Source organism: Aminobacter sp. Piv2-1 (assembly GCF_037625995.1).
Lineage (GTDB): Bacteria > Pseudomonadota > Alphaproteobacteria > Rhizobiales > Rhizobiaceae > Aminobacter.
The window spans coordinates 112070-166710 of record NZ_JARKMU010000005.1 but is presented as its reverse complement, the minus strand read 5'-3'; the positions used below and the strand labels follow the sequence as shown (position 1 = coordinate 166710).

Here is a 54641-nt window from a genome sequence, read left to right as displayed (position 1 = left end):
TTGGCGAAGGGAATCACCGAGTGGATGTCACTCCGGGGCAACGGCGGTAACGACTGCATGACAAGAACTGGGCGGGCTGCTTCGAACGTACGATCGACGGCGAAGGCCATGCTGGCGGCGGTTGCGCTGTGCGCCAGCCTCGGGCAGGCGATAGCCCAGGACAGCATCGAGAGGCTGCCGCTCGATCCGCAGGTCTTCCCGAGCGAGGAAGAGGTCCCGTTCGAGGGCGACGATCTGCCGGCGCTCGACGACACCCAGCCGGCACAGGGCGAGGCGCCGCAGCAGACCCCGTCGCAGGCCGAAGAAGTGCAGCAGGGCCAGCCGGCGCCCAAGCCGGCGCAGCCGCAGCGCATCAAGAACCCGGTCGCCGAATTCGCCGGCATCGACAAGATCACCGGCCGCATCATCACCTTCGACGTCTATGTCGACGAGACCGTTCAGTTCGGTGCGCTGCAGGTGACGCCGCGCGTCTGCTACTCGCGGCCCGAGAACGAGGAGCCCAAGACGGATTCCTTCGTCGAGGTCGACGAGATCACCCTCGACCGCAAGATCCGCCGCATCTTCACCGGCTGGATGTTCGCCGAAAGCCCCGGCCTCAATGCTGTCGAGCACGCCGTCTATGACGTGTGGCTCAAGGGCTGCAAGCAGAAGTCGGACATTCCTCCGCCGGAAGCCCCCAAGACCAACTGAGCCTCCTGCGGGAACGGCCATCGATGCTCTGCGTTGACCGCAAGGGACGACGCAGACGGAGGATCGAGCCGTGACCCTGGACCGAGATCAGTTGCTGGAGCTCGAACGCAAGTTCTGGACCGGCGATTCCAAATTCTTCGCCGAGCATGCCGACCGGGAGTGCCTTGTGGCCTTTCCGGACATGGCCGGCGTGATGAGCAATGCCGACCTTGCGGCGACGGCAAGCAAGCCGAACCGCTGGAAACACCTCGAGATGAAGCTCAAGGGCATCGTCGAGCCCGGCAGCGACATCGCCGTCCTGACCTATGAGGCCAGCGCCGAGCGCGACGATGGCGAGCCCTACCGGGCGCTGATCAGCACCGGCTATGTCAGGCGCCTGCAGGGTTGGAAGATGATGTTCCACGCCCAAGCCCCGCTCGGCACCGAACGCGGCAAGGCCAAGGGCTGAGAGCCTTCCTTACGGGGCGAAGGCGGCGTGGCCGGCGATCGCGCCGGCGAGCAGCTTCTCGTAGCGGGCCCGCGGCACGTCGACCGCGCCGAACCGCTTCAGGTGGTCGGTGGTGAACTGGGTGTCGAGCAGCGCGAAATCGCGCTCGCGCAGCCGCTCGACGAGATGCACGAGGCAGACCTTCGAGGCGTCCGTCTCGCGCGAGAACATGCTTTCGCCGAAGAAGGCGCGGCCGAGCGACACGCCGTAGAGCCCGCCGACGAGCCGGTCCTCATGCCACGCCTCCACCGAGTGGGCGTGGCCGATCTTGTGAAGGCGCGTATAGGCTTCGCGGATGGGGCCGTTGATCCAGGTGGACAGACGTCCGGTGCGCTTTTCGGCGCAGGCGTCGATCGTGGCCTCGAAGTCGCTGTTGACGCGTATCTCGAAACGGCCCTGGCGGATGGTCTTGGCGAGCCTGTGGGGCACGTGGAAGGCGTCGAGCGGAATGACGCCGCGCGTCTCGGGCCTGACCCAGAAGACTTCCGGGTCAGAGGCGCTCTCGGCCATGGGAAAGACGCCCGACGCATAGGCCTTCAACAGAAGGTCCGTGGGTATGCTGTAGCCGGGCGCATAGGGTCGGGTCATGAGACCCCCATTCTACTCGCTTTTGGCGAGGTATTTCTCCAGCCAGTGGATGTCGTAGTCGCCGTTGGCGATGTCGGGATTGCCGACGAGATCTCGGAACAGCGGCAACGTCGTGTTGATACCGTCTACCACGAATTCGTCGAGCGCGCGCCTCAGCCGCATCATGCACTCGACGCGGTTGCGGCCGTGCACGATCAGCTTGCCGATGAGGCTGTCGTAGTAGGGCGGGATCCTGTAGCCGGAATAGACGCCCGAATCGACGCGGATGCCGAGGCCGCCGGGCGTGTGGAAATGCGTGATCGTGCCGGGCGACGGCGCAAACGTGCGCGGATCCTCGGCATTGATGCGGCATTCGATGGCATGGCCCTGGAAGCGGATGTCGCTCTGCTTGATCGACAGGCCGCCGCCCGAGGCGACGCGGATCTGCTCGTGCACGAGGTCGATGCCGGTGATCGCTTCGGTGATCGTATGCTCCACCTGAAGGCGGGTGTTCATCTCGATGAAGTAGAATTCGCCGTTCTCGTAGAGGAACTCGATGGTGCCGGCGCCGGAATAGCCGAGATTGGCCACCGCATTGGCGCAGATGTCGCCGATGCGCGAGCGCTCCTCGCTGTTGAGGGCGGGCGAGTTGGCCTCTTCCCAGACCTTCTGGTGGCGGCGCTGCAGCGAGCAGTCGCGCTCGCCGAGGTGCACGCCCTTGCCGGCGCCGTCGCCGAAGATCTGGACTTCGATGTGGCGCGGCTTCTGCAGGTACTTCTCGATGTAGACGGCGTCGTCGCCGAAGGCCGCACCCGCTTCGGTGCGGGCGGTGGCGAGAGCGATCTCGAGGTCCGCCTCGGTCAGCGCAACCTTCATGCCGCGGCCACCGCCGCCGGCGGAGGCCTTGATGATGACCGGGTAGCCGATCTCGGCGGCGACGCGCTTGGCTTCCTTCTCGTCGCTGACGGCACCTTCCGAACCGGGAACGACCGGGATGCCGAGGCGCTTTGCGGTGCGCTTGGCCTCGATCTTGTCGCCCATGATGCGGATATGGTCGCCCGAGGGGCCGATGAAGGTGATGTTGTGGGCGGCCAGGATGTCGGCGAACTTGGCGTTCTCCGACAGGAAGCCGTAGCCCGGATGGACGGCGTCGGCTCCGGTGATCTCGCAGGCCGCGACGATCTGGTGGATGTTGAGATAGCTGTCGCGCGACGGCGGCGGGCCGATGCAGACGCTTTCGTCGGCAAGCCGCACATGCATGGCGTCGGCGTCGGCGGTGGAGTGCACGGCAACCGTCTGGATGCCGAGCTCCTTGGCCGCGCGCAGCACTCTGAGGGCGATTTCGCCGCGATTGGCGATAAGGATTTTCTGGAACATTGCGCGCAGCCTTCCGGCTTACTCGACGACGACGAGCGGCATGCCGTATTCGACAGGCTGCGCGTCTTCGATCAGGATCGCAGTGACGGTCCCGGCGCGCGGGGCGGGGATCTGGTTCATCGTCTTCATGGCTTCGATGATGAGCAGCGTCTGGCCTTCCTTGACCTTGGCGCCGATCTCGATGAACGGCTTGGCGTCGGGCGACGGCGCCAGATAGGCGGTGCCGACCATCGGCGAGGGCACTGCGTTCTTGGAGTTGTCGGCGGCCGGCGCTGCGATCGCCGCCACGGCGGTGGAGTTCACCGCGGCAGGCGCCGCCACGTGAACGGGCGCCGCGGCAGCGACGGCGTGGACGGCCTGGGTCTGGCGCGAGACGCGCACCTTGAGGTCGCCGAGTTCGACTTCGATCTCGGTCAGATTGGTGTCGTTCAGGATTCCTGCAAGGTCGCGGACGAGCTGCTGGTCAACACCACCGGTCTTCTTCGTCGACATGTTCAAGCCTTTTTCTCTTTCTGTTTCCGGTCAGAGCCGGGCGGCCAGCGCCTGAAGCGCCAGCGTGTATCCGAGCGGCCCGAAGCCGCAGATCATGCCCACGGCCACCGGTGCCACCATCGATTTGTGGCGGAACGGCTCGCGGGCGTGGATGTTGGAAAGGTGCACCTCGGCGACCGGCAGGGGGGCGACTGCCCGGAGGGCGTCCTGCAGCGCGATCGAGGTGTGGGTGTAGGCGCCTGCGTTGAGCACGATTCCGGCGGCTTTCTCGCCGGCCTCGTGGATCCAGTCGACCAGCACGCCCTCATGGTTGGACTGGCGGAAGTCGATCGCAAGACCAAGCGCCGTGCCTGCTGCCATGCAGTCGGCCTCGATGTCGGCCAGCGTCTTGCCGCCATAGATGCCGGGCTCGCGTTTGCCCAGCATGTTGAGGTTCGGACCGTTGAGGACGAAAACCGTTTTCAATTTATAGACCCTTCCGCCCACCAGATCCTCTCTGGCGCGGCGGACCCTCTATAATCGGCATAAGCCGCCGCGAAAAGAGCGCAAGCGACTTCTTGCGCTGTCCACAACGGCGGCTGTGGCGGGCGCTCAGCAGGTGGCGTCTTCCTTGCAGGCCCTGGCGGCCACGATCTTCTCGGTCAGAACGTCCTTGCCGAGGGCGCCGAAGACCACCTCGTTGCCAACGACGTAGGAAGGCGTGCCGCTGATCGACAGCTTGTTGGCGAGATCGTAGGTCTTGTTGAAGGTGTCGATGATGGCGGGGTCCTTCATGCCCTCGCGCAGCTTCGCCTCGTCGGCGCCGAGCTCGAGCGCGACCTTGATGGCGCGTTCCTCGCCGGCGCGGCCCTCGCCACCCAGGAGCTTGTCGTGATACTCCAGATACTTCTCCGGCATCAGCTTGAGGAAGGCCATCGACACGACATGGGCCTTCTGCGAATCCGGCCCGAGGATCGGGAATTCCTTGAGCACGAAGCGCAGGTCGGGGTTCTCCTGCATCAGCGCGTGCATGTCGGCGCGGGCGCGTTTGCAGTAGGCGCAGTTGTAGTCGTAGAACTCGACGATCGTGATCTTGCCGTTGGGATTGCCGACGACGCCGTCGGACGGCGAATTGAAGATCTCGTCCTTGTATTGCTTGATCGTTTCGATGGCGGCGGTGCGCTGCGCCTCCTTCTGCTTGGTCTCCAGCGCATTCTGCATGTCGAGCAGGATCTCGGGATTGTCGAGCAGATACTCGCGCACGATCTTCTCGACCTCCTTGCGGTCGAGCTGCTGCGCGTTCTGGGCATATGCCGCGTTCGGCTGGGCAAACGCCCCAATCGCCAGCATCGCGAATGCGACGGCGATGCCCGTCGTGCCTAGAAGGATTGCCTTTTTCATGATCTCAGTCTCCAGCCCTTTCGGCTTTGTCGCCGCCCCGTGCAAAAGGTTCACTTCTTCTTGCCCGGCTGTTTGTAGTTGATGATGTCCTGCGCCCGCACCCAGCCCGGTGAGCCGCGCTGCAGCTTCTGCTGCGCGCGCATGGCGAAGATCTTGGCGTCCTGATAGGCGCCGCTGTAGTAGTGGCCGTCGGCGGTCGCAAGATCGGCGTCCGCCACGTCGCCGAGCATGCCGTAGGCCTGGGCCAGGTAGCGGTAGCCCGAGGCGTTCTCGCGATCGCGGTCGAGGCCCTTGCGGATTTCGGAGACCGCCTTCTTGAGCGCGTCGGGCGTGCCGATCGCGAGATAGGCCTGGCCGAGCTGGATGGGCAGGATGCCCGATTTGGCCGGATCGAGCTGGGCCGCGGTCGCATATGCTTCCGCTGCCGCAGCGGGTTTGTTCGACTTCATCAGGACGTCGCCGCGGAGCTCGTGGAAATAGGCGTTCTTGGGCTGCGACTTGATCAGCGCATCGGCCTTGGTCAGTGCCGAGCGCAGGTCGCCGAAGAGATAGGTCGCCTGGGCGTCGCCATAGCTGACGGCGAGGCTGTCCGAGCTGCCGCGCAGCAGCCGCGAGGCGGCCGCCTGGCCCTGGGTGTAGACCGCGATCTTGACCCGCATCATGTCGTGGCGCTGCTGCAGCGCGGCGGGATCTGCCTTGTCGAAATAGGGGCTTTCGCGCGCCAGCGTTTCGAGATTGGCGATGCGCTCGCGCGGCATCGGGTGGCTGACCCGGTAGGGGTCGACCCGCGCGCCGGACAGCGACAGCGCGCTCTGGAAGCGCTGGAAGGTCTTCAGCATGCCCTGGGCGGACTGGCCGGTGGCGTTGAGATAGGTGAGGGCCGAGCGGTCGGCGGTCGCTTCCTCGGAACGCTGGTAGCCGAGCAGGCTGCGCCGTGCCATCTCCGATCCGCCGGAGACGATGCCGGCGCCCGCGGCACCCAGGCCGCTGGTGTCGGTGGCAGCGCCTGCCACCATCGCGCCGGCGCCGAGCAGGGCGGCAACGATCGCCATGGTCTGGGCGCGTTCCAGCTGGTCGCGCAGGCGCTCCTGGTGGCCGCCGGCGATGTGGCCGGCCTCATGGGCGAGCACGCCGATGATCTCGTTCGGCGTCTCGGCCGTCATCAGCGCGCCGGTATTGATGAAGATGCGCCGGCCAGCGACGAAGGCATTGAATGCCGGGTCGTTGACGAGCACGATGTTGATGCCGGAATTGCCGAGACCGGCGGCCTTGAGCACGGGCCGCGCGTATTCGCGCACGAGCGCCTCGATCTCGGCGTCGCGGACGATCGGCACGCGTTGCGCCAGCGCAGCGCCCGTCGAAGTCAGCGCGAGTCCCGCCGCCAGCGCAAGGCCGGTGAAGGCGCGCGCCGTTGTTGCGAGGAAACGCGAAAGACTACCGTGGCTGTGCATTGCGGGAAACACTCGTAGACGAGCCCTCGGGCGATGAAAAGGCGGGTTCGAAAATCTCATCAACTTGTGATCCCCATACCAATCGGGCAATTGTGCGGCGCGTTGCCAGCGTGACGGCAAAGGAAGCGAACGAAGAAGATGGTTGTTGCTATATCACGGCGCGGCGAAGTCGAGCCATTCCATGCGATGGACATACTTGCCGAAGCCAACAGGCTCAAGGCGCTCGGCACGCCGGTGGTGTCGATGGCGGTGGGCCAGCCCTCCGACCCGGCGCCGCAAAGGGTGCGCGATGCGGCTGCTGCGGCGCTCAAGCTGGGACGCATCGGCTACACGGACGCGCTCGGGCTCGCCGGGCTGCGCCGGGCGATCGCGGCCCACTATGCCGATCACTACGGCGTCGAGGTGCCTGATTCGCGCATCGCGGTAACCACCGGCTCCTCGGCCGCCTTCAACCTTGCCTTCCTCGCCATGTTCGACGCCGGCGACAGGGTGGCGATCGCCGCGCCAGGATATCCGGCCTATCGCAACATCATGGGCGCGCTCGGCCTCGACGTGGTCGAGATCGAGCTGGACGGCGAAGCCTATCTCCACGCCGGACATCTGAGGCAGGCGCACGCCGAAAAACCCCTGAAGGGCGTGCTCTTCGCGAGCCCTGCCAATCCGACCGGGGCGGTGGTGCCGCCGGCCGAACTCAAGGCGCTCGTCGACACGGCGCGCGAACTCGGCATCGCGGTGATCTCCGACGAGATCTACCATCGGCTCGCCTATGGCGCGCCGGACGTGACCGCGCTCGCCTATGACCAGGACGTCACCGTCATCAACTCGTTCTCCAAATATTACTGCATGACCGGCTGGCGCATCGGCTGGATGGTGCTGCCCGAGCGGCTGGTGCGACCGGTGGAGCGCATCGCCCAGTCGCTCTACATCTCCGCGCCGGAGCTTTCGCAGGTGGCGGCCGTCGAGGCGTTCAATGCCACCGACGAACTGGAGGCGGTCAAGGCGCGCTATGCCTGGAACCGCGAACTCCTGGAGGTGCGGCTGCCGGCGCTGGGCTTCAGCTTCGCCGCGCCGATGGACGGCGCCTTCTATGCGTTCTGCGATGTCTCGCGGCTTACCAACGACAGCATGGAATTTGCGCGCCGCATGCTTTCAGAGGCGCATGTGGCGGCAACACCAGGGCGCGACTTCGACACGCTCGCCGGCCATCGCACCATGCGCTTCTCCTATGCCGGCAGCCACGACGAGATGGTCGAGGCGATGGACCGGCTCGAACGCTGGCTGCGGTGACCTCGAACGCTGGCTGCGCCAGTGGCTAGTTCGTGCTTGAGATTACTGCTGTGGAGTTGGTTCCAAACAACGGAGCAAGCAACGCCACCGCCAGGACGGACAATGCGATCATACCGATGAGGCCCAGTGAGGGCGACGTGCCGAGAAGGCTGACGGTTGCTATCCCGCCTGCGCGGGCGGCGACGATGTCGATGCTCGAGGCCATTCCCTTTGACTGCGGCGGTGCCAGTCGCAGCATCAGCACAGTCGTCGGCACATTGTTCAACGCCATCCCAGCGCCAAGGATAGTCGCCCCGGCAAACAGCGTGATGGTGGCAGGGTTCAGCAAAAACAAGGCGATCGCAATGAAGTCCAGCGCGACACCGAGTACAAGGTAGGCAAGCAGGTGCCGGTCGTCGTTCAGCTTGCGAACGACGCCGCTTCCGGCCGCAAAGGCGAGCCAGAGCGCGGAAAGCGCGGTACCCAGATCAAGATGAGAAATGCCGATGTCCACCGCCTGCAGCGGCACCACATACAGAAAATAGGTGGTGAGGCCATAAACGCAGAAGACATGGGCGGCCAGCATCCAGAAGGCGGTGCTTCGCGGCAGTTTCCTGGGCTCGTGTTCTCGCGTCGTTCGGGGCAGCCAACGTGTGCAAACCAGGGCGGAAAGGGCAATTCCGGGAATCGCCAAGGAGGCAGCACGCCAGCCGAATGAATCCGACAGCATGGTGAAGGTCAGGGGGGCTGCGGCGGCGACAAGGCCGCTGATGATGGCCCAACTGGAAAGGATATTGCTGTCTGTGCTCTTGGAGCCCGCTATCAGCAGGACTGGTACCATCGGCGAGAAGAGTCCTCCGCCAGCCCCTTGCAGCAGGCGCGCGACGAGCAGCATGCCGAGCGTCGTCGCGAAGAAGAAGCCTACGCCCCCCAGTATGAAAAGGGTCATACCAAGCACAAAGACGAGCCGGGCGCTGAACCGGTCGCCGATCCATCCCCCGGCGAGGATAGCGATCGCAACGACGGCGCTATAGACGGAATAGATCCAGACGGCCCGGTCGGGATCGGTGCCGGACGAGGCGGCAAAACTTGCGAGAATGACCGAAAACCCCGATATCTCGACGATGTAAGCGGCGTTTCCAAGTATCGGGGATGCAAGCGCAAGTCGCGGGCGCAGTGCAGCCGGATGCGTCTGATGGGTTTCGCCAGATAGCGTCATTTTCGCTTGCGGGAGCGTTTTGCGTAATCGCCCGTGACGCGCTTTTCGCCGACCCGTTCGACGATGGTCTTGTGATAGTCGTCCCAATCGCTGTCGAGGAATTGCTCCAACCCGCCAACAACCTCAACGGCCGTCTTGCCGACCAGATCGGCGGTCGACCTGTGAACGGGTTGCACCATGAACAACGGGTAGTCGACCTTGAAGTCGACGGGCACGTCTGTCTTGGTAAGTCTGATGTTGGTGAAGAGGGGACCAAACCACCGGTCCGTTTCGATGATGCCTTCAAAACCCTGGAAATTCTGCGTTCTCGGTAGGTTCGCGGGAGGCCTCACCAAGAGGCTCCAGTCTTCAGAGGTTCTGGCTGCGAGCCCACTCCAAATCTGAACGACACCCGGATGGCTTACCGCGCCCAGAAACTGTGGAGAAAATCCCCGGACCCTCTCCGGACTGAGCTTGTCGAAAAGCATGCGGAAGTTCGGGAACTGGGCACCGTCGAGATTGTACCAGGCGTCGGCACCCTTGAACGTCCAGCGGGTGGTGGCGCCGTCCCACACAAGACTGAAATCGATGGGCGGGAAAATGTACCAGCCGACAGACGAAGCCAAACGCATCGGTTCGCAATAGCGAAAAGCCCGCATCGGCATGGTTCCGCCAGCGGAATGATCTCCGGCCACGGGCGTGGGGGCCGAGGGGACCATGCGGTAGAATTTGATCGAGAAGTTGCCCGGAACGCTATCGGCCATTGGCTGAACGGAGATTGCCAAGAAATGTCCAAGCGTGACGGGATATCCCATCACGCTTGTTGCTGACTATTGATGCTCAAGCAACCAGTACGCTGCGGCTGCTGGCGGCATCGGCATCGCTAGTTGGGCTGAAACAACGGGGATTTGTTGGCGATGATCACGCGGCCATCGTCGGCAATCGCATGGCAGCTTTCCAGCGCACTGCCGAACAGCGGACTCTTGTTGGCGATTTGAACGTCGCCGGTGTCCCTGATCGACGCCGGGACTTCATACGCTGTCGGGAAAAGGGGGCTCTTGTTGGCGATCTGTACTTTTGAACTGTCAGCTATGTCGAATGTCATTTTGGTCCCTCCCAAGAAAAGAAGAAAAAAATGCAACTCGCATGTTTCCTTCATTGTAATGGAAAGTCAATTGTTGCGAGGTCATTGGGATCGGATAGATGATGCATTCATATATGCATAATAGACTATGGTTCTTGGCTCGGCGGAGAGGCAACAGTCGTCTCGGCGGTTGTGTTTAGCGGGTTGTCTGCAGCATGGGCGGGCCGCAGAACTTCTGGCCCATCCTGATGGAAGCCGGCCAGGTGCATCTTCGGACGGCAATCTCGTAATGTCGAAGCAGGCGATCGCCTGTTCCTCGCAAGTGACAACCAGCAGCCGGCCGCTGGCGTCGATGTCCAGTCCCTTCGGACCTCCCTCCTGCGGGTTGTTGCGCCCCTTCAGAAAGGTCTCCTGGCTCATCGCGACGAGCGAAAGGCTGCTGTTTCGCTCGCCGCTCCAATTGCCGTCCTTGGCATGATAGACAAGGACGTGCGGGCTGCCGGCATCGGCAACGAACAGGCGCCTGCCGTCGGGCGAAAAGCGCAGGCCGTGCGGATAGCTGACGCCGTGGAGGGTGCCGACGGCGGTCGCGTACCGGCCGAGCGCGCTGCGATTGTCGAAAATGAGGACGGTGTGGGTGTTGTGATTGCTGACGGCGGTCCACGCCTTGTCCGGGCTGAGGGCGATGCCGTCGGGTATGTCGAGCCCGCGGTCGAGCAGGATCTTGTTGCGAACCGAGGTGCGGGCGAGCCCGACGACATGTCGGGTGATGCGATGCCTGTAGTTGTTGCAGACAAGGATATTGCATGTCTCCGCGTCGGCCCGGGTCACGCAGACCGAACCGGGAGAATGGATGCGTCGCCACGGATTTGCGCGGTCATTCGGAATGGCGAAAGCTCGATCGTTCGCTCCACTCCGGTTCGCTCGGGAAGCCGAAATAGGCTCACGAAGCCGCGCCGGTTGGCAACGACCAGCGTCTGCTCGTCGATGAAGTCGAAGCCATGCGGCTCGCTCAATGCCGCCGATTCGAACTGCAGGTAGTCATTGATCCGAAGGGTCGCGGTTGCGGCCGTGCGAATTATTTCGACGTCCAGGAGCAGGCACGTGCTCTTGCCGAAGCCGGCGATGGCCAGGCGCCGGTTGCTCGGCGAAAAACGAATGTCCTCGGTTCGTCCGAGCCTGGCGAGCACCGATTCCGCGGGGCCCTCGATGACGAGCGGAACTCAAACAGTGAATCTGTCGATCATTGACCCCCCAATGCTTGCCTGCTCTCGACCCGCGATTCCGGCAGGCGCCAAGCCGCGCAACAGCTCTCACGTTGCGGCACAAGTCGCGAAAGCGCGGAGGTGGGGTTGGGAATGCTCCACTGAGCAGATGGCTCCCCGGGCCGGATTCGAACCAGCGACCAACCGGTTAACAGCCGGTTGCTCTACCACTGAGCTACCGGGGAAGAGCGCTCTCGTGTGAACGAGGCGGCGTATAGCAAACGGTTTTGCGATTTGCAAAGCGGTAATCTGGTTTTTTTGGAAGTTTTTCACTGCCGCCTTTCTGGTATTTGCCGACAGGCGCTCTCATATGACGCGTTCCGGCGGCTGGAGCGGCCGAGCGCGGCCTTCGGGCGCAGCACGTTTGCCGGCAACGAGGTGCGATGAAGCAGGATCAACATCCGAAACGGAAGATCTCGGTCATGGGGCGCGAATTCGCCATGCCGCAGTCGCGCGGCGTGCGCATCGCGCTCGGCGTGGCGTTGTGCATCTTCGGCCTGCTTGGCTTCCTGCCGGTGCTCGGCTTCTGGATGATTCCGCTCGGGCTGCTCATCCTGTCGCACGAATTCCACGTCGTGCGCCGCGTGCGCCGTCGCCTAATCATATGGTGGGAGCGCCGCCGGCGCTCGGGCAACTGAGCGAAGACCATGTTGCCGCCCGGGGGGCGTCGTGGAGGCGGACGACTGCAAAAGGCTTGAGAAAGAGTCTTCCCCCGCTTGACGCAAGAATCCTGGCAACCTATTGGAGCCGTGTAGACGCCCGAAGCGGCGAGGCCTCGTGGCGGAGTGGTTACGCAGAGGACTGCAAATCCTTGCACCCCGGTTCGATTCCGGGCGAGGCCTCCAGCTTCCTCGGCACCGCCGCCGGGGTTCCCATTTCGGGCGCATTGGCATTGCGCATCTCGCGCCGAAGGCGGGCCGGTTAAGACATGAACGCTGATTTTTCCGAACTTCGCGTGAAGATGGTGGACGGCCAGGTGCGCACCACTGACGTCACCGATGCCCGCATCCTGTCGGCCATGCTGGCGGTGCCGCGCGAGGCGTTCGTCGACAACGGCCTGCGCCAGTTCGCCTATATCGACGAGGACCTGCGCTACGCCTCGACCGGCGACGGCGGCGAACCGCGCTACCTGATGGAGCCGTCTCCCTTCGCCAAGCTCGCCCAGCTCGCCGAGGTGCAGGCGGGCGACTTCGTGCTCGATGTCGGCTGCGCTACCGGCTACTCGTCGGCGGTGCTGTCGCGTCTGGCCAGCTCGGTCGTGGCGCTCGAGGTCGATCCGGCGCTTGCCGCCAAGGCTACTTCGACGCTTGCCTCGCTCGGCTACGACAATGTCGTCGTCGTGTCCGGCCCGCTCCAGGACGGCTATCCGTCGGAGGCTCCCTACGACGTCATCTTCGTCGGCGGCAGCGCCGAGCAGGTGCCCGATGCGCTGCTGTCCCAGCTCAAGGAGGGCGGCCGCCTGGTCGTGGTCGAGGGACATGGCAATGCCGGCGTGGCGCGTCTCTTCGTCAAGGCGGCCGGCACCGTGACGGCCCGCCGGGCCTTCAATGCGGCAGTTAAGCCACTGCCGGGCTTCAATCGTACACGCGAATTTGAGTTCTGACCGGCTTTTTCTTGCGGTGTACAGCGCGTCGTGATGATCTAAGAACCGGACGGGTGTGCCTGATTCTTGACTGCTTTTGTTGGGAATGGGCACGTTGAGCCGGTTTTCCGTGAGGGCTTCAGCCAGCCTTCCGGCAGATCGCCGCAGAATGAATGAGGGACGCGTAGTGTCGTTATTCCGCAAGAGCTTGTTGGCCATGGCCTTGGTTTCCGCCACGGCACTGTCGCCGTTGTCGGCTTCGGCCGAAACAATCCTCGGTGCCTTGTCCAAGGCCTATCAGAACAATTCGCAGCTCAATTCGGCGCGTGCCGGCGTGCGCGTCACCGACGAGAACGTCGCCATCGCCAAGTCGGGCTGGCGCCCGACGGTGAACGGCTCGGCCGGCATCGATTATTCGACCACCAGGCGCAACGCCACGACGAACCTGACGACGGGTTCGTTCGGCGTCGAGATCCGCCAGTCGCTGTTCGACGGTTTCCAGACCAAGAACAACGTCGCGGCGGCCGAGGCGCGCGTGCGCGCCTCGAACGAAAGCCTGCGCAACACCGAGCAGAACATCCTGTTCAACGCGGCGAGCGCCTACATGGACGTCATCCGCGACCGCCAGGTGGCCGCCCTGACCGAGCGCAACCTGCAGTTCCTGACCGAGCAGGCGCGCGCCGCGCGTTCGCGCTTCGACGTGGGCGAGGGCACCCGCACCGACGTGGCCCAGGCCGACGCTTCGCGTTCGGCCGCGCTGGCGCAACTGAGCGCGGCGCGGGCGCAGGCGCTGTCGAGCGCCGCCATCTACCGCCAGATCGTCGGCGACGAGCCGAAGAACCTGAAGGCGACCTCTCCGCTCGGCAAGCTCCTGCCCAAGAGCCTCGAATCCGCAGGTGCGCTGGCGGCCGAAGCGCACCCGGCGATCCTCGCCACCGAATACCTGGTCGACGCGGCGGGCTTCTCCGTGAAGTCGGCCGAGGGCGCGCTGCTGCCGCAGGTGTCGGCTTCGGCGGGCGTGTCGCAGATCTATCGTGACAGCGCCCCGAACAGCGCATCGTCTCCGGACGGCTGGTCGACGTCGGCCAGCATCGGCGCGACGCTGACGGTGCCGATCTACCAGGGCGGCCGCGCTTCGGCGCAGGTGCGCCAGTCCAAGGAATCGCTCGGCCAGGCCCGCATCGAGGTCGATGTCAGCCGCGACCAGGTGCGTGCGGCCGTCACCTCGGCCTGGACGCAGTACACTGCGGCGCGCGAGAGCGTGTCGGCAAACCGCGAGCTGGTGTCGGCGGCGCAGCTGGCGCTCAACGGCGTCATCGAGGAGCGCAATGTCGGCCAGCGCACGACGCTTGACGTGCTCAACGCCCAGGCCGACGTCATCAGCGCGCAGATCAACCTGGCGACGTCGGAGCGCGACGTGGTGGTGGCGAGCTACGCCATCCTTTCGGCCACGGGGCGCCTGTCGGTCGAAAGGCTCGGCCTGCAGGTGACCAAGTACGATCCGAAGGAGCACTACAACGCCGTCAAGGACAAGTGGATCGGCCTGCGGACGCCCGACGGCCGCTGATACGGCCGCACAGGCAAGAAATTCTCGAACGGGCGCGCGCTCTGCCAGAGCGGGCGCCCGTCGTCGTTTCCGGCCAGCGGCAACGGATCGTTAATCTGTTGAAATCGCCGCGGCCGGCCGAAAGGGGATTCTCGAAGGGGAATCGGTGGGTTACGCTGAAAGCCTGATTCGAAGCCCGTTTCGGCGGGCGGGAATGTAACCGGTCACAAAGGCGGCGGATGTGACGATGGCCCAGCCCAGCACTGTTCAACGCGAGCCCTCGATGGAGGAGATTCTCGCCTCCATCCGCAGGATCATCGAAGACAACGACACCGGAAAGCGCCCGACGATCGACTTCGAGCAGGCGAAGCCGGAGCCGGAGGATGTGCGTGGCGAGCGCAACGTCATCGAGGTCGAGGCCTTCAGGGCCGAACTCCAGGCTGCCAGGCCGACGCCCGAGGTGAAGGCGGAGGTTGCTCCGCCCGCCAAGCCCGCGGTGCAGGACGCTCGCGTTGGTTGGCCGTCCGCCGAGCCGGTGAAGCCGGCCGCGACCGACACCAGCGTCCCCAGGATCGAGGCGGCCGCGCCGGCGCGGCCGGTCGCGGCGAGCTGGTCGCCTACGCCGACCCGGGCCGTCGAGCAGATGGAGCAGCTGGCCGGCCCGCCGCCTGTCGCGCCGGCCTCGACCGGCAAGCTTGTCGAGCAGCCGGCCGCGCCGGAGCAGACGGCGGCGAAGCCGGCACTGATCTCGGATGTGGCGGGACGTCAGGTTTCGGCCGCCTTCGGCGAGCTCAACGGCGCCTACGCCGCACGCAGCCGCATGTCCTTCGACGAGATCGCGGCCGAGATGATGCGGCCGATGCTGCAGGACTGGCTCGACAACAACCTGCCCACGCTGGTGGAGAAGCTGGTGCGCGAGGAGATCGAGCGCATCGCGCGCGGCGCGCAGTGATTTTTTGGGACGCAGATCATGAAAGCGCCGCCTTCGGGCGGCGTTTTCGTTTCAGCACCATACCCGTGGCGCAGTTGACTTGACCGCACCCATCCGGTTTACACCGGACAGAAAATCCGGACCGAACGGAACCAATTCCGATGCTTGAGAAGACCTACGACGCCAAGACCGTCGAGCCCAAGATTGCCAAGACGTGGGAAGAGGCGGACGCCTTCCGGGCGGGCGCCGGCGCCGCCGAAGGCGCCGAGCCCTTCACCATCGTGATCCCCCCGCCGAACGTGACCGGTTCGCTGCACATGGGGCATGCGCTCAACAACACGTTGCAGGACATCCTCGTCCGCTTCGAGCGCATGCGCGGCAAGAACGTGCTCTGGCAGCCCGGCATGGACCATGCCGGCATCGCCACGCAGATGGTGGTCGAGCGCAAGCTGATGGAAAAGCAGATCCATCGCCGTGATCTGACGCGTGAGCAGTTCGTCGAGAAAGTCTGGGAGTGGAAGGACGAATCCGGCGGCATGATCTTCAACCAGCTCAAGCGGCTGGGCGCCTCCTGCGACTGGTCGCGCGAGCGCTTCACCATGGACGAGGGCCTGTCCAAGGCGGTCATCGAGGTCTTCGTCACGCTGCACAAGCAGGGCCTGATCTACAAGGACAAGCGCCTTGTGAACTGGGATCCCAAGCTTTTGACCGCGATCTCCGACCTCGAGGTCGAGCAGCACGAGGTCAACGGCAACCTCTGGCACTTCCGCTACCCGGTCGAGGGCAAAGTCTACGATCCCGAGGATGCGAGCACCTTCATCACGGTTGCGACCACGCGTCCCGAGACGATGCTAGGCGACAGCGGGGTTGCCGTGCATCCCGAGGACGAGCGCTACAAGGCGCTGGTCGGCAAGAACGTCATCCTACCGATCGTCGGCCGCAAGATCCCGGTCGTCGCCGACGAGTATTCCGATCCCGAGAAGGGCACGGGCGCGGTGAAGATCACCCCGGCGCACGACTTCAATGACTTCGAAGTCGGCAAGCGCCACGACCTGGCGCAGATCAACGTCCTGACGGTCGAGGCCAAGATCAACATCGTCGACAACGAGGATTTCCTCGCCGGCGCGGACCGCACCGAAATGCGCGAGGGCGTCTGGGCACAATTGCAGGGCCTGGACCGCTTCGAGGCGCGCAGGCTGATCGTCAGGATCATGGAGGAGGGCGGTTTCCTCGACAAGATCGAGCCGCACAAGCACATGGTGCCGCATGGCGACCGCGGCGGCGTGCCGATCGAGCCCTTCCTGACCGACCAATGGTACGTCAATGCTGCCGAGATGGCCAAGCCGGCGATCAAGAGCGTGCGCGAGGGCCGCACGAACTTCGTGCCCAAGAACTGGGAGAAGACCTATTTCGACTGGATGGAGAACATCCAGCCCTGGTGCGTGTCGCGCCAGCTGTGGTGGGGCCATCAGATTCCGGCCTGGTATGGTCCCGACGGTCAGGTCTTCGTCGAGCGCACCGAGGAAGAGGCGCTGGATGTCGCCGTCCAGCACTATCTCGCGCTCGAGGGCCCTTGGAAGGCCTGGGTCGAGGAGCAGCTCGAGAATTTCGAGCCGGGCAAGATCCTGACCCGCGACGAGGATGTGCTCGATACCTGGTTCTCGTCGGCACTGTGGCCGTTCTCGACGCTCGGCTGGCCCGACAAGACGCCAGAGCTCGACACCTATTACCAGACCGACGTGCTGGTGACCGGCTTCGACATCATCTTCTTCTGGGTCGCCCGCATGATGATGATGGGCCTGCACTTCATGGACGAGGAGCCGTTCCACACCGTCTACGTGCATGCGCTCGTTCGCGACAAGAACGGCCAGAAGATGTCGAAGTCGAAGGGCAACGTCATCGACCCGCTCGAACTGATCGACGAATACGGTGCCGACGCGCTGCGCTTCACGCTCGCCATCATGGCCGCGCAGGGCCGCGACGTGAAGCTCGACCCGGCGCGCATCGCCGGCTACCGCAACTTCGGCACCAAGCTGTGGAACGCGACACGCTTCGCCGAGATGAACGGGGTCAAGCGCAACGACGACTTCTGGCTCAACGATGCCAAGCTGACCGTCAACCGCTGGATCCTGACGGAGCTGACCCGCGCCACGCGCGAGATCGCCGCGGGCATCGGTTCCTACCGCTTCAACGAGGCGGCGGGCGCCGCCTACCGCTTCGTCTGGAACACCTTCTGCGACTGGTATCTCGAGCTGCTGAAGCCGATCTTCATGGGCGAGGACGAGGCCGCCAAGGCCGAGACCCAGGCGGTTGCGGCCTTCGTGCTCGACGAGATCTACAAGCTGCTGCATCCGATGATGCCGTTCATGACGGAAGAACTCTGGGCGCATACGGCGGGCGAGGGCAGGGAGCGGCCGTCGCTGCTGTGCCATGCCGCGTGGCCGTCGCCCGACTTCGAGGACGCCGAGGCCGCGGCCGAGATCAACTGGCTGGTCGACCTCGTTTCCGGCATCCGCTCGGTGCGCTCCGAGATGAACGTGCCGGTGGCGGCGATCGCCCCGCTGGTCTTCGTTGGTGCCAATGCCGAGACGCTGGAGCGCCTGAAGCGGCACCAGTCGGCGATCGCCCGGCTGGCGCGCGTCGGCGAGATCACCCAGGCGGATGCCGCACCCAAGGGGTCGGCCCAGATCGTCGCCGGCGAGGCGACTGCCTGCCTGCCGCTCGGCGCGCTCATCGACCTGACGGCCGAGGCGGCGCGTCTGCAGAAGGAACTCGCCAAGACGACCGAGGAGATTGCCCGGCTGCACAAGAAGCTGTCGAACGAAAAGTTCGTGGCCGGTGCTCCCGAGGAGATCGTCGCCGCCGAGCGCGAGAAGCTGGAGGACTACCGGCTGACCCAGCAGAAGCTCGACACGGCGCTTGCCCGGGTGCGCGAAGCCAGTTGACGATTCGACGTCACGGCCTGCTGCAGCCTCAGGCTGCGGCAGGCCCGCAGCTGCCAGTAAAAGCGGCATGCCGCGGCGGAATTGTGGTCGATGTAACCATTTTCCGCCCGATTGTTGCCATAATGTAACAATCAGCCGAAACACCCCAAAAATTGCAATTTCCGGAAGAACGCGGGCGGAAATTCCTGGAATTTCTTGCCCGACCAAATGCGGAATCGTCGAAATTGACGTTTCCGTAAGGGGAAGGCTTGGCGCGTCGGCCGGCACGCAAGGCCGACCCGTCGGCGTTGGTAAAAAATCAAGGTTGCCCGACGACAATGAAGCCGTTCAATTCGGCTCACGAGCTTTTCGGGAGAGGACAACCATGACCAACCTTCGTCTCAAGACGCTGCTGGGGGCAACGGCGCTGACGATGCTTGCCGCAGGCGCGGCGCAGGCCGGCGGCTTTTCGCGCGGCACGGCCGATACGGACATTCTCTTCGAGGAAGGGAACTTCAACCTGCGGACGGGGGCGACAATTGTCGTGCCGAGGCGTGGCTATGACACCATCACAAGTCCATTGCTCGGCGGAACGGTCAAGGGTACCGATGGCAAGTACTCCGAGACTTACGTCGTTCCCAGCGCGGCCGTAAAGTTCAACCTGACCGACGATCTGCGCTGCGCAGGCACCTATACCCAGAGCTTCGGGGGAGGTGCCACCTACGGCCCTCAGGCCATCACCGCCGGTCTGGCGGACGGCACGGGCACCATGTCGGAAGAGTTCGTGACGAACGAATTCGGAGCGACCTGCGGCTATAAGGTTGACCTTGGCAAGGGCAGGGCCTGGCTTCTGGGTGGCGCCTTCGTTCAAGACTTTTCATATGAGCAGGTCGTACGTTTCGCACCGGGAGTTCCAGGCTTCCCCGCGGGTGGAACCGGTACTCTGACTTTCGATGATAGCTACCGCCCAGGCTATCGCATCGGCGCCGCCTACGACATTCCCGAAATCGCATTGCGTGCCCAGGTCATGTATCGATCGCAAATCGAGCACACTCCGGGAGACGGCACGGGCAACAGCTTTGTGGTCCGAGACGCGGCGGGCAACACACTTGTGACCTTGCCAACCAACGGCGTTGGTACGCTCCCGCAGTCGGTGGAAATGAAGCTTCAGAGCGGCATCGCACCGGGCTGGCTGGCGTTTGGGTCCGTGAAGTGGACAGACTGGAGCGTGCTGGACAAACTCTCCTACAACATCGTTGGTCTGCCCGGTAATCCGCGCGTTCTGGAGTACTATTGGAAAGACGGCTGGACGATTTCCGCCGGCATCGGGCACGCATTTACCGAGAACATCTCGGGACTTGTCGGATTGATGTGGGACCAGGGCGTTTCGACTACGGAGGACGCCCACACAGACACCTATACGATGTTCACCGGCGTGTCCCTGAAGGACAAGGTGGGTGGCGAATTGCGCCTCGGAGGCGCGATTACATACATGACGTCCGGTTCGGTAGCCGCCGATCCTTCACCAACGACTCCGGGGCCGGGCAATACCTTCGCATATACGGTCGATGGCGACTTCACCTATGCCCTGTCCGCCTCCTACAAGGTCAAGTGGTAACCACCACCGCCTCCGCACAAAGCCGGGCCTCGCGCCCGGCTTTTTTGTTGACCGCCGGGCGTTTGCCCTTCGGAAACCATGTGTGGCTCACGGGCCACGGAATGTGACGATTCCGCAACACTTCTTCTCCATGCTTTCGGCTATGCGGATGGGGGAGGGCAATTGCCCATTTCCCGCCATAAACCCGGCGCACCCCGATGAGGTCTTCGGACCGCGGCGGACCGTGGCGGGGACGCTGAGCAGAGCCGCAATGGTGCGGCAGGGACGAAAATGGACGCCAGGGCGATCTTTACGGCCAAGCAGTCGGTCAGCCACCTCGCGGTGGTGCGGCTGCCGTTGCGCCGGCTTCCCTGCCGCCTGCCGTCGCCAATCCGGCGGGGTTCTGGAGCCACCGCATCCGGTCTGCTGCAACGGACGGGCGCCTGCTTGGGGCGCCGTCGCACGCGTGGCCCGGTCCGCGCCGTACATGGCCGTACTTTGGCCGAAAATTCAGGGCATCTTCGTTCGGGTGACGTCTCGGACCGCGCGCGCCTCGGTGCAGCAACGCGATCCGGGGCCGAGCTAGCGGAGAGGGCGAGTGACTGGAAGCCGTTTTCTGCCGGCCGCGGGCCGGAGGGAGCGACATGGAATTGTACCCAATCCGTCGCGGCGAACCGCAACGGTGCGGTGGCCCACCGCGGTGGGGTGAAAGAAATGCACGGCCATGCGGGTCTCTGAGTTGGTTAGGATATCTGCGTATTCTGCGCTCGTCGCCGCCGCCCTTCTCGGCGCGGCCGGCAATGCGCTGGCCTTCGACGACAAGGTCTTCGACGACAAGACCGGGGTGAAGCCGCAGTCCAACCCGTGGGCCGTCTTCCAGTTCGGTTACTCCGCCTACAAGAACGGCCACAAGGACCAGGCCGTCGAGGCCTATCGCTACGCGGCCGAAAACGGCCAGATCGGCGCCACCTGGAAGCTCGCGCGCATGTATGCCGAGGGCGACGGCGTCGCCCAGGACGACTACGAGGCCTTCAAGTTCTTCAGCGAGATCGCCGAGCAGGATGTCGAACCCGGCTCGCCCGAGGAGAGCTATGTCTCCGACGCGCTGGTGGCGCTGGGCGGCTACATGAAGGCAGGCATTCCCGGCAGCCCGGTGGCCGCCGACCCGGTCGCGGCGCAGGAGTATTACATGCGCGCCGCCGCCAACTACCGCAATCCGAACGCCCAGTTCGAGATGGGCAAGATGTTCCTGAACGGGGACGGCGGCGTCAAGGCGTCCGTCCGGCAGGCCGGGCGGTGGCTGCAGCTGGCCGCCGAAAAGGGCCATGCCGGCGCCCAGGCGACGCTCGGCAACCTGCTCTTCCAGAGTGGCAAGGTGGTGCGAGGCCTCGCCATGATGACGGCTGCGCTGGAGCGTGCGACCCCTGTCGACCAGCCCTGGATCAGGGGCATGCAGGAGGAGGCCTTCGCGCTCGCCGACGAGTCCGACCGCCGCACGGCGATTTCGCTCGCAGAGGACATCCTCAAGAAGGGCAACCAGTAGGCGCCTCGTCGAGGCCGGCTTGCGGCCGGCCCCCGGCCGGAGCACGAGGCCTGCGCGCCGGCGCTGACTTCCAGACGATCGGTTCGGTTCGAAATGGCTCGCCCGCAGGCGAGCCAAGTGGTCGTCTCAAGCCGCCGCCAGGTCGAGATGGATGGCCACGGGCACGTGGTCGGACGGCTTTTCCCACGCGCGCACGTGCTTTTCGACCGATGCCGAGCCGAACCGGTTCGCAGCCTCGGGCGACAGCAGCAGATGATCGATGCGGATACCGTTGTTCTTCTGCCAGGCGCCGGCCTGATAGTCCCAGAAGGTGTAGACGTCCGGCCTGTCGGTCACGGCACGGACGGCCTCGGTGAAGCCGAGGTTCTTCAGCCGGCGGAAGGCCTGGCGCGTTTCCGGCTGGAACAGGGCGTCGCCCAGCCATTGTTCCGGAAAACGGGCGTCGACAGCCTCCGGGATGACGTTGTAATCGCCGGCGAGCACGAGTGCTTCCTCCAGCGCCAGCCGCTCGGTCGCCCATTTCTCCAGACGTGCCATCCAAGACAACTTGTAGGGGAACTTCTCCGAGCCGACCGGATTGCCGTTGGGCAAGTACAGCGAGACGACGCGCAGCGCGCCCCTGTCGGTCGAGAAGACACCTTCGATAAAGCGCGACTGTTCGTCCGAATCATCTCCGGGCAGGCCGCGATTGACTTCGTCGAAGCGGAGCTTCGAAAGTATTGCGACGCCGTTGAAGCCCTTCTGGCCATGCGTTTCGACATTGTAGCCGAGCGCTTGAACTTCCAGTCGCGGGAACTGTTCATCCACCGACTTGATTTCTTGCAGGCAGACGATGTCCGGATCGCTCTCCTTGAGCCAATGCAGCAAGTTGTCGATACGGGCTCTGACACCGTTGATATTCCAGGTTACGATCTTCATGAAAATCACGCGATTATTTCAAATAATTCTTGATAGCCGTTGAGGCCGTTCCAGACGATCCTGCATCATCCTTCGGAGGAAGGGAACCGGTTTCCTTTGGCATATTGGGACCGGTTGGCAAAAGGGGAACAAATGCCATGTCAATCAGTCCACATCCTGTGGACGAGGTGCTGCCCGCGCCTCGTCTTGCTGCGCTCGGAATCCAGCATGTGCTGGTCATGTATGCCGGCGCAATCGCCGTGCCGCTCATCATCGGGCGCGCACTCAAGCTCGACCCTGAGCAGGTCGCCTTCCTGATCTCCGCCGATCTGTTCGTCTGCGGCATCGTCACGATCATCCAGTCGCTCGGCGCGACCCAGTGGTTCGGCATCAAGCTGCCGGTCATGATGGGCGTGACCTTCGCCGCCGTCGGCCCGATGGTGGCCATGGCCAACGCCAACCAGGGTCCCGACGGCGCCCGCATGATCTTCGGCGCCATCATCGGCGCAGGCATCGTCTCGCTGCTGATCGCGCCGCTGGTCAGCCGCATGCTGCGCTTCTTCCCGCCGGTGGTGACGGGAACGATCATCGTCGTGATCGGCGCGTCGCTGATGCGCATCGGCATCAACTGGATCTTCGGCACCCCCGTCGGTCCGACCGCGCCGCGTATCGTGGCGCCCGAGCATGCCGCATGGCTGAAGTCGGTGACCGAGATGGCCGCCGCCACCGGCTCGACGATACCGCCGATACCCGACAAGCTGGCGCTTGCGGCAACGGTGTCGAACGTCGCCTACGCTCCACCCACCAACATCCTGATCTCGGCCATCGTGCTGGTGTCGATCCTGGCCATCGCCAAGTTCGGCAAGGGCTTCTTGGCCAACATCGCGGTCCTGCTCGGCATCGTCATCGGCGGCGTCATCACCGCGGCGCTGGGCATGATGAGCTTCGACAAGGTGGCGTCCGCCGGCTGGTTCGAGATCGTCACGCCGCTGCGCTTCGGCATGCCGATCTTCGATCCGATCCTCATCGTCACCATGGTGCTGGTGATGATCGTCGTCATGATCGAATCCACCGGCATGTTCCTGGCGCTCGGCGACATGACCGGCAAGAAGGTGACGCAGCCGATGCTTTCGGCCGGCCTGCGCACCGACGGCCTCGGCACGCTCATCGGCGGCCTGTTCAACACCTTCCCGTACACGAGCTTCTCGCAGAATGTCGGCCTGGTGGGCGTCACCGGCGTGAAGAGCCGCTTCGTCTGCATCGCCGGCGGCGTGATCCTGATCTTCCTCGGCGTGGTGCCGAAGATGGGCGCGCTCGTCGAGGCCCTGCCGACCTTCGTTCTCGGCGGTGCGGGACTGGTGATGTTCGGCATGGTGGCCGCGACCGGCATCCGCATCCTGGCGAATGTCGACTTCAAGACCAACCGCAACAACCTGTTCGTCGTCGCGGTGTCGGTCGGCTTCGGCATGATCCCGCTCATCGCGCCCGACTTCAAGATGTGGCTGCCGCGTGGCATCTATCCGCTGATCGAGTCGGGCATTCTGCTGGCGTCGGTATCGGCAGTCCTGCTCAATGCCTTCTTCAACGGCACCAAGGTGAACGAGGAGGAGATTCGCGAGGCGGCGATGGCCTCGGAAGCGTGATCGAGCCCAAATCAAACTGGGAAAGGCCGCCGCAGGGCGGCCTTTTTCATTTGGCGCGGCGCGGGCGTCAGTCCGGCTTGCGCTCGACCAGGCCGATCGTGTTGCCGGCGGGATCCTTCAGGAAGGCCATCCACTCGCTTTCGCCGGCCGGGCCGAAGACGCCCTCTGTATCGCGGTGCATCAGTGCGGGTGCTGCGGTGAAGGCGATGCCATCGTCGGCTGCCTTCCGGTGGAAGGCAGCGAGATCTTCGATGTCGAGATAGACGGTGCCTTGCGGCACCCCGCCGGTGAAGAACAGGCGCGCGCCGCCGACGACGATGAAGGCGATGCCCGGCGGATCGTAGCGGGCGTGTACGGGCAGGCCAAGCACGTCGAGCCAGAAGCCGAGCGTGGCGTCGATGTCCCGGCCGGCCGAGAGCGCAACCTGGCGGAGCGCCCTGGGACGAGCCATCTCAGTCCCCCCTGTGTGAGAGAGGCTGACCGTATTCGGCGAGTATTCGTGCGACGGCTTCACCGACCTGTGGTGCTTGCTGGAGCGTAGACCGGTGATCGACCCAATCGCATGCGTTGTAGAGGTCACCCAACCAGACAGGGAAGTTGTACGCCTCCTCGATGGGCTGGACCATTTGGCAGACAGTGAACGGAGGCGTCAGGCTTACGCAGTATTCCTGAAGCCTGCGCAGGAACAGATTTCGTACGCTCTCTTCGGCTTCCGCAGAGTTCTTGTCGAAATCGGGAAAGTGTTGCTGCACTAAGGCGGCCAGGCGCGTGGCTGCCATCTCGACGTCTGTCGCGCGCCTTGGATTAGAGCGACGCAATTCGTCGAAGGCCATGTCTTCTGTGTAGGGCGCGACCGAACTGTGATTATTCGCCCATCCAATGATCTCGGCATTGGAAACGATTTCCATCTCGCGTGCCACGAGAACCGCTGTCGGAACCTCGTAGCCTTCGAGAATGGACATCAAACGGAGAAGCTGGTGCCGCAGCCGCAGCCGGCGACCGCGTTGGGGTTCTTGATCTGGAAAGACTGGCCCATCAGGTCGTCGACGAAGTCGACCACCGAGCCGCCCATGTAGACGAGCGACAGGTCGTCGATCAGCAGCGTCGCTCCATCCTTCTCGATGGCGATGTCGTCGGCGTTGGCGCTTTCGACGAGATCGAACTTGTAGGAGAAGCCCGAGCAGCCGCCGCCCTCGACCGAGATGCGCAGCGCCGTCTTGCCCGGCTCGCCGGCGACGATCTTGGCGATCCGCCTGGCTGCGGCGTCGGTCATCTCGACTTTCATTGCGGTCTTGGCATCTGCGCCCATTGGCGTCACCTTGCGTTCGGTTTCCCATGATAGGTATGAAGCGACCTGAGGCAAGTCAACTGGTGGGGAGCATGGACGGCGAGCGGCAACTTGGCGACATCGGCTTCGGCTATCGCCCGCGGGCAGCCTATGCCTGCGATCCGGCGCGCTCGCGCGGGCGCTTCGTCGACGAGGTCGAGAGCCCGACGCGGACGCCGTTTCAGCGCGACCGCGACCGCATCATCCATTCGACGGCCTTCCGCCGCCTCAAGCACAAGACCCAGGTGTTCGTCGCGCATGAGGGCGACCATTTCCGCACCCGGCTGACCCACACAATCGAGGTGGCGCAGATCGCGCGTGCGCTGGCCCGTGCGCTGCGCTGCGACGAGGACCTGGCCGAGGCGATCGCGCTGGTGCACGACTTCGGCCATACGCCCTTTGGCCACACCGGCGAGGACGCGCTGAACGCGAAAATGGCCGCCTGGGGCGGCTTCGACCACAACGCCCAGTCGCTGCGGGTGGTGACCAAGCTCGAGCGGCGCTATGCCGAGTTCGACGGCCTCAACCTGACCTGGGAGACGCTGGAAGGGCTGGTCAAGCACAACGGGCCGCTGACCGACGCCGCCGGCAAGGGGCTGAAGGGTCCGGTGCCGCAGGCGATCCTCGATTATTGCGAGCTTCACGACCTCGAGCTCGACCGCTTCGCCAGCCTCGAGGCCCAGTGCGCGGCGATCGCCGACGACATCGCCTACAACACCCATGACATCGACGACGGGCTGAGGGCCGGGCTGCTGACGCTGGACATGCTGGACGAGGTGGCGCTGCCGGCGAAGATCCTCGCCGGCGTGCGCGAACGCTATCCGGCGCTCGACGCGGTGCGCACCGGGCACGAATTGATGCGCCGGCAGATCACCATCTTCGTCGAGGACGTGATTTCGACGGCGGCAGCCAGGATCGAGCGCCTGAAGCCGGCAAGCGCCGACGAGGTGAGGGCGGCCGGCGAGGCGATGGTGACGTTCTCGGCCGAGATGACGGTGCTGGAGAAGGAGCTCAAGGCCTTCCTCTACCGCAACATGTACCGTCACCCCGAGGTGATGCGGGTACGGGCCAATGCCGACCGCATCGTGCGCGAGCTGTTCGACGCTTATTTCGCCGACCCACGCGCCATGCCCGAGGGCTGGCGCGAAGGGTTAGACCGCTGCGAGGAACGGGTCAAGGCGAGGGCGGTGGCCGACTTCCTGGCGGGCATGACCGACACCTATGCGGTCAAGGAGCACCGACGCTTGTTTGACCACACGCCCGATTTGGTTTAGGCCGGGCGCAATTTTCCGGCATTCTTGCCGGTCGACACGCAATGCCATTCAGAGCCGAGCAGATGAACATTTTCGCCGATTTCAACGAGCGGATCACCAAAGCCGTCGAAGCGCTTGAATTGACTCCGAAAGATGGCGGCGTGCTCGACCTGGCGCGCATTGCCGTGGAGCCGCCGCGAGACGCGACGCATGGCGATCTCGCGACCAATGCGGCCATGGTGCTGGCAAAGCCGACCGGGCAGAACCCGCGCGCGCTGGCCGATCGGCTGGTGGCGGAACTCGCCAAGGACGCCGACGTCGCCACGGCCGAGGTGGCAGGACCCGGCTTCGTTAACCTCAGGCTCAAGGACGGCTTCTGGCAGAAGCACCTTGCCGGCCTGCTCGAGAGCGGTGCCGATTACGGTCGCTCGGGCATCGGCAAGAAGAAGCGCGTCAACGTCGAATATGTCTCGGCCAACCCGACCGGCCCGATGCATGTCGGCCATTGCCGCGGCGCTGTTGTCGGCGATGCGCTGGCCAACATCCTCGACTTCGCCGGTTATGACGTCACCAAGGAATATTACATCAACGACGCCGGCGTGCAGATCGACGTGCTCGGCCGCTCGGTGATGCTGCGCTATCGCGAGGCGCTCGGCGAGGCGATCGGCGAGATCCCGGCCGGGCTCTATCCGGGCGACTATCTCGTGCCGGTCGGGCAGGCGCTGGCCAAGGAATTCGGTCCGAAGCTGCTGGAGATGCCCGAGGACGAGGCGCTGGCCATCGTCAAGGAGCGCACGATTGCGGCGATGATGGAGATGATCCGCGAGGATCTGGCTCTCCTCAACGTGCGCCACGAGGTGTTCTTCTCCGAGCGCACGCTGCATGCCGACAACGCCAAGGCGATCCGCGCGGCGATCAGCGACCTCACGCTCAAGGGCCACATCTACAAGGGCAAGCTGCCGCCTCCCAAGGGCGAGAAGCCGGACGATTGGGAAGACCGCGAGCAGACGCTGTTCCGCTCGACCGAGGTCGGCGACGACATGGACCGGCCGCTGGTCAAGTCGGACGGCTCGTTCACCTATTTCGCCGCCGACGTGGCCTACCTCAAGGACAAGGTCGACCGCGGCTTCGAGGAGCTGGTGTTCGTGCTCGGCGCCGACCATGGCGGCTACGTCAAGCGCATGGAGGCGCTGGCGCGCGCGGTGACCGGCGGCGCGGTGAAGCTCGACGTGCTTCTGTGCCAGCTGGTCAAGCTGTTCCGCGACGGCGAGCCGGTGCGCATGTCCAAACGGGCAGGGGAGTTCGTGACCCTGCGCGATGTGGTCGAGGAAGTCGGCCGCGATCCGATCCGCTTCATGATGCTCTACCGCAAGAACGACGCGCCGCTCGACTTCGACTTCGCCAAGGTGACCGAGCAGTCCAAGGACAATCCGGTCTTCTACGTGCAGTATGCCTCGGCGCGCACCCACTCTGTGTTCCGGCAGGCCAGGGAGCAGCTCGGCGAGGTCGATCTCGGCCGCGCCAATCTCATGGCCCATGTCGACCGGCTGACCGACGAAGGCGAGATCGCGCTGGTGAAGAAGCTGGCGGAGTATCCGCGGCTGATCGAGTCCGCGGCGCAGTCGATGGAGCCGCACAGGCTGGCATTCTACCTCTACGACCTGGCCAGCACGTTCCACGGACACTGGAACCGCGGAACGGACAACCCCGACTTACGCTTTGTTAAGGTTAACGATCCAGAATTGACCTATGCCAGACTCGGGCTGGTGCAGGCTGTTTCGGACGTCTTGACGTCGGGCCTGGCGTTGATCGGAGCGGAAGCCCCCACCGAAATGCGCTAGGTTTCCTGGGATTTCCTGTCACCTTTTGCCCACATTGCGCTGGTAAGGGCCAACCTTACGCGATGTCTTCGGATGTCCGAAAAGTGCGAGTTCGGGAAAACTAATGGCAGACAGAACCCAGCTGAAGATCGCCGACAACAAGAATGATCTTGCCGACGAGGATCCCTTCGCTGAACTGACGCGGATCATGGGCTTCGACCCACGCCAGCCGGTGGTGCGCCAGGATTCCGGCGCGCCCGCGGGACGCGCGGAGCCGGCGATGGACGACGATTTCGGCATCGACCTGGAAAAGGAACTGCTCGGCAAATTGGCCGGCGAGGACCTGGCGGCTGCGCCCGAACGCGAGGCGGCCGCGGGCTACGAAACGCATGTGGCCTACGAGGCGCCTGCCGCCTATGAGGCTGCCGACGTGCACTCGCCCTACGAGGAGCCGGCGGCGCCGCAGTTTGCCTCAGAGTCCGAATACGAGCCCTATTCCGCCCAGGCCTATTCTGCCCAGGAGCCAGCCTACGGGCGAGCCCCGGAGCCTGAATTCGAGGCCGATGGTGCGTTCGACGACGCGGTGGCCGCCTCGTTCGACGAGGGCTTTGCGCTCGAGGACGAGTTGGTCGAGGCGCCCAGATATCAGGCTGCGCCGCAGGTCGACCGTGAACAGCATGTCGCGTCGACAGCGGAAGCCGGTCAGGCGTTCGACGACGCACTGGATGAATCCTTCGAACAGCATTTCACGATCGAGGACGAGTTGCTGCCGGCCGAGGAGGCTGCTGCCCCCGTGTACGAGGCCCCGGCCGAGCCCGATCTCGACGTTGCTTTCGATGCCGCCCTGGCCGATGTCGACATGGATTTTGCGGTCCACGGCGACGCGGCCCATGCATCCGCCGACAAGGACGAGGCCGGCTATGCGCCCGCGGATGAAACGGAGATGACTCTCGGCGGCTACGAGCCGGTCGAGACGGTTGCTTATTCGGACGAGGACATGGTCGTGGAAACGCCTGCGGCGGCTCCCGTCGCGCAGGCGCAGGACTATGACGAGTTCGAGCGTCGGCTGCAGGATGCCCTGACCGACGAGCCTGCCTACGAGGCGCCGGTTGTCGCCGCTTCGGCCTACGAACCGGTCGCTGTGCAGCAGGTCGAGCCGGTGTCGCCGCCGGCGCGCACGGAAGACAGCCTCGAGGACGAACTCAACGCATTGCTCGGCACCATGAGCAGCCAGGCCAAGGCTCTGTCCAATCCCGTCGTCGTGCCGCTTCGCCCGGCGGCCGAGCCGGTGATGCCGGCGGACGCGCCTGCCCATTCCAAGTCGCTGTGGGCACCGGCACAGCCGGCCGAAATCGAGTCGCAGCCGGTCGAGGCCGATTATGCCGTGGCTTCGGCGGCAGACGAGCCCGTCTATGCCGAGTCGACCTATGCGGAACCGGCCTATGCCGAGCCGACCTACGACAGGCAGGCCGATGATGAAGTGAGCTTCGACGACGAGGCCTTCGATCTGGCGTTCGAACGCAGCAGCGAGGCCGAGGCGGCCGCACCGGTCGAGCCGGCAGCAGCGCCGGTCCAGCCCGCGCCGGACCGTCCCCTTGCGGCGTCGCGCTACGAGCATGCCCGCAGTTGGGGTCTTGGCACGCCGGTCGCGCCGCGTTCGTCGCCGATGCCGGACTACTCTGGCTACCGGCCCCAGCTAGCAGTTCCGCAGCCCGTCGCCGCGGCGGTCGCCGCTCCTGTTGTGGCCAGCTACCAGGCGCCGCGCGCCGAGGTTCCGGCCTACGAGCCGGAGGTCGAGGCGACCGACGACATGCAGGACGACCTCGAGGCGGAACTGTTCGCTGCCGTTTCGGCGGTGGACGACGCGCCCGACATCGAGACTGTCGACGTTCCCGAGAAGGCGATCGCGCTCGCCGACGACCTGGACATTCCCGAACTGACGTTCGAGGACGAGACGCCGCCGGCTTCCGCCTACGACGATCTGGAGGGCGAGTTCTCCAGCCTGATGAACGAGATGCAGGCAGCCGAGCCGGCGCCGGTCCCGGCGTCGTCCAACTATGCGTCGAACCCTTACGCAGCCGGCTTCGACCGCCAGGCGCTGCGCGAGGCGACACCTGCGCGGCCGGCCGAATTTCCTGCCGCGGCAGCGGCCGGCGCCATTGCCTCGGCCGCCGCAGCCTATGCCGGCAGCGACCGGTCCTTCGCAAGGGGCGGCGACCACTTCGCCGGCCACGACGCGCGCACCGCACCGCAGGCGCAGTCCGGGGCATCGCATGACGAGTTCGCCTTCGATCCGGATTTCGACGAGGCCATGGCAGCCTCCGACCTGCCCGGTTCGCCGGCTCCGGCCCGTCCCGCCCGTCGCGGCCTGATGATCGCAGCCATTGTTGGCGCGGTCGCCGTCGTCGGCGGAATCGGCGCGCTCGCCCTGTCGTTCGGCGGCAGCGACGGTGCCGACACCCCGGTCGTGCTCAAGGCCGATGACGGCCCGATGAAGGTCAGGCCCGAAAACCCGGGCGGCGCGATTGTCCCCAACCAGGACAACAAGGTTTATGACCGCGTCGCGGGCGGAAGCGCGACCGCCACGCCGACGCAAGAGAAGCTCGTGGCCAACACGGAAGAGCCGATCGACGTCGTGGCGCAGGAAGCCGAGGCGCGTGCCAACGACAATGTCGCGGCAGGCGGAGAGCAGGCCGCCGCTCCGAAGTCCGAGGACCGCGTTCAGCAGGCGATCGAGGCCGATCAGCCGGTGTCGGACGACGAGACCGCCGCGGTTGCGCCGCGGAAGGTGCGCACCATGGTGGTGAGGCCTGATGGCTCGCTCGTCCCCCGCGAAGACCCGGCTCCGGCGCCGCAGGTGGCGGCCGCCGAACCGGCCGATCCGGCACCGCAGCGCGTTGCCGAGCCGGGCGCCGAGGCGACGGGTACCGTTCCGTCGGCCACCGCCAAGCCGGCACTCGCGCCGGTGGCCCCGGCAAAGCCGGCGCAGTCCGCCGAAACGCCTGCCAGCGCCCCGATCGCGCCGCAGCGCCCGTCCGAGCAGCCGGTCAATGTGGTCGGCGAAGTCAAGCCTGACCAGGTGGCGGCGCTCGCGCCTGCCGCGCCCGCCACTGCCGCGGCTGGCGCCTGGGCCATGCAGATCGCCTCGCAGCCGAGCGAAGAGGCGGCCAAGTCGACCTACCAGGACCTGCTGCGCCGCTACAACGGCGTGCTCAACGGCCGCGAGGTCAGCATCGTCAAGGCCGAGATCGCCGGCAAGGGCACCTTCTGGCGCGTCCGCGTGCCGGCCGGCACCCGCAACGACGCGGTGGCGCTGTGCGAAAGCTACAAGGCGGCCGGCGGCAACTGCTTCGTCTCGAAGTAAGGCCCGCGGGCATATCGACCAGGAACGGCGCGGCTCTGCTGCGCCGTTTTCATTTCCGGGCCACGATCCGGCGCGATTCTATCCCTGGGCAAAAGGCGCTAAGCTTCCCGACATGACCGAATCAAAATCGATGATCCTGGGCTGTGCAGGCCTTTCGCTTACTCCCGAAGAAGTCGCGCTCTACCGGCGCGAACGGCCCTGGGGGTTCATCCTGTTTGCCCGCAACGTCAAGGAGCCGGAGCAGATCCGGGACCTGGTGGCTGAGATGCGCGACAGCGTCGGGCGTCCGGATGCGCCGGTGTTCATCGACCAGGAGGGCGGCCGGGTACAGCGCCTGCGACCGCCGCTGGCGCCGAACTATCCGGCTGGCGGGGCGCTCGGCGCGCTCTACCGGAGCGACCGCGCGGCGGGCCTGAGGGCGACGTGGCTGCATGCCCGGCTGCATGCCTTCGATCTGAGCCGCTACGGCATCACCGCAGACTGCCTGCCGGTGCTCGACGTACCCGTGGAAGGGGCGAGCGACGTCATCGGCGCGCGCGCCTATGACCGCGATCCGGCAGTTGTCGCGGCCCTCGGCCTTGCCGCCGCCGAAGGCCTGCTGGCCGGCGGGGTGCTGCCGGTCATGAAGCATGTTCCGGGCCATGGCCGGGCGACCGCCGACACCCATTTCGAGCTGCCCACCGTTCATACGCCGCTCGACGAACTGCGCGCCCACGACTTCGCGCCGTTCAAGGCGCTCAGTCACCTGCCGATCGCCATGACCGCGCACGTCATCTATAGTGCCGTCGATCCCGACGCGCCGGCGACGACCTCGCGCAAGGTGGTCGAGGAGATCGTGCGCGGCGAGATCGGCTTCGACGGGCTTCTGGTCAGCGACGATACCTCGATGAAGGCACTTTCTGGGGATTTCCCGTCAAAGTCGGCGGCGATCCTTGCAGCAGGCGTCGATCTCGTCCTTCACTGCAACGGGGTGATAGAGGAGATGGAGGGGATCGCCTCGCGGGCCCTTCCGCTGGTCGGCAAGTCGCTGGAACGCGCCGAAGCGGCGCTGAAGGCGATCACGGCTGGCGACGGCCACGACGAAGCATCGATCAGGGCAGAATTCGGTCACTATTTCGAGGCAGTTGCATAGCCTCTCAAGCAGAAGGCGCGGATCTTGGCGGAAGCATTGGAAAGCAAGGCTGCAAAGCCAGCACCGATGGACCGCCTGTGGGCGGAAAACGCCGACGAGGACCGGACGACGGACGACCCTTCGCTGGTCGTCGACGTCGCCGGCTTCGAAGGGCCGCTCGACCTGCTCCTGCATCTCGCCCGCAGCCAGAGGGTCGACCTCTCGCGCATCTCGATCCTCGCGCTGGTGGAGCAGTACCTCGACTTCGTCTCCCAGGCGCGGGCGCTGCGGCTCGAACTCGCCGCCGACTACCTGGTCATGGCCGCCTGGCTCGCCTTTCTCAAGTCGAAGCTCCTGATCCCCAAGCAGCCGGGCGAAGAGGGCGAAAGCGGCGAGGAACTCGCGGCGGTGCTGCAGTTCCGGCTGAAGCGCCTCGAGGCGATGCGCGATGCGGCTGCCCGGCTCGTCAACCGCAATCGGCTCGGCCGCGACGTCTTCGCGCGCGGCGCGCCCGAGATGGTCATCATCGACAAGCGCAACGAATACTCGGCCTCGCTCTATGACCTCTTGAGCGCCTACGCCGGACAGCGGCAGCGCCAGGCGATCACCAACGTGCAGATCGCCAAGCGCGGGGTGTGGTCGCTCAAGCAGGCGCGCGAGATACTGACCCGGCTGATCGGTCAGTTCAGCGACTGGACTTCGCTCGATCATTTCCTGATCCGCTACACGACCAACCCCGAGCAGCGGCCAACGGCGATCGCGAGTTCCTTTGCCGCGAGCCTCGAGATGGTGCGCGAGGGACATATCGAGATCCGGCAGCACGAACCTTTCGCGCCGATCTACCTGCGTGACCGCCAGAACGCCCGCAAGACCGAAGGTGCGTCATGACCGAAGGATCGAACGTCGTTCCGTTCTCCGTCGAGGATGAGGACGGCAAGGCCATCGAGATCAACCCAGCGGCCCGGCTGCATCTGGCCGAAGCCGTCCGTATGGCCGAAGCCATCGTCTTTGCCAGCGCCGAGCCGGTGAGCGAACGCCAGCTCGTGCAGCGCCTGCCCGAAGGTGTGGACGTGCCCGCCGCCATGGCGGAACTGCAGCGCATCTACGAGCGGCGCGGCGTCAACCTTATCCGCGTCGCCGACGCCTGGGCGTTCCGCACCGCCGGCGATCTCGCCTTCCTGATGAGCCGCGACACCGTGCAGCAGAAGAAGCTGTCGCGTGCGGCGCTCGAGGTGCTTTCGGTGATCGCCTACCACCAGCCGGTGACGCGCGCCGAGATCGAGGACATCCGTGGCGTCGAGACCTCCAAGGGCACGCTCGACACGCTGATGGAGACGGAATGGGTACGTATGCGCGGCCGTCGCAAGACGCCGGGCCGGCCCGTGACCTACGGCACGACGGAAAAGTTCCTCGACCATTTCGGCCTCGAGGAGATACGCGACCTGCCGGGCATCGAGGAGCTGAAGGGGGCGGGGCTGCTGTCGACGCGCATGCCGCCCGGCTTCTCCGTGCCGCTGCCGCCGGCCGACCCGGACCAGCTTGCCGAGGACGAGGATCCGCTGACGGACATCGATCTCGAGGAGCTTGGCCTGTTGACACCTCGGGCCACAGATGATTGACCGGCGCCGGTGAGGAACCGGCCCCGGAGGTTCATCCTGTGACGAGCAACAAAGCCCAGACGACGGCGGCCCGCGTGACGGCGGGCGTGACCTTTGCCGCGCGTCTGGCGTTCGAGAACATCCGCCATTCCTTCGCCAACGGGGCCGAGACGCTGCGCGACGTGAGCCTTGCCGCCGAACCGGGCGAGGTGCTTTGCCTGCTCGGCCCCTCCGGCTCGGGCAAGACGACGCTGCTCAGGATCGCAGCCGGCATAGAGGCGCAGAGCTCGGGCAGGGTGCTGCTCAATGGCAAGGAGATCGCCGGTCCGTCCGTGTTCCTGCCGCCGGAACAACGTTCGATCGGCCTGGTGTTCCAGGATTTCGCGCTGTTCCCGCATCTGACCATCGTCGACAATGTCCGCTTCGGGCTGACGGCGCTGTCGCGCGAGGAAGGCAGGCGCGAGGCGTTGATCGCACTGTCGCGCGTCGGGCTGGAGCACTATGCCGACAATTATCCGCATGCGCTGTCGGGCGGCGAGCAGCAGCGCGTGGCACTTGCACGGGCGCTGGCCCCGAGACCGGCTGTCCTGCTCATGGATGAGCCGTTCTCCGGCCTCGATTCGCGTCTCAAGGATTCGGTGCGGGCCGAAACGCTCGCCATCCTGCGCGAAAGCCGCGCCACGGCCATCGTCGTCACCCACGATGCCGAAGAGGCGATGCGTATGGGCGACCGCATCGCGCTGCTCAAGGATGGCCGCCTGGTGCAGACGGGCAGGGCGGAAGACCTCTATCTTCGCCCGGAGAACCTGTTCGTCGCCGGCTTCTTCTCGGAACTCAACGTATTTCCGGCGCGCGTAGTCGATGGCTATGCGGATACGCCTATCGGTGAGGTCGAGACCAGCATCGCCGACGGCACCGACGTACAGGTTGCGGTGCGGCTCAACGGCATCGATGTCAGTGAAACGACCGGCGAAACCCAGGCCCGGATCATCACCCGGCGCTATCTCGGCGTGGTGGAATTGCTGGAACTGGCGGTGTCTGGGGCCGAGACTCCGGTGCGGGCCCGCATCCGCTGCGGCGCTTTGTCCGCCAAGGCGCGAGATATTTGGCTTTCGTTGCGGAAAGCCGACGTTCTAGTGTTTGAAACCGGCGGCGAAAAAGCCTAGATCAATCCCAGGAAACAGTTCGAGAGAGAGTTCAATGGGTTCCTTTTCAATCTGGCACTGGCTGATCGTGCTGGTCGTCGTGCTGCTGCTGTTCGGCCGCGGCAAGATTCCCGAGCTGATGGGCGACATGGCAAAGGGCATCAAGAGCTTCAAGAAGGGCATGTCGGAAGACGATTCCGACGACACCAAGACGGTCGAACACCGCGCCGACGAGACCGTGAACCCGGGCAAGGAAAAGGCCAGCAAGAGCTGAGCCCATTCCGCCGTTAGCCGGACCGCATCGCCATGTTTGAAATCGGCTGGACCGAAATGCTGGTGATCGCGATCGTCATGATCGTGGTCGTCGGGCCGAAGGATTTGCCGCGCATGCTCCGAACCGTCGGGCGCATGACGGCCAAGGCGCGCTCCATGGCGGGCGACTTCCAGCGGCAGTTCAATGAGGCCCTGAAAGAGGCGGAACTCGACGACCTCAAGAAGTCGGTCGACGAGATCAGGGGCCTCAACCCTGCGAGTGAAATCCGCAAGCAGCTCAATCCGTTCGAAAAGGCCGCGGCCGACATCCGCAGCGGCTTCGATTCGGCGATGAAGCCGACACCGGCGGAGATCGCTGAAGCTGCGGCGGCGGATGCGGCTGCCCAGCCGGCCGAGCCGCTCAAGGCAGGTGCTACCGCGATGCCGGGCGTCGCCGGTCCGGAGGCGATGCCGACGTCGCCGCCGGTGTTCCCGGCAGCGGAGACCCGGTCGACCCCGGCGCCAGCAATTGCTACGCCGGCTGCAGCCGAAACGGCCAAGCCGAAGGCGGCAGCCAAGCCAAGGGCTGAGGCAAAGCCCGCTTCCACGGCCAAGACCGGCACCGCCGCCGCCAAGACGGTCGCGCCGAAAACCAGTGCGGCAAAGGCCACTGGCGAGCCGAAGACCGAGCCGGCCAAGGCCGCGCCCAAAAAGACGACCAAGGCAGGAAAATCCACGTGAGCGCCGAAGACGACGAGATCGACAAGTCATCGGCTCCGCTGATCGAGCACCTGATAGAACTCAGGACTCGGCTGATGTGGTCGATCGGCAGCTTCTTCGTGGCCTTCCTGGTCTGCTTCTTCTTCGCCAAGCAGCTGTTCAACCTGCTGGTCATCCCGTTCAAGTGGGCGACGCAGTGGGCCGGGCTCGATCCGCAGAAGGTCGAGCTGATCTACACTGCGCCGCAGGAATTCTTCTTCACCCAGATCAAGCTCGCCATGTTCGGCGGCCTGGTGATCGCTTTCCCGCTGATCGCCTCGCAGATCTACAAGTTCGTGGCGCCGGGCCTGTACAAGACCGAGCGCTCCGCCTTCCTGCCGTTCCTCATCGCATCGCCGATCCTGTTCCTGATGGGCGGGGCGCTGGTCTATTTCTTCTTCACGCCCATGGTGATGTGGTTCTTCCTCGCCATGCAGCAGGCGGGAGGAGACGGCGAGGTCCAGATCTCGCTCCTGCCCAAGGTGTCGGAATATCTCAGCCTCATCATGACGCTGATCTTCTCCTTCGGCCTGGTGTTCCAGCTGCCGGTGGTGACCACGCTGATGGCGCGTGTCGGTCTGGTGAGCTCGCGGGGCCTGGCAGAGAAGCGCAAATGGGCGATCGTGATCGCCTTCGTGGTGGCGGCAGTGCTCACGCCGCCCGATCCCGTCAGCCAGATCGGCCTTGCCCTTCCCACGATCCTTCTTTACGAGATTTCCATCTGGACCGCCCGGATGATCGAAAGGAAGCGCGAGCAGGAGCGCCTGGCAGGCGAAACGCAGAGCGAGGACGACACCCCCGCCGAGCAGACGCATGCAGCATCGACTTCCCTCGAAGGCACAGGCAGCGGCACCAAAGCCAGCTGACAGCCTGATCCGCCGTCGCGGTCGTTTCGATAACCACCGCGACCGGAACCTTTTTAAATGCTTGATATCAAATGGATTCGCGAGAACCCTGAAGCTCTTGTCGAGGCGCTGGCCAAGCGCGGACAATCGGCGGAGGCGGCACGGTCGACGGTCGACGACCTGATCGCGAAGGACGAGGCGCGCCGCGCGCACGTGTCCAGCCTGCAGGAGGCCCAGGAGCGCCGCAACGCCGCGTCGAAGGAAATCGGCAATGCGATGCGCAATGGTGATTCCGCCCTGGCCGAGACGCTCAAGGCCGAAGTGGCCGAGATCAAGGGCTTCATCCAGGATGGCGAAGGCCGCGAGCGCGAGCTCGACAAGGCGCTCGACGATGCGCTGGCGGTCATTCCCAACATGCCGCTCGCTGAGGTTCCCGTCGGCAGGGACGAGAACGACAATGTCGAGCTGCGCAAGGTCGGCAAGGTTCTGCCGCGCCCGAACTGGGTGAAGGAGCACTTCGAGATCGGCGAGGCGCTCGGCCTGATGGATTTCGAGCGCGCCGCAAAGCTCTCCGGCTCGCGCTTCACCGTGCTGAAGGGCCAACTCGCGCGCCTCGAACGCGCACTTGGCCAATTCATGCTCGACCTGCACACCACCGAACACGGCTACACCGAGGTGCAGCCGCCGCTCCTGGTGCGCGACGAGGTGCTATTCGGCACCAACCAGCTGCCGAAGTTCGAGGAGGACCTGTTCTTCACCCCGCACGGCGACGCCCGCCTGGGACTGATCCCCACCGCGGAGGTGCCGCTGACCAACCTGGTGCGCGAGGAGATCCTCGACAACGACAGGCTGCCGCTGCGGCTGACCGCGCTGACGCCCTGCTTCCGCTCGGAGGCGGGATCTGCCGGCCGCGACACGCGCGGCATGCTGCGCCAGCACCAGTTCTACAAGGTCGAGCTGGTTTCCATCACCGACGCGGAAAGCTCGCTGGCCGAGCATGAACGCATGACGGCCTGCGCCGAAGAGGTGCTGAAGCGTCTCGGCTTGCCGTTCCGCACCGTGGTGCTGTGCACCGGCGACATGGGCTTCGGCGCGCGCAAGACGCACGACATCGAGGTCTGGTTGCCCGGGCAGAACACCTATCGCGAGATTTCGTCCTGCTCGGTCTGCGGCGACTTCCAGGCCCGCCGCATGGATGCCCGCTACCGGCCCGCGGACCCTTCGACAGGCTCAGGGCAGGGGAAGGGCACGCGCTTCGTCCACACCCTCAACGGTTCGGGCGTGGCCGTCGGCCGTGCGCTGATCGCCGTGCTGGAGAACTACCAGAACGAGGACGGCAGCGTAACGATTCCTGAAGTGCTGCGGCCCTACATGGGTGGCCTGGCCAAGATCGAAAAGAACTGACATGCGCATTCTGCTGACCAACGACGACGGCATCCACGCCGAGGGCCTTGCCGTCCTCGAGCGCATCGCCCGGCAATTGTCGGACGACGTGTGGGTGGTGGCGCCCGAGACCGACCAGTCCGGCTATGCGCATTCGCTGTCGATCTCGGAGCCGCTCAGGCTGCGCAAGATCAGCGACAAGCACTATGCGGTGAACGGCACGCCGACCGACTGCGTCATCATGGGCGCGCGCCGGATCCTTCCCGAGCCCCCGGACCTGATCCTGTCCGGGATCAATTCGGGCCTCAACGTCGCCGACGATGTCACCTATTCGGGCACCGTGGCGGGCGCCATGGAAGGCGCGCTGATCGGCATCCGTTCGATCGCGCTGAGCCAGGCTTATGTCTACGAGAACGAAGAGCGGATCGTGCCCTACGAGACCGCCGAGGCGCTTGCACCGGCGCTGCTCAGGAAGCTGATCGCCACCGAACTGCCGATCGGCGTGCTGCTCAACGTCAACTTCCCCAATTGCCCGCCTGAGGAGGTGACGGGTCCCGTCGTCGCCAGCCAGGGCAAGCTCTCCTACGGCATTTGGGTCGAGGAGCGCCGCGACGGCCGCAGCCTGCCCTATTACTGGCTGCGCTTCGGCCGCGACGAGCCGGAGGTGAAGCCGGGAACGGACCTGCACGCCGTGCGCAACAAGCAGATTTCGGTCACGCCGCTGAAGCTCGACATGACCGCCCACGAACTGCGCGACCAACTGGCCAAGGCAATCGCATGAACATCGTGTCGGACGACCGTGAAGGCTTTGCCGCCTTTCTCCTCCGCCTGCGCGGGCGCGGCGTCGTTCCGAAGAGCCTGATCGCCGCCTTCGAGGCGACGCCGCGGCGCGAATTCGTCGGCGGCCAGTTTCACCACCTCGCCTGGTCGGACCGCATGCTGCCGATCGAGTGCGGCGAGGCGATCGAAGGCGCCGACATCCAGGCGGCGATCATTTCGGCCCTGAACATCGAGGCCGGCGACCGGGTGCTGGAGGTGGGCACGGGCTCGGGCTACACCGCCGCGGTCATGGCGCGCCTGGCTGCCCGCGTCATCACCGTCGACCGCTTCAAGACCCTGGCCGAGCAGGCGCGCCAGCGATTCGAGGCGCTCGGCATCACCAATGCCATGGTGCGGCAGGCGGACGGATCCGCCGGCTTGCCGGGCGAGGGGCCGTTCGACCGCATCGTGGTGTGGGCCGCCTTCGACAGCTATCCGCGCATGTTCGTCGACCAGCTCTCCAGCGGCGGCATCATGATTGCGCCGATCGGTCCCGAGGAGGGCGAGCAGGTGGTCTGCAAGCTCACCAAGATCGGCAGCCGCTTCGAGCGCGAGGACCTTGGCGTCGTGCGCCTGCAGCCGCTGGCAAAGGGCGTGGCCGCCGTCATCTGACCTGCGCGCTGCGAGGTTTTTCGGCACCAGTTCCCAGTCGCTGTCGCCAGCCCTGCCGAAGCGTAAAATGCCGAGCGTTTATTTGTTTCGCTTAACCGACCGGTAACATTAACGCGCTTTAATCATGCCTAGTTGGTATCGGGTAAAGCGCGGGTCGTAGCGATGCGTTTCAAAATCTTGAAGGCGAATGGACGCTCTCTGGCGCGCAATGGCGCCGTTCTGCTCTTGGCTGGTGTCGCAGCCGGTTGCAGTTCCAGTGTTGCGCGATTTGGTGGCAGTGGCGTCGATGACTTGTTCACCGCCTCGACCTCGAACCAGCGTGAGATCATCAACCAGCAGCCGCAGCCCTATCCCGGCGACACCCAGGCGGCTCCGCTCGTGGCCAGCAACAGCGGTTCGGTCGGCCGCAGCAGCCTGCAGCCGGTTTCCTCGCAGCCGCTGCCGGCACCGGTAGCCGCGGCTCCGGCCCCGGCCCCGGCGCTCGCCCCCGCGACGAGAACGGCCCAGGCTCCCGCGCTCGCTCCCGCCATGGACCGCACCGCGACGGCCGCCGTCAGCCAGCCGGCGCAGCCAAAGCTCGCCCAGGCCGAACAGAACGTCCTCAAGGTCCCGGGGCAGGCGACCAAGAAGCCGCTGCCGAACAATCAGCAGCCGCTGTCGACCGACAAGGTGGCGGTACTGCCGCAGCAGCCGAAGACCAAGGAAGGCAATACGGTTGCCAAGCTCGACGCCTCGACCGGCAAGAGTTCCGGTTCGGCGGGTGCCGGCGGCTACACGGTGGCCGAAGGCGATTCGCTCAACCGGATTGCAATGAAGCTCGGCGTGACCACGGCAGCCCTCAAGGAGGCCAACGGCCTGACCGACGGGCGCATCCGCATCGGCCAGACGCTGAAGGTGCCCGCCGCGAATGCCACGACCCAGGTCGCCAAGGCTGCGCCTGCGGCGGTCGATCCGGTGGTGACCAGCACGCCGGCGCCGGCCAAGCCGGCTGTCGCCGCTGCCAAGCCCGCGGTCACCGAACAGCCGACGGTTGTGGCCTACACGCCGCCGAAGAGCGACAAGCTGGCCCAGCAGGCCGAGGAATCCACCGATGCGGCGCCCAGCGCCACCGGCATCTCGCGCATGCGCTGGCCGGTTCGTGGCCGTGTCGTGTCCAACTACGGCAAGGGCGGCGGCAAGGATGGCGACGGCATCGACATCTCCGTTCCGGAAGGCACGCCGGTCAAGGCGGCCGAGAACGGCGTCGTCATCTATGCCGGCGACGGCCTCAAGGAGTTCGGCAACACCGTCCTGGTGCGCCACGAGAACGGGCTGGTCACCGTCTACGGCAACGCCAGCGAGCTCAAGGTGCAGCGCGGGCAGAAGGTCAAGCGTGGCGACGAGATCGCGCTGTCGGGCATGACCGGCAACGCGAGCGCCCCCAAGCTGCATTTCGAGGTGCGCAAGAACTCCGCTCCGGTCGATCCGACGACCTATCTCGAATAAGCCGCCTCGACCGAGGCCGGGTATCGAAGCCCCGGCTCGAGCGGCTCCAGGAAATTCCGGCCATCGACGCCCGTCCCGCAAGGGGCGGGCGTTCGCATTCAGTCCTTCAGCGGCTTGCCCAGGCGGCCGGCCAGGTCCTGGATGAACTGCCAGGCGACGCGACCCGAACGGCTGCCGCGCGTCGTCGCCCATTCGAGTGCGTCGGCACGCAGGGCCTCGGCGTCGATGTCCAGGCCGTGATATTGCGCGTAGCCGCCGATCATTTCGAGATACTCGTCCTGCGAGCACTTGTGGAAGCCGAGCCACAGGCCGAAGCGGTCGGACAGCGACACCTTTTCCTCCACCGCCTCGGACGGATTGATGGCGGTCGATCGCTCGTTTTCGATCATGTCGCGGGGCAAGAGGTGGCGCCGGTTGGAGGTGGCATAGAAGATGACGTTGGCCGGCCGGCCCTCGACGCCGCCTTCGAGCGCCGCCTTGAGCGACTTGTAGGACGTGTCGTCGTGGTCGAACGAAAGGTCGTCGCAAAACAGGATGAAGCGATGTCGTGCCGCCTTGAGCAGGTTCATCAGCTTGGGAAGCGTGTCGATGTCCTCGCGATGAATCTCGACGAGCTTGAGCGGCGAGGCAGTTCGGCCTCCGGCGTTGATGGTGGCATGCGCCGCCTTGACCAGCGACGATTTGCCCATACCGCGCGCGCCCCACAACAGAACGTTGTTGGCCGGCAGGCCGGCGGCGAAGCGTTCGGTGTTGTCGACGAGGATGTCGCGGACGCGGTCGACGCCCCTGATCAGGCCGATGTCGACGCGGTTTACTCGGTGCACGGGCTCGAGATAGCCGGGATCGGCAGCCCAAACGAAGCAATCGGCAGAGTCCAGGTCCGTTTCGGGCGCTGCCGGCGGGGCAAGTCGCGCCACCGCGGCGACGAGACGGTCGAGTTTGTCGTTGAGCGCTTCGATCGTCTTGTCCATTGCACACTTCCCTTGCGGCATTCGATTGCGGTGCCGCTTTACCATGCTCGGATTGCAGGGAAAAGCGGCGCTCCCGGGACCATGTGCAGTTGCATTGGTGGCTTTAGCGACTATATTCCGCGCACATTTCCCGGGGCCGGATTTGCGGCTTCCCGTCACTTCTCAGGAGACATTCATGTTCGTCACGCCGGCATACGCACAGGCCACGGGGGTCACGCCCGACGTATTCGTCAGCATTCTGCCGTTTGTGCTGATCTTCGTGATCATGTATTTTCTCATCATCCGCCCGCAGCGTACCCAGCTGAAGAAGCGCGGCGAGATGCTCTCGGCCATCCGTCGCGGCGATACGGTCGTGACCGGCGGCGGCTTCGTCGGCAAGGTGACGAAGGTGATCGACGACAACGAACTCGAGGTCGATCTGGGCAACGGCGTCAAGGTGACCGCGCTGCGGGCCACCATTTCCGACGTTCGGGTCAAGGGCGAGCCGATCGCCAACCAGAACGCCAAGAAATAACCGTATTCAAGGCGGAACGCACCGCTTTCACGCCTTAACGGACGAGGCCAAATGCTCTATTTCTCGCGCTGGAAGACAATCGCGATCTGGGCCGTCGTGCTCCTCGGGGTGCTCTTCTCCATCCCGAACATGCTGACCCAGTCGCAGCTCGATTCACTTCCCGGCTGGCTTCCCAAGCGCCCCATGACGCTTGGCCTCGACCTCCAGGGCGGCTCCCATATCCTGCTCGCGATCGATCGGCAGGACCTGATCGACGAACGCCTGCAGGCGACGCGTGACGACATCCGCACGCTGCTGCGCGACGCCAAGATCGGCTATACCGGGCTCACGGGCACCGGCAAGACGGTCCAGGTTCGCATCAGTGACGCGAACGAACTCGAGGCTGCAAAGAAGGCGCTCGCGGCGCTGACGCAGCCCGTTTCGGCCGGAATCTTCGGCGGCGGCACGCTAGCCGAGCTGTCGCTCGAGGAGCCGGAGCCTGGCGTGATGCGCTTCACGCTCACCGAGGATGGCATTGACTATCGCGTCAGCAACGCCGTAACACAGTCGATCGAAGTCGTCGGCCGCCGCGTCAACGAGCTCGGCACGAACGAGCCGATCATCCAGCGCGCGGGCGCGGACCGCATCCTCGTCCAGGTCCCCGGCCTGCAGGATCCGCAGCGCCTCAAGGACATCCTCGGCAAGACCGCCAAGCTGACCTTCCAGATGGTCGACCAGACGATGTCGGTGGAGCAGGCCCTGCAGGGCCGCCCGCCGGCCGGTTCGACGGTCATGTACTCGCAGGACGATCCGCCCGTTCCCTATCTCATCGAGAACCGGGTGATCGTTTCGGGTGAGAACCTCGTCGATGCCCAGGCCACCTTCGACCAGCGCACGAGCGAGGCCGTCGTCTCCTTCCGCTTCGACGCCAAGGGCGCCGCGCGCTTCGGCCAGGCCACACAGCAGGGCGTCGGCCGCCTGTTTGCCATCATCCTCGACAACCAGGTGATTTCGGCACCGCAGATCCGCGAGCCCATCTTGGGCGGCACCGGCCAGATCTCGGGAAGCTTCACCGCCCAGAGCGCCAACGACCTTGCCGTGCTGCTGCGCGCCGGCGCGCTGCCGGCCGACCTGACAATCGTCGAGGAGCGCACCGTCGGCCCGAGCCTCGGCGCCGACTCGATCGCCGCCGGCAAGTTCGCCTCGATCATCGCCGGCATTCTGGTGGTGTCGTTCATGCTCGTCGCCTACGGCACGCTCGGCATCATCGCCAACATCGCGCTGGCCGCGAACGTGGCGCTGATCATCGCGACCCTGTCGATCCTCGGCGCGACGCTGACCATGCCAGGCATCGCCGGCATCGTGCTGACGGTCGGCATGGCGGTGGACTCCAACGTCATCATCTACGAGCGCGTGCGCGAAGAGCGACAATTGGGCCGATCGCTCGTGCAATCGCTGGATTCGGGCTTTGCCCGCGCGCTTGCGACGATCGTTGACGCCAACTTCACGACCTTCATCGCCGCCATCATCCTGTTCTATCTGGGTTCTGGTCCGGTGCGCGGCTTCGCCGTGACGCTGGCGATCGGTATCGTGACGACGGTCTTCACCGCCTTCACGCTCACCCGCTGGCTGGTTGCCATCTGGCTCCGCCGCATGAAGCCCAAGGAACTGCCGAAGGGCCTGGTGCGCCTGGTTCCAGACAACACCAGGTTCCCGTTCATGGCCTGGCGGCGCTATGCCTTCACGCTGTCGGCGCTGGCTTCGCTTGCCGCCATGACGCTGTTCTTCTCGGTCGAGATGAACTACGGCATCGACTTCCGCGGCGGCACCAGCATCGAGGTGCAGGCCAAGCAGGGGACCGCCGATTCAGGCGACGTTCGCTCACGGCTCAGCGAACTCAACCTTGGCGACGTGCAGGTGCAGCAGTTCGGTTCCGACCAGAATCTGCTGATCCGCGTCGAGGGCCAGAAGGCCGGCGACAACGCCGAGCAGAGCGTGGTCGAGAAGGTGCGTGGCGAGCTGGCCAACGACTACGACTTCCGCCGCGTCGAGTCGGTCGGGCCGACGGTTTCCAGCGAGCTCGCCTGGTACGGCACGCTCGGCGTGCTGACATCCATGCTCGCGATGCTGATCTACATCTGGTTCCGCTTCGAGTGGCAGTTCGGCCTCGGCGCGATCATCGCCACCGTGCACGACGTGACCATGATGGTTGGCCTCTATGTCATCACCGGCATCGAGTTCAACCTGACCAGTATCGCGGCGATCCTGACCATCGTCGGCTACTCGATCAACGACACGGTGGTGGTCTACGACCGCGTCCGCGAGAACCTTCGCAAGTACAAGAAGATGCCGATCGAGCAACTGCTCGACCTGTCGATGAACCAGACGCTGTCGCGTACGGTGCTGACCGGCGTGACGACACTGCTGGCGCTGATTTCGCTCTACCTGTTCGGTGGCGAAGTCATCCAGTCGTTCACGCTGTCGATGATCTTCGGCATCCTGGTCGGCACCTATTCGTCGATCTTCGTGGCCGGACCGCTGCTGATCCTGTTCAGGCTGCGGCCCGAGACCTTCGAGGCCGACGAGAAGGACAAGCCGGCCGTGCCGACCAACGTCCAGCCGACGAAGTCGTAAAAGGCAATGGCGGCAGGCCTGGTCATGCGAGAGGCGCACTTTCCCGGAAGGGCCCCCGTCGACGCCTATGGCGACGGCGGGTTCCGCTTCGCGGAGATGTCGCACCGCGGCTCGATCCTCTGCCTGCCGTCCGGCATCTATGGCTGGGAGCCGGCCGATCCGCTGGCGCTGACGCCGGCTGATTTCGCAAAGCTTCTCGCCGAAGCCGACAAGGTGGAAATCCTGCTCGTCGGAACCGGCAGGGAGCTGAGGCCGCTGCCGGCCGATCTGCGCGCCGCCCTCAAGGAGGCCAGGATCTCCGCCGATCCGATGTCGACCGGCGCAGCGGTACGTACCTACAACGTGCTGCTCGCCGAAGACCGCGCGGTCGCGGCGGCGTTCATCGCCGTCGACTGAAGTGGGCGCGAATGCCGCAGCGGTGATGGAGCTGGTCCGCGGTCAGGACCGCGACCGCTATCTGTCTGCCCTCTACGCTCCCGACGACAGGCGCGACGCGCTCTTCGCCCTCTATGCCTTCAATGCCGAAATCGCCGGCATACGCGACCGCGTCAGCGAGCCGATGCCGGGCGAGATACGCCTGCAATGGTGGCGCGACGTCATCGCCTCGGGTGACCCCCGGGCCGGCGCCGGACATCCGGTGGCCGAGGCGCTGCTGGCCGCGATCGCCGCGTACCGGCTGCCCACAGCCGCCTTCGACAACTACCTCGAAGCCCGCATCTTCGACCTCTACGACGACCCGATGCCGTCGCGGACCGATCTGGAAGGCTATTGCGGCGAGACGGCCTCGGCGCTCATCCAGCTTGCGGCGCTGGTTCTGGACGCGCCCGAGGCGGCCAGCCATGCCGAACTGGCCGGCCACGCCGGCTGCGCCCAGGCGATCACCGGCCTGCTGCGGCTGCTGCCCATGCATCGCGCGCGGGGTCAATGCTATGTGCCGCGGGACATCCTTGCAGCGGCGGGCATGACGGCGGAGGAGTTCGTGGCCGACGGCGAGAGCCAGCGGTCGGCCCTGGTTGTCCAGGCGATGATCGCCCTGGCGCGCGAGCATCTCGGCGCCTTCGCGCGGCAGGCCGGAGCAATGCCCGCTTCGCTTCGCCCGGCGTTCCTGCCGCTGGCGCTCACCGGCGCCTATCTCGACCGGCTGCAGCGCGGCAAGGACGGCATGTCCTCGCTGCGCAAGCACCTGCTGATGTTGCGGATAGCGTCGCGCGGCTGGCGCTGACCGGGTCGGCGACAGGGCATCGCGCCCGTGCAGGTTCAATCGGGTTGGTACTCTTCGCGCCTGGTGAAGAAGAAGTACCGACCAAGCCCGCGCGCGTTCACATAGGTGCGCACGTCCCGGTGCAGCCTTCGGGCCACGCTCGCAGAAGAAGTATTGTCGGGTGCCACGATCGACCCGATCTCAGCTTCGTCGGTGACGTAGAAGCCGAATGCCATGGCCGCTCGTGCGGCTTCCAGAGCAAGGCCGCGGCCGCGCCATGCCGGCGCGACATGATAGCCGATCTCGAGCGTCCGCGACCCGCCGACGTCCTGCCACGTCACGCCGCAATCTCCGATCAGCGTTCCGCTGGAACGGTCCAGCATGGCCCAGAGGCCGAAGCCGTCCCGCTGGTAGCGCGCGAGGTTCCGCTCGATCCACTCGGTTGCGCCCGCTTCGTCCGTCATTTCGGGATAGAAGCGCCGCGCATAGTCGTCGGCGAATATCGCAAGGATCGCCGCCTCGTCGCCGCGCTTCATCTCCCTCAGGATCAGCCGCGGCGTTGCCGGAGGGGGCGTCATCGCCCTTATTCCGCGGCCTGCGCCGCGGTCGCGAGGCCCAGCCAGACGCGGCAGTCGGCAAGGGCGCGGCCGGTCATGGCCTTCTTCTTGGCAACCGTCTTTTCCTTGCCGCGCAGGCGCTTGCCGTCGACCTTCGGCGCCTCGATTTCGGGGAACAGGCCGAAATTGACGTTCATAGGCTGGAACGAGCGCTTGCCCGGCTCGTCGTCGGAGACGATGTGCCCGCTGGTGATGTGGTTGAGCAGGGCGCCGAAGGCGGTCGTTGCCGGCGGCGGCGTCATCGGGCGGCCGAGCCGTTCGGCCGCGGCAAAGCGGCCGGCGAGCAGGCCGATGGCGGCACTCTCCACATAGCCCTCGCAGCCGGTGATCTGGCCGGCGAAGCGCAGCCCGGGCCGCGACCTGAGCTGCAGCGTCGGATCGAGCAGCGTCGGCGAGTTTAGGTAAGTGTTGCGGTGAAGGCCGCCGAGGCGGGCAAACTCGGCGTTCTCGAGGCCGGGAATCATGCGGAAGATGCGCACCTGCTCGCCATGCTTCAGCTTGGTCTGGAAGCCGACCATGTTGTAGAGCGTGCCCAGCGCATTGTCCTGGCGCAGCTGGACCACGGCATAGGCCTTGACTGTCGGGTTGTGCTCGTTGGTGAGTCCCATCGGCTTCATCGGGCCGTGGCGCAGCGTCTCGGGTCCGCGCTCGGCCATCACCTCGATCGGCAGGCAGCCGTCGAAATAGGGCGTGCCTTCCCACTGCTTGAACTCGGTCTTCTGGCCGTCCATCAGGGCCTGCACGAAGGCCTCGTACTGCTCCTTGTCCATCGGGCAGTTGATGTAGTCCTTGCCGGTGCCGCCGGGGCCGACCTTGTCGTAGCGCGACTGGAACCAGCAGGTGTTCATGTCGATGGACTCGAAATGCACGATCGGCGCAATCGCGTCGAAGAAGGCGAGCGCGTCCGACGACGTGCCGGCGGCGATGGCCTCGGCAAGCGCGGGCGCCGTGAGCGGGCCGGTGGCGATGATCGCCTGGTCCCAGTCCGCCGGCGGCAGGCCGGTGACTTCCTCGCGCACGATGGTGATCAGCGGGTGCGCCTCGAGGCGCGCGGTCACCGCGTTGGAGAAGCAGTCGCGATCGACGGCAAGCGCACCGCCCGCCGGGACCTGGTTGGCATCGCCCGACGACATGATCAGCGAGCCGGCGAGGCGCATTTCGGCATGCAGCAGCCCGACAGCGTTGGTCTGAGCGTCGTCGGAGCGGAACGAGTTCGAGCAGACGAGTTCGGCGAGGCCCTCGGTCTTGTGGGCATCCGTGCCGCGCACGGGACGCATCTCGTGCAGGATGACCGGCACGCCGGCCTCCGCCGCCTGCCATGCTGCTTCCGATCCGGCGAGGCCGCCGCCGACGATATGAATGGGTTTTGCGCTCATGGTCGCCGAGATAGTCCCTTGGCCGGTTGAATGCAATCATTGCGGTGGATTGCGCAGACTCAGCCGATTGCCGTGGACGAGGAACGACTACTAAGATGGCCTGATGACGACGCGCTCGATCTGTCGCCTGCTGCTGGCGGGCATGGTTTCGCTCTCGCTCTATGGGGCTGGTCTCTCGCCGGGCCTGGCCGCTTCTGCCTCCGGTCGCATCGACATCTGCCATGGCTATGGCTGCGCCTTTCGATCACGTCTCGATCTCGGAGAGGGCGACGCCAGGAAGCTGACGTCGATCATGGCGGCGGGCAAGGCCTCGCCGAAGGCCGAGCGCGCCGCGATTGCCAGGGCGGTTAGCTACTTCGAAAAGAGGGCACAGCAGGTCACCGGCGTGAGCGACCAGCCGAAGTCGGAGTTCGGTGCCTCGAAGGTCAGGGGGCAGATGGACTGCGTCGACGAGTCCACCAACACCGATGCGCTGCTGCGCTACCTGCAGGCCAGAGGCTTGCTCAAGCACCACAAGGTGGACCGCCGGACCTCGCGCGGGTTCCTTCTAGACGGCCGCTATCCGCATTGGACGGCGGTGGTCCGGGCGTCGGACGGAACCAGGTGGGTGGTGGATTCGTGGTACGCCCCGATGGGCGGCGCGCCCGACATCTTCCCGCTCGGCGAATGGAGGAAGCGCGGCGTGCTGGAAAGCGGCGCGCTGAACTAGCCATTGCTTCAAGTGCGGAAACGACAGGAAACGACAACGCCCGCCGGGGGAGGAAATCCGGCGGGCGTCGTTTTGGTGGTCAGCCTCTGGGAGGAGGAGGGGGCTGACCTATTCGCCTTCGCCGGGGAGGAGGTCGGCTGGGCGAAATTCCTTTCGCCGATCGAAGAGGGCGAAACTCTTTGGGTAACGACGCCCGCCGGAGGGAGGAGAACCGGCGGGCGCGTTAAGAGTGGTCAGCCTCAGGGAGGAGGAAGGGGCTGACCTATTCGCCTTCGCCGGGGAGGAGGTCGGCTGGGCGAAATTCCTTTCGCCGATCGAAGAGGGCGAAGCTCTTTTGGGTAACGGCACCCGCCGGGGGAGGAGGATCCGGCGGGTGCGTTAGGGTGGTCGGCTTCGGGAGGAGGAGTAAGCCGACCTATTCGCCTTTGCCGGGGAGGAGGTCGGCTCGGGCTGAATTTCTTTCGCCAGTTCGAAGAGGGCGAAACTCTTTCCGGTAACGACACCCGCCGGGGGAGGAGGTCCGGCGGGTGTGTTAAGGTGGTCAGCTCATCGGGAGGAAGAAGCTGACCTGATCCGTCACGGCCGGGGAGGAGGTCGGCGTTGACGGAAAGCCTGAATTAGATTGCGCGGCGGGCGATCGACTGGATCTCGCCACGATTGATGCCGAGATCGGCAAGCTGGCGGTTCGACAGGCGGCCAAGCTCGTTCACCGTCTCGCGATAAGCACGCCAGTTGCGGTAAGTGCGGAGCAAGTTCATTTTAGTTCTCTTTTCGGTTCGGACAGGTTGGTCTCAGCAGACCAACTTCGGTTAGATGGCTTTGCGCGCGACGAAGTGGATGTCGCTGCGGGTGATGCCCAGGTCGGTCAGTTCACGGTTCGACAGGCGGCTCAGCTCGCTCACGGTGTCGCGATAGCGGCGCCAGTTGCGGTAATTGCGGATCAGGTTCATCTTCGTATCCCGTTCGTCTTTTTTCGCTTCGTGTTTACGGGGTGTAGATAGGTCCGCTCTGATTAAAAATGAAGCGCTATGCTCGCATGGCAGCAATGCGTTTTGTGCATTGCAACATTAATCGGCATTCACCCTTCGGTCACAATTGTGGCCGAATCGAATTTTTGCCATACTAGACAACGGCTTGGGCCGATCGTGCAGTGCATGATGGGGGAGGGTGACGCGTGGCGAGCCATGCAACCAAGGTGAAGATGGACATCGCCCGCTGGGCAGATGGAGGGCTCATCGACCGTGCCACGGCCGATGCGCTGGTCCGCGACGTCGAGGCCAACGAGCGCAGCGGGCTCAACTTCGGTTCGATCCTGGCTGTGATGGCAGCACTTCTGTTCGCGGCGGCCATTCTCATCCTCGTCGCCGCCAATTGGGAGGCGATACCGCGCCTGGCCAGGGTCGGCGGGCTGTTTGCCCTCATCCTTGCAGGCTATGTCGGCGGCGCCGTGCTCAAGCAGCGCGGCCATGGCGGCCTGGCCGAGGCGCTCTGGCTGATCGGCGCTGCTGCCTTTGGCGGCTCGATCGCGCTGATCGGGCAGATGTATCATTTCTCCGGCGACGAGGCGGCTGCCATCGTCACCTGGTGCATCGGAACGGGCGTTGCAGCCGCGGCGCTGCGCTCCAACGCACTGACGGTCGCCGCGGTCGGCATCGCCGACTTCTGGCTGGTCAGCAAAGGCTTCGAACTGTTCCGGCGCGCGGATTTCCCGCATCTGTTTCCGGCGTTCATGGCCGTCCTCTGGGCGCTGTCCTACTGGACCGACAGCCGCGCGGCACGGCACCTGATCCTGCTCTCGCTCATTCTCTATGCGGTGCTCCTGGGCATCAACTACGACGTGATGCCGGTGGGAATAGTGCTGGCGCTGGTGTCGGCCGCGCTGCTGGCGGTATCGGCCCTGGCGGCGGCTCCTGTCGAAAGCGTCGTCCGCCTGGGCGGGCGCCTGCCGCTGCACGCGCTGATCGGCTTCCTGACCGGGATGGCATTGCTGCAGTTCGACCTGGCCGATGACGACGGTTTCGCCATCGCTGCGGCGGTGGCGCTGGCCGTGATCGCGGCGGTCATCGTCTTCCTGGGTCGGGAGAGCCGGGCCTTGCGCTGGGTCGCCTATCTCGGTTTCGCCTTCGAACTGGCGATCGTCTACGTCGCCACGGTGGGCAGCATGCTGGGCACGGCGGGCTTCTTCTTCGCAGCCGCAATAATTCTCGCCGGTCTCGCCTATGCGATCATCCGCATAGAGCGGCGGATGAAGGCCCAGGCAGCAGGGGGAGCCGCATGATGTCCCGCTACAAGCGCATCGTCGCGGCGATCGTGCTCGCGCTGGCGCAGATCGGCTTCCTGGGCTGGATGATCGCCGGGAGGGCGGCCCTGCTGCGCAGCGGCCAGGAGGTGCTGCTCAAGGTCGAGCCGGTCGATCCGCGCGACCTCCTGCGTGGCGACTACGTGCGCCTCGGCTATGACATCTCGCGCCTGCCGGTCGAGAGGGTCGCCAACCTGCCTCAGGGCGAGACAACGTCGGCGGAAGGGCCGATCGTGGTGCGCCTCAAGAAAGATGCCGATGGCTTCTGGCGTGCGACGAGCGCCTGGCTGGGCAGTGCGGCGCTGACGCCGGCGGCGGCCGACGAGGTCGATATTCGCGGCGAAATCTCCGACGGCTGGAGCCTGGCGCCGGGTTCCGAGATCGGCGTGGAGTACGGCATCGAGCGCTTCTACGTGCCGGAAGGCGAGGGCCTGGCGATCGAGCGCGACATGCGGGTGCGCAGCTTCGGCATCAGGGTGGCGGTCGGCAAGGACGGCAGCGGCCAGATCAAGGCGCTGATGGACGGCGACACGATGCTGTTCGAGGAACCGCTATATTGAGCGAGCTGGCCACCGCACAGTTCCGGCGGCACTGGCTGTGGCGCCTTACGGCTCCACGGCCACGATCGCTTCGATCTCGACGGTGATGTTGTCCGGCAGCGAGCCGAAGCCGACCGCCGAGCGGGCATGACGCCCGCGCTCGCCGAAGACCTCGAGCAGCAGGTCCGAGCATCCGTTGATGACCTTGGGATGCGCTTCGAAGTCCGGCACCGCGTTGACCATGCCGAGCAGCTTGACGACGCGGCGGACCCTTGACAGGTCGCCGATGGCCGAATGGATCACCGCGAGCAGGTTGAGCCCGGTCAGGCGTGCGTCGTCATAGGCCTGCTCGATGCCGATCTCGGCGCCCACCTTGCCCCTGCGAAGCATGCCGTCTGCCTGGCGCGGTCCCTGTCCCGACAGATAGAGGATGTTGTCTTCGCGCACGAACGGCACGTAGGTGGCGATGGGAGCGGGCGGCGGCGGCAGGGACAGGCCGAGTGCTGCGAGTCGGTCGTATGGGGTCATTGGCTCGGCGGTGTTTGCTGTTCTGCGAGTTCTGCCTGCCGGATGCAGGCGACGCTGTGGCCAGGGCCGACCGTTTCGCGCGCCGGCACCAGTTCGGCGCAGGCCGCGACCGCGTGCGGGCAGCGGGTACGGAACACGCAGCCTGACGGCGGGTTGAGCGGGCTCGGGATGTCTCCCTGCAGAATGACGCGCTCGCGCCGCACGGTGGGGTCCGGCACCGGAGCGGTCGCCAGCAGGGCGCGCGTGTAGGGGTGGCGCGGGTTGGCGTAGACGGAGCGCGCCGGCCCCTGTTCCATGATCCGCCCGAGATAGAGCACCACGATCTCGTCGCACAGGTACTCCACCACCGTCAGGTCGTGGGAGATGAAGATCATGGTCAGGCCGAGCTCGCGCTGCAGCTCCTGGATCAGATTCAGCACCTGCGCCTGGACCGACACGTCGAGCGCCGAGACCGGCTCGTCGGCGATGATCAGTTCCGGTTCGACCGCGAGCGCGCGTGCGATGCCGACGCGCTGGCGTTGCCCGCCGGAGAACTCGTTGGGGTAGCGCCGCCCGTGCTCGGGCGAGAGGCCGACGCGGGTCAGAAGCTCGTCGATCCTCGCCTGGCGGGCGGCGCCCTTCGCCAGCCCGTGTGTGTCGATCGCCTCGCCGATGATGTCGCGCACGCGCATGCGCGGGTTGAGGCTGGAATAGGGGTCCTGGAAGATGATCTGGAGACGGCGGCGATAGGCGCGCAGCGCCTTCTCGGAAAGACCGAAGAGGTCGACGCCGTCGAACACGGCCTGGCCGGACGAGGGTTCGACCAGCCGCAGCAGGCAGCGTCCGGCGGTGGTCTTGCCCGAGCCGGATTCGCCGACGATGCCGACGATCTGGCCGCGCCGGACATCGAACGAGATGTCCTCGACCGCCTTGACCGGGCCGCTGCCGGTCGAGAACTGCTTGCTCAGGCCGCGCACCGACAGCAGGATTTCGGCGTCGCCGGCGGAGGTTTGTCGGGCGTCGGTCACAGGAGTTCGTGCCTCCAGCAGCGGGTCAGGTGTTCGGGCGACGCGTTCAGCAGTTCCGGCGGGACCGCCTCGCAGCGCGCTTCGGCAAGCGGGCAGCGCGGGGCATATGCGCAGCCCGAGGGCAGCGCCAGCACGCTCGGCACGCTGCCCGGGATCGGGTTGAGCATGAGCCGAGAACCGTCGTCGGCGCGGTCGCGCTTCGGATCCGGAATGCAGGCGAGCAGGCCCTTGGTGTAGGGGTGGCGGGGCCGGGCGAAAAGGTCGCGCACCGGCGCCTGTTCGACGACGCGGCCCGCATACATGACCGCGACCTCGTGGGCGATCTCGGCGACGACGCCGAGATTGTGCGTCACGAACAGGATGCTCATGCCGATCTCGCGCTGCAGGCGCCGCATCAGGTCGAGGATCTGCGCCTGGATGGTCACGTCGAGCGCGGTCGTCGGCTCGTCGGCGATCAGCAGCGCCGGGTTGCAGGCGAGCGCGAGCGCGATCATCACGCGCTGGCGCATGCCGCCGGACATTTCATGCGGATACTGGTCGAGACGCTTCTCGGCGGCGGGGATCTCGACGAGTT

The 54641-nt window shown here is 65.4% G+C and carries 55 protein-coding genes and 2 tRNA genes (1 of these 57 cut by a window edge); 33 read left to right on the top strand and 24 right to left on the bottom strand.

From position 1 onward, the window contains the following. The first annotated feature begins 234 nt into the window (after positions 1–234). Together AmiPiv_RS11085 and AmiPiv_RS11080 are read left to right on the top strand one after the other, a co-directional pair. On the top strand, positions 235–690 hold the full coding sequence (locus AmiPiv_RS11085) for a DUF2155 domain-containing protein (protein ID WP_445206948.1): 456 nt from the start codon (positions 235–237) through the stop codon (positions 688–690). A gap of 70 nt (positions 691–760) precedes the next feature. After that, positions 761–1138: a hypothetical protein gene (locus AmiPiv_RS11080; RefSeq protein WP_340037484.1), complete on the top strand. Its 378-nt coding sequence runs from the start codon at positions 761–763 to the stop codon at positions 1136–1138. 9 nt (positions 1139–1147) lie between these two features. Here the strand turns inward: AmiPiv_RS11080 and aat are convergent, their stop codons facing one another. The 6 genes from aat to AmiPiv_RS11050 form a co-directional block, all read right to left on the bottom strand. Next, positions 1148–1765 carry a leucyl/phenylalanyl-tRNA--protein transferase gene (gene aat, locus AmiPiv_RS11075; protein ID WP_340037482.1) on the bottom strand — a complete coding sequence of 206 codons (618 nt, stop codon included), beginning with the start codon at positions 1763–1765 and terminating at the stop codon, positions 1148–1150. A gap of 12 nt (positions 1766–1777) precedes the next feature. Next, positions 1778–3121, bottom strand: coding sequence for an acetyl-CoA carboxylase biotin carboxylase subunit (accC, locus tag AmiPiv_RS11070; protein ID WP_340037481.1), 1344 nt, complete (start codon positions 3119–3121; stop codon positions 1778–1780). 18 nt (positions 3122–3139) lie between these two features. Continuing rightward, positions 3140–3613, bottom strand: a complete 474-nt coding sequence (accB, locus tag AmiPiv_RS11065) for an acetyl-CoA carboxylase biotin carboxyl carrier protein (RefSeq protein ID WP_340037736.1) — start codon at positions 3611–3613, stop codon at positions 3140–3142. A gap of 30 nt (positions 3614–3643) precedes the next feature. Next, positions 3644–4078 (bottom strand): type II 3-dehydroquinate dehydratase, encoded by a 435-nt coding sequence (aroQ, locus tag AmiPiv_RS11060; RefSeq protein ID WP_340037479.1) that lies wholly within the window; start codon positions 4076–4078, stop codon positions 3644–3646. Between the two features lie 126 nt (positions 4079–4204). Beyond that, positions 4205–4993: a DsbA family protein gene (locus AmiPiv_RS11055; RefSeq protein WP_340037478.1), complete on the bottom strand. Its 789-nt coding sequence runs from the start codon at positions 4991–4993 to the stop codon at positions 4205–4207. A 50-nt stretch (positions 4994–5043) separates the two neighbouring features. Further along, the gene (locus tag AmiPiv_RS11050) at positions 5044–6444 is read right to left on the bottom strand and encodes a M48 family metalloprotease (protein WP_340037477.1); all 1401 of its coding nucleotides are present in this window, start codon (positions 6442–6444) and stop codon (positions 5044–5046) included. 138 nt (positions 6445–6582) lie between these two features. Here AmiPiv_RS11050 and AmiPiv_RS11045 point away from each other — a divergent pair, with 138 nt between their 5' ends. Beyond that, a complete protein-coding gene (locus AmiPiv_RS11045; RefSeq protein ID WP_340037475.1) occupies positions 6583–7731 on the top strand; it encodes a pyridoxal phosphate-dependent aminotransferase in 1149 nt (382 codons plus the stop codon). Between the two features lie 25 nt (positions 7732–7756). Here the strand turns inward: AmiPiv_RS11045 and AmiPiv_RS11040 are convergent, their stop codons facing one another. From AmiPiv_RS11040 to AmiPiv_RS11015, 6 genes are all read right to left on the bottom strand, one after another. Further along, a complete protein-coding gene (locus AmiPiv_RS11040) occupies positions 7757–8929 on the bottom strand; it encodes an MFS transporter (RefSeq protein WP_340037474.1) in 1173 nt (390 codons plus the stop codon). After that, positions 8926–9723, bottom strand: a complete 798-nt coding sequence (locus AmiPiv_RS11035; RefSeq protein WP_340037473.1) for a DUF6065 family protein — start codon at positions 9721–9723, stop codon at positions 8926–8928. Before AmiPiv_RS11035 ends, AmiPiv_RS11040 begins: the two co-directional genes overlap by 4 nt. Before the next feature lie 68 nt (positions 9724–9791). After that, positions 9792–10013, bottom strand: coding sequence for a hypothetical protein (locus AmiPiv_RS11030; protein WP_340037472.1), 222 nt, complete (start codon positions 10011–10013; stop codon positions 9792–9794). An 81-nt stretch (positions 10014–10094) separates the two neighbouring features. Next, on the bottom strand, positions 10095–10823 hold the full coding sequence (locus AmiPiv_RS11025; protein WP_340037471.1) for a YncE family protein: 729 nt from the start codon (positions 10821–10823) through the stop codon (positions 10095–10097). Next, positions 10820–11182 carry a hypothetical protein gene (locus AmiPiv_RS11020; protein WP_340037470.1) on the bottom strand — a complete coding sequence of 121 codons (363 nt, stop codon included), beginning with the start codon at positions 11180–11182 and terminating at the stop codon, positions 10820–10822. Before AmiPiv_RS11020 ends, AmiPiv_RS11025 begins: the two co-directional genes overlap by 4 nt. A 185-nt stretch (positions 11183–11367) precedes the next feature. Beyond that, a tRNA-Asn gene (locus tag AmiPiv_RS11015) sits at positions 11368–11442 on the bottom strand. Positions 11443–11640: 198 nt separating this feature from the next. On the opposite strand from AmiPiv_RS11015, the gene AmiPiv_RS11010 reads away from it, so the two are divergent. The 8 genes from AmiPiv_RS11010 (at position 11641) to AmiPiv_RS10975 (ending at position 21380) form a co-directional block, all read left to right on the top strand. Next, positions 11641–11895: a PGPGW domain-containing protein gene (locus AmiPiv_RS11010; RefSeq protein WP_340037469.1), complete on the top strand. Its 255-nt coding sequence runs from the start codon at positions 11641–11643 to the stop codon at positions 11893–11895. 133 nt (positions 11896–12028) lie between these two features. Further along, positions 12029–12102: transfer RNA gene (locus AmiPiv_RS11005), tRNA-Cys, on the top strand. A gap of 83 nt (positions 12103–12185) precedes the next feature. Next, positions 12186–12860, top strand: coding sequence for a protein-L-isoaspartate O-methyltransferase family protein (locus AmiPiv_RS11000; protein WP_340037468.1), 675 nt, complete (start codon positions 12186–12188; stop codon positions 12858–12860). 196 nt (positions 12861–13056) lie between these two features. Then, on the top strand, positions 13057–14406 hold the full coding sequence (locus AmiPiv_RS10995) for a TolC family outer membrane protein (RefSeq protein ID WP_340037467.1): 1350 nt from the start codon (positions 13057–13059) through the stop codon (positions 14404–14406). 226 nt (positions 14407–14632) lie between these two features. Next, the gene (locus tag AmiPiv_RS10990; protein ID WP_340037466.1) at positions 14633–15337 is read left to right on the top strand and encodes a PopZ family protein; all 705 of its coding nucleotides are present in this window, start codon (positions 14633–14635) and stop codon (positions 15335–15337) included. A 140-nt stretch (positions 15338–15477) separates the two neighbouring features. Next, the gene (locus tag AmiPiv_RS10985; RefSeq protein ID WP_340037465.1) at positions 15478–18261 is read left to right on the top strand and encodes a valine--tRNA ligase; all 2784 of its coding nucleotides are present in this window, start codon (positions 15478–15480) and stop codon (positions 18259–18261) included. Positions 18262–18625: 364 nt separating this feature from the next. Next, on the top strand, positions 18626–19858 hold the full coding sequence (locus AmiPiv_RS10980) for an OmpP1/FadL family transporter (RefSeq protein ID WP_340037464.1): 1233 nt from the start codon (positions 18626–18628) through the stop codon (positions 19856–19858). A 703-nt stretch (positions 19859–20561) separates the two neighbouring features. Continuing rightward, complete coding sequence (locus AmiPiv_RS10975; protein WP_340037463.1) at positions 20562–21380, top strand: tetratricopeptide repeat protein; 819 nt, start codon at positions 20562–20564, stop codon at positions 21378–21380. 126 nt (positions 21381–21506) lie between these two features. Here the strand turns inward: AmiPiv_RS10975 and xth are convergent, their stop codons facing one another. Further along, positions 21507–22298 (bottom strand): exodeoxyribonuclease III, encoded by a 792-nt coding sequence (gene xth, locus AmiPiv_RS10970; RefSeq protein WP_340037461.1) that lies wholly within the window; start codon positions 22296–22298, stop codon positions 21507–21509. A gap of 137 nt (positions 22299–22435) precedes the next feature. Between xth and AmiPiv_RS10965 the strand changes: the two genes are divergently transcribed. After that, positions 22436–23920, top strand: a complete 1485-nt coding sequence (locus tag AmiPiv_RS10965; protein ID WP_340037460.1) for a nucleobase:cation symporter-2 family protein — start codon at positions 22436–22438, stop codon at positions 23918–23920. A gap of 67 nt (positions 23921–23987) precedes the next feature. Here the strand turns inward: AmiPiv_RS10965 and AmiPiv_RS10960 are convergent, their stop codons facing one another. From AmiPiv_RS10960 to erpA, 3 genes are read right to left on the bottom strand one after another with little or no spacing between them, the layout of a single operon-like run. After that, positions 23988–24371, bottom strand: a complete 384-nt coding sequence (locus tag AmiPiv_RS10960; protein ID WP_340037459.1) for a VOC family protein — start codon at positions 24369–24371, stop codon at positions 23988–23990. 1 nt (position 24372) lies between these two features. Further along, a complete protein-coding gene (locus AmiPiv_RS10955; protein ID WP_340037458.1) occupies positions 24373–24882 on the bottom strand; it encodes a hypothetical protein in 510 nt (169 codons plus the stop codon). Beyond that, positions 24882–25229 (bottom strand): iron-sulfur cluster insertion protein ErpA, encoded by a 348-nt coding sequence (gene erpA, locus AmiPiv_RS10950; RefSeq protein WP_340037457.1) that lies wholly within the window; start codon positions 25227–25229, stop codon positions 24882–24884. The genes AmiPiv_RS10955 and erpA overlap by 1 nt, the downstream gene beginning before the upstream one ends. Positions 25230–25300: 71 nt before the next feature. On the opposite strand from erpA, the gene AmiPiv_RS10945 reads away from it, so the two are divergent. From AmiPiv_RS10945 to AmiPiv_RS10880, 14 genes are all read left to right on the top strand, one after another. Continuing rightward, positions 25301–26521: a deoxyguanosinetriphosphate triphosphohydrolase gene (locus tag AmiPiv_RS10945; protein WP_340037455.1), complete on the top strand. Its 1221-nt coding sequence runs from the start codon at positions 25301–25303 to the stop codon at positions 26519–26521. 62 nt (positions 26522–26583) lie between these two features. Further along, positions 26584–28341, top strand: a complete 1758-nt coding sequence (gene argS / locus AmiPiv_RS10940) for an arginine--tRNA ligase (protein WP_340037454.1) — start codon at positions 26584–26586, stop codon at positions 28339–28341. Positions 28342–28444: 103 nt separating this feature from the next. Continuing rightward, positions 28445–31684 carry an SPOR domain-containing protein gene (locus tag AmiPiv_RS10935; RefSeq protein ID WP_340037452.1) on the top strand — a complete coding sequence of 1080 codons (3240 nt, stop codon included), beginning with the start codon at positions 28445–28447 and terminating at the stop codon, positions 31682–31684. 112 nt (positions 31685–31796) lie between these two features. Continuing rightward, positions 31797–32816, top strand: coding sequence for a beta-N-acetylhexosaminidase (gene nagZ, locus AmiPiv_RS10930; RefSeq protein WP_340037451.1), 1020 nt, complete (start codon positions 31797–31799; stop codon positions 32814–32816). A 66-nt stretch (positions 32817–32882) separates the two neighbouring features. Further along, a complete protein-coding gene (locus AmiPiv_RS10925) occupies positions 32883–33683 on the top strand; it encodes a segregation and condensation protein A (protein ID WP_340037735.1) in 801 nt (266 codons plus the stop codon). After that, positions 33680–34414, top strand: coding sequence for an SMC-Scp complex subunit ScpB (gene scpB / locus AmiPiv_RS10920; protein ID WP_340037450.1), 735 nt, complete (start codon positions 33680–33682; stop codon positions 34412–34414). Before AmiPiv_RS10925 ends, scpB begins: the two co-directional genes overlap by 4 nt. A 38-nt stretch (positions 34415–34452) precedes the next feature. After that, a complete protein-coding gene (locus AmiPiv_RS10915; protein WP_340037449.1) occupies positions 34453–35559 on the top strand; it encodes an ABC transporter ATP-binding protein in 1107 nt (368 codons plus the stop codon). A gap of 34 nt (positions 35560–35593) precedes the next feature. Further along, a complete protein-coding gene (locus AmiPiv_RS10910) occupies positions 35594–35812 on the top strand; it encodes a twin-arginine translocase TatA/TatE family subunit (protein WP_340037448.1) in 219 nt (72 codons plus the stop codon). A 32-nt stretch (positions 35813–35844) separates the two neighbouring features. Beyond that, positions 35845–36531: a Sec-independent protein translocase protein TatB gene (gene tatB, locus AmiPiv_RS10905; RefSeq protein ID WP_340037447.1), complete on the top strand. Its 687-nt coding sequence runs from the start codon at positions 35845–35847 to the stop codon at positions 36529–36531. Further along, positions 36528–37415: a twin-arginine translocase subunit TatC gene (gene tatC / locus AmiPiv_RS10900; protein WP_445206941.1), complete on the top strand. Its 888-nt coding sequence runs from the start codon at positions 36528–36530 to the stop codon at positions 37413–37415. Before tatB ends, tatC begins: the two co-directional genes overlap by 4 nt. A 57-nt stretch (positions 37416–37472) precedes the next feature. Then, positions 37473–38798 carry a serine--tRNA ligase gene (serS, locus tag AmiPiv_RS10895; protein ID WP_340037446.1) on the top strand — a complete coding sequence of 442 codons (1326 nt, stop codon included), beginning with the start codon at positions 37473–37475 and terminating at the stop codon, positions 38796–38798. Position 38799: 1 nt separating this feature from the next. Further along, on the top strand, positions 38800–39558 hold the full coding sequence (gene surE / locus AmiPiv_RS10890) for a 5'/3'-nucleotidase SurE (protein WP_340037445.1): 759 nt from the start codon (positions 38800–38802) through the stop codon (positions 39556–39558). Next, complete coding sequence (locus AmiPiv_RS10885) at positions 39555–40208, top strand: protein-L-isoaspartate(D-aspartate) O-methyltransferase (protein WP_340037444.1); 654 nt, start codon at positions 39555–39557, stop codon at positions 40206–40208. The genes surE and AmiPiv_RS10885 overlap by 4 nt, the downstream gene beginning before the upstream one ends. Positions 40209–40370: 162 nt before the next feature. Next, positions 40371–41693, top strand: coding sequence for a M23 family metallopeptidase (locus AmiPiv_RS10880; RefSeq protein ID WP_340037443.1), 1323 nt, complete (start codon positions 40371–40373; stop codon positions 41691–41693). A 98-nt stretch (positions 41694–41791) separates the two neighbouring features. Here the strand turns inward: AmiPiv_RS10880 and AmiPiv_RS10875 are convergent, their stop codons facing one another. Further along, the gene (locus AmiPiv_RS10875; protein WP_340037442.1) at positions 41792–42664 is read right to left on the bottom strand and encodes an ATP-binding protein; all 873 of its coding nucleotides are present in this window, start codon (positions 42662–42664) and stop codon (positions 41792–41794) included. A 175-nt stretch (positions 42665–42839) separates the two neighbouring features. Between AmiPiv_RS10875 and yajC the strand changes: the two genes are divergently transcribed. Genes yajC through AmiPiv_RS10855 form a run of 4 tightly spaced genes read left to right on the top strand, consistent with a single transcriptional unit; the run spans position 42840 to position 47013 of the window. Further along, entirely contained in the window at positions 42840–43178 is a 339-nt protein-coding gene (yajC, locus tag AmiPiv_RS10870; RefSeq protein WP_340037441.1) for a preprotein translocase subunit YajC, read from the top strand. 51 nt (positions 43179–43229) lie between these two features. Beyond that, positions 43230–45791 carry a protein translocase subunit SecDF gene (secDF, locus tag AmiPiv_RS10865; RefSeq protein WP_340037440.1) on the top strand — a complete coding sequence of 854 codons (2562 nt, stop codon included), beginning with the start codon at positions 43230–43232 and terminating at the stop codon, positions 45789–45791. Between the two features lie 6 nt (positions 45792–45797). After that, complete coding sequence (locus AmiPiv_RS10860; protein ID WP_340037439.1) at positions 45798–46187, top strand: Mth938-like domain-containing protein; 390 nt, start codon at positions 45798–45800, stop codon at positions 46185–46187. A 25-nt stretch (positions 46188–46212) separates the two neighbouring features. Beyond that, positions 46213–47013, top strand: a complete 801-nt coding sequence (locus tag AmiPiv_RS10855) for a phytoene/squalene synthase family protein (protein WP_340037733.1) — start codon at positions 46213–46215, stop codon at positions 47011–47013. A 35-nt stretch (positions 47014–47048) separates the two neighbouring features. On the opposite strand, the gene AmiPiv_RS10850 is transcribed toward AmiPiv_RS10855, so the two are convergent. Both AmiPiv_RS10850 and trmFO read right to left on the bottom strand, forming a co-directional pair. Then, a complete protein-coding gene (locus AmiPiv_RS10850) occupies positions 47049–47570 on the bottom strand; it encodes a GNAT family N-acetyltransferase (protein ID WP_340037438.1) in 522 nt (173 codons plus the stop codon). A 5-nt stretch (positions 47571–47575) separates the two neighbouring features. Next, positions 47576–48985: a methylenetetrahydrofolate--tRNA-(uracil(54)-C(5))-methyltransferase (FADH(2)-oxidizing) TrmFO gene (gene trmFO, locus AmiPiv_RS10845; RefSeq protein ID WP_340037437.1), complete on the bottom strand. Its 1410-nt coding sequence runs from the start codon at positions 48983–48985 to the stop codon at positions 47576–47578. Positions 48986–49088: 103 nt separating this feature from the next. On the opposite strand from trmFO, the gene AmiPiv_RS10840 reads away from it, so the two are divergent. Continuing rightward, positions 49089–49694: a hypothetical protein gene (locus tag AmiPiv_RS10840; RefSeq protein WP_340037436.1), complete on the top strand. Its 606-nt coding sequence runs from the start codon at positions 49089–49091 to the stop codon at positions 49692–49694. Between the two features lie 617 nt (positions 49695–50311). Here AmiPiv_RS10840 and AmiPiv_RS10835 read toward each other — a convergent pair. Continuing rightward, the gene (locus tag AmiPiv_RS10835; protein ID WP_018427695.1) at positions 50312–50452 is read right to left on the bottom strand and encodes a DUF1127 domain-containing protein; all 141 of its coding nucleotides are present in this window, start codon (positions 50450–50452) and stop codon (positions 50312–50314) included. Positions 50453–50503: 51 nt separating this feature from the next. After that, entirely contained in the window at positions 50504–50644 is a 141-nt protein-coding gene (locus AmiPiv_RS10830; RefSeq protein WP_082496386.1) for a DUF1127 domain-containing protein, read from the bottom strand. A gap of 224 nt (positions 50645–50868) precedes the next feature. On the opposite strand from AmiPiv_RS10830, the gene AmiPiv_RS10825 reads away from it, so the two are divergent. Together AmiPiv_RS10825 and AmiPiv_RS10820 are read left to right on the top strand one after the other, a co-directional pair. Continuing rightward, the gene (locus AmiPiv_RS10825) at positions 50869–51972 is read left to right on the top strand and encodes a DUF2157 domain-containing protein (RefSeq protein WP_340037431.1); all 1104 of its coding nucleotides are present in this window, start codon (positions 50869–50871) and stop codon (positions 51970–51972) included. Next, positions 51969–52553 carry a GDYXXLXY domain-containing protein gene (locus tag AmiPiv_RS10820; protein WP_340037429.1) on the top strand — a complete coding sequence of 195 codons (585 nt, stop codon included), beginning with the start codon at positions 51969–51971 and terminating at the stop codon, positions 52551–52553. The genes AmiPiv_RS10825 and AmiPiv_RS10820 overlap by 4 nt, the downstream gene beginning before the upstream one ends. Positions 52554–52598: 45 nt before the next feature. Here AmiPiv_RS10820 and AmiPiv_RS10815 read toward each other — a convergent pair whose 3' ends face one another. The 3 genes in view from AmiPiv_RS10815 to AmiPiv_RS10805 are tightly spaced (at most 35 nt apart) and all read right to left on the bottom strand, a layout consistent with a single transcriptional unit that may run on beyond the window. Beyond that, complete coding sequence (locus AmiPiv_RS10815) at positions 52599–53060, bottom strand: RidA family protein (protein ID WP_340037428.1); 462 nt, start codon at positions 53058–53060, stop codon at positions 52599–52601. Further along, positions 53057–54028: an ABC transporter ATP-binding protein gene (locus AmiPiv_RS10810; protein ID WP_340037732.1), complete on the bottom strand. Its 972-nt coding sequence runs from the start codon at positions 54026–54028 to the stop codon at positions 53057–53059. The genes AmiPiv_RS10815 and AmiPiv_RS10810 overlap by 4 nt, the downstream gene beginning before the upstream one ends. A 35-nt stretch (positions 54029–54063) precedes the next feature. Further along, positions 54064–54641 carry the 3' portion of an ABC transporter ATP-binding protein gene (locus AmiPiv_RS10805; protein ID WP_340037427.1) on the bottom strand. 472 nt of this gene lie beyond the right edge of the window, so only the last 578 of its 1050 coding nucleotides appear in the window; its start codon lies off the right edge, out of view; the stop codon is at positions 54064–54066.

What these genes read in the sequence shown, in the direction of transcription:
- aat (WP_340037482.1), bottom strand. Translation starts at nt 1,765, where the DNA reads ATGACCCGACCCTATGCGCCCGGCTACAGCATACCCACGGACCTTCTG.
- accC (WP_340037481.1), bottom strand. Translation starts at nt 3,121, where the DNA reads ATGTTCCAGAAAATCCTTATCGCCAATCGCGGCGAAATCGCCCTCAGA.
- accB (WP_340037736.1), bottom strand. Translation starts at nt 3,613, where the DNA reads ATGTCGACGAAGAAGACCGGTGGTGTTGACCAGCAGCTCGTCCGCGAC.
- AmiPiv_RS11055 (WP_340037478.1), bottom strand. Translation starts at nt 4,993, where the DNA reads ATGAAAAAGGCAATCCTTCTAGGCACGACGGGCATCGCCGTCGCATTC.
- AmiPiv_RS11050 (WP_340037477.1), bottom strand. Translation starts at nt 6,444, where the DNA reads ATGCACAGCCACGGTAGTCTTTCGCGTTTCCTCGCAACAACGGCGCGC.
- AmiPiv_RS11045 (WP_340037475.1), top strand. Translation starts at nt 6,583, where the DNA reads ATGGTTGTTGCTATATCACGGCGCGGCGAAGTCGAGCCATTCCATGCG.
- AmiPiv_RS11040 (WP_340037474.1), bottom strand. Translation starts at nt 8,929, where the DNA reads ATGACGCTATCTGGCGAAACCCATCAGACGCATCCGGCTGCACTGCGC.
- AmiPiv_RS11035 (WP_340037473.1), bottom strand. Translation starts at nt 9,723, where the DNA reads ATGGGATATCCCGTCACGCTTGGACATTTCTTGGCAATCTCCGTTCAG.
- AmiPiv_RS11030 (WP_340037472.1), bottom strand. Translation starts at nt 10,013, where the DNA reads ATGACATTCGACATAGCTGACAGTTCAAAAGTACAGATCGCCAACAAG.
- AmiPiv_RS11010 (WP_340037469.1), top strand. Translation starts at nt 11,641, where the DNA reads ATGAAGCAGGATCAACATCCGAAACGGAAGATCTCGGTCATGGGGCGC.
- AmiPiv_RS11000 (WP_340037468.1), top strand. Translation starts at nt 12,186, where the DNA reads ATGAACGCTGATTTTTCCGAACTTCGCGTGAAGATGGTGGACGGCCAG.
- AmiPiv_RS10995 (WP_340037467.1), top strand. Translation starts at nt 13,057, where the DNA reads ATGGCCTTGGTTTCCGCCACGGCACTGTCGCCGTTGTCGGCTTCGGCC.
- AmiPiv_RS10990 (WP_340037466.1), top strand. Translation starts at nt 14,633, where the DNA reads ATGGCCCAGCCCAGCACTGTTCAACGCGAGCCCTCGATGGAGGAGATT.
- AmiPiv_RS10985 (WP_340037465.1), top strand. Translation starts at nt 15,478, where the DNA reads ATGCTTGAGAAGACCTACGACGCCAAGACCGTCGAGCCCAAGATTGCC.
- AmiPiv_RS10980 (WP_340037464.1), top strand. Translation starts at nt 18,626, where the DNA reads ATGACCAACCTTCGTCTCAAGACGCTGCTGGGGGCAACGGCGCTGACG.
- AmiPiv_RS10975 (WP_340037463.1), top strand. Translation starts at nt 20,562, where the DNA reads ATGCGGGTCTCTGAGTTGGTTAGGATATCTGCGTATTCTGCGCTCGTC.
- xth (WP_340037461.1), bottom strand. Translation starts at nt 22,298, where the DNA reads ATGAAGATCGTAACCTGGAATATCAACGGTGTCAGAGCCCGTATCGAC.
- AmiPiv_RS10965 (WP_340037460.1), top strand. Translation starts at nt 22,436, where the DNA reads ATGTCAATCAGTCCACATCCTGTGGACGAGGTGCTGCCCGCGCCTCGT.
- AmiPiv_RS10960 (WP_340037459.1), bottom strand. Translation starts at nt 24,371, where the DNA reads ATGGCTCGTCCCAGGGCGCTCCGCCAGGTTGCGCTCTCGGCCGGCCGG.
- AmiPiv_RS10955 (WP_340037458.1), bottom strand. Translation starts at nt 24,882, where the DNA reads ATGTCCATTCTCGAAGGCTACGAGGTTCCGACAGCGGTTCTCGTGGCA.
- erpA (WP_340037457.1), bottom strand. Translation starts at nt 25,229, where the DNA reads ATGGGCGCAGATGCCAAGACCGCAATGAAAGTCGAGATGACCGACGCC.
- AmiPiv_RS10945 (WP_340037455.1), top strand. Translation starts at nt 25,301, where the DNA reads ATGGACGGCGAGCGGCAACTTGGCGACATCGGCTTCGGCTATCGCCCG.
- argS (WP_340037454.1), top strand. Translation starts at nt 26,584, where the DNA reads ATGAACATTTTCGCCGATTTCAACGAGCGGATCACCAAAGCCGTCGAA.
- AmiPiv_RS10935 (WP_340037452.1), top strand. Translation starts at nt 28,445, where the DNA reads ATGGCAGACAGAACCCAGCTGAAGATCGCCGACAACAAGAATGATCTT.
- nagZ (WP_340037451.1), top strand. Translation starts at nt 31,797, where the DNA reads ATGACCGAATCAAAATCGATGATCCTGGGCTGTGCAGGCCTTTCGCTT.
- AmiPiv_RS10925 (WP_340037735.1), top strand. Translation starts at nt 32,883, where the DNA reads ATGGACCGCCTGTGGGCGGAAAACGCCGACGAGGACCGGACGACGGAC.
- scpB (WP_340037450.1), top strand. Translation starts at nt 33,680, where the DNA reads ATGACCGAAGGATCGAACGTCGTTCCGTTCTCCGTCGAGGATGAGGAC.
- AmiPiv_RS10910 (WP_340037448.1), top strand. Translation starts at nt 35,594, where the DNA reads ATGGGTTCCTTTTCAATCTGGCACTGGCTGATCGTGCTGGTCGTCGTG.
- tatB (WP_340037447.1), top strand. Translation starts at nt 35,845, where the DNA reads ATGTTTGAAATCGGCTGGACCGAAATGCTGGTGATCGCGATCGTCATG.
- serS (WP_340037446.1), top strand. Translation starts at nt 37,473, where the DNA reads ATGCTTGATATCAAATGGATTCGCGAGAACCCTGAAGCTCTTGTCGAG.
- surE (WP_340037445.1), top strand. Translation starts at nt 38,800, where the DNA reads ATGCGCATTCTGCTGACCAACGACGACGGCATCCACGCCGAGGGCCTT.
- AmiPiv_RS10885 (WP_340037444.1), top strand. Translation starts at nt 39,555, where the DNA reads ATGAACATCGTGTCGGACGACCGTGAAGGCTTTGCCGCCTTTCTCCTC.
- AmiPiv_RS10880 (WP_340037443.1), top strand. Translation starts at nt 40,371, where the DNA reads ATGCGTTTCAAAATCTTGAAGGCGAATGGACGCTCTCTGGCGCGCAAT.
- AmiPiv_RS10875 (WP_340037442.1), bottom strand. Translation starts at nt 42,664, where the DNA reads ATGGACAAGACGATCGAAGCGCTCAACGACAAACTCGACCGTCTCGTC.
- yajC (WP_340037441.1), top strand. Translation starts at nt 42,840, where the DNA reads ATGTTCGTCACGCCGGCATACGCACAGGCCACGGGGGTCACGCCCGAC.
- secDF (WP_340037440.1), top strand. Translation starts at nt 43,230, where the DNA reads ATGCTCTATTTCTCGCGCTGGAAGACAATCGCGATCTGGGCCGTCGTG.
- AmiPiv_RS10860 (WP_340037439.1), top strand. Translation starts at nt 45,798, where the DNA reads ATGGCGGCAGGCCTGGTCATGCGAGAGGCGCACTTTCCCGGAAGGGCC.
- AmiPiv_RS10855 (WP_340037733.1), top strand. Translation starts at nt 46,213, where the DNA reads ATGGAGCTGGTCCGCGGTCAGGACCGCGACCGCTATCTGTCTGCCCTC.
- AmiPiv_RS10850 (WP_340037438.1), bottom strand. Translation starts at nt 47,570, where the DNA reads ATGACGCCCCCTCCGGCAACGCCGCGGCTGATCCTGAGGGAGATGAAG.
- trmFO (WP_340037437.1), bottom strand. Translation starts at nt 48,985, where the DNA reads ATGAGCGCAAAACCCATTCATATCGTCGGCGGCGGCCTCGCCGGATCG.
- AmiPiv_RS10840 (WP_340037436.1), top strand. Translation starts at nt 49,089, where the DNA reads ATGACGACGCGCTCGATCTGTCGCCTGCTGCTGGCGGGCATGGTTTCG.
- AmiPiv_RS10835 (WP_018427695.1), bottom strand. Translation starts at nt 50,452, where the DNA reads ATGAACTTGCTCCGCACTTACCGCAACTGGCGTGCTTATCGCGAGACG.
- AmiPiv_RS10830 (WP_082496386.1), bottom strand. Translation starts at nt 50,644, where the DNA reads ATGAACCTGATCCGCAATTACCGCAACTGGCGCCGCTATCGCGACACC.
- AmiPiv_RS10820 (WP_340037429.1), top strand. Translation starts at nt 51,969, where the DNA reads ATGATGTCCCGCTACAAGCGCATCGTCGCGGCGATCGTGCTCGCGCTG.
- AmiPiv_RS10815 (WP_340037428.1), bottom strand. Translation starts at nt 53,060, where the DNA reads ATGACCCCATACGACCGACTCGCAGCACTCGGCCTGTCCCTGCCGCCG.